This window comes from Segatella maculosa OT 289 (assembly GCF_000243015.1).
In the GTDB taxonomy this organism is placed as follows: Bacteria; Bacteroidota; Bacteroidia; order Bacteroidales; family Bacteroidaceae; genus Prevotella; species Prevotella maculosa.
On the sequence record NZ_JH594508.1, the window covers coordinates 57672 to 106887 of the forward strand.

General features: G+C 43.1%; 36 protein-coding genes and 1 pseudogene (1 of these 37 running past the window's edge). 12 read left to right on the top strand and 25 right to left on the bottom strand.

Going from position 1 to position 49216, the window contains the following annotated elements; translation table 11 throughout:
* Positions 1–5815, top strand: the 3' portion of a protein-coding gene (locus HMPREF9944_RS10210; RefSeq protein ID WP_008566168.1) for a helicase-related protein. The gene continues 527 nt to the left of window position 1, outside the view; the window shows 5815 of its 6342 coding nt (coding positions 528–6342); its start codon lies beyond the left edge, outside the window; it ends in the stop codon at positions 5813–5815.
* A 46-nt stretch (positions 5816–5861) separates the two neighbouring features.
* On the opposite strand, the gene HMPREF9944_RS10215 is transcribed toward HMPREF9944_RS10210, so the two are convergent.
* The 14 genes and pseudogenes from HMPREF9944_RS10215 to HMPREF9944_RS10285 form a co-directional block, all read right to left on the bottom strand.
* Positions 5862–6815, bottom strand: a complete 954-nt coding sequence (locus HMPREF9944_RS10215; RefSeq protein ID WP_008566169.1) for an Abi family protein — start codon at positions 6813–6815, stop codon at positions 5862–5864.
* 407 nt (positions 6816–7222) lie between these two features.
* The gene (locus tag HMPREF9944_RS10220; protein ID WP_008566170.1) at positions 7223–7531 is read right to left on the bottom strand and encodes a helix-turn-helix domain-containing protein; all 309 of its coding nucleotides are present in this window, start codon (positions 7529–7531) and stop codon (positions 7223–7225) included.
* Complete coding sequence (locus HMPREF9944_RS10225) at positions 7519–9579, bottom strand: bifunctional DNA primase/helicase (protein WP_008566171.1); 2061 nt, start codon at positions 9577–9579, stop codon at positions 7519–7521. The genes HMPREF9944_RS10220 and HMPREF9944_RS10225 overlap by 13 nt, the downstream gene beginning before the upstream one ends.
* Positions 9576–9974, bottom strand: coding sequence for a hypothetical protein (locus HMPREF9944_RS10230; RefSeq protein ID WP_006951704.1), 399 nt, complete (start codon positions 9972–9974; stop codon positions 9576–9578). The genes HMPREF9944_RS10225 and HMPREF9944_RS10230 overlap by 4 nt, the downstream gene beginning before the upstream one ends.
* Positions 9961–10439: pseudogene (locus tag HMPREF9944_RS10235) on the bottom strand (hypothetical protein). Before HMPREF9944_RS10235 ends, HMPREF9944_RS10230 begins: the two are co-directional and overlap by 14 nt.
* Before the next feature lie 1085 nt (positions 10440–11524).
* Positions 11525–12373, bottom strand: coding sequence for a hypothetical protein (locus HMPREF9944_RS13025; protein WP_008566175.1), 849 nt, complete (start codon positions 12371–12373; stop codon positions 11525–11527).
* A 5-nt stretch (positions 12374–12378) separates the two neighbouring features.
* Entirely contained in the window at positions 12379–12609 is a 231-nt protein-coding gene (locus HMPREF9944_RS10250) for an XRE family transcriptional regulator (protein ID WP_244861153.1), read from the bottom strand.
* A gap of 71 nt (positions 12610–12680) precedes the next feature.
* A complete protein-coding gene (locus HMPREF9944_RS13370) occupies positions 12681–13616 on the bottom strand; it encodes a winged helix-turn-helix transcriptional regulator (protein ID WP_244861154.1) in 936 nt (311 codons plus the stop codon).
* A complete protein-coding gene (locus tag HMPREF9944_RS13375; RefSeq protein WP_008566178.1) occupies positions 13549–14238 on the bottom strand; it encodes an AlbA family DNA-binding domain-containing protein in 690 nt (229 codons plus the stop codon). The genes HMPREF9944_RS13370 and HMPREF9944_RS13375 overlap by 68 nt, the downstream gene beginning before the upstream one ends.
* A gap of 139 nt (positions 14239–14377) precedes the next feature.
* Positions 14378–15220 carry a hypothetical protein gene (locus HMPREF9944_RS10260; RefSeq protein WP_216594338.1) on the bottom strand — a complete coding sequence of 281 codons (843 nt, stop codon included), beginning with the start codon at positions 15218–15220 and terminating at the stop codon, positions 14378–14380.
* Between the two features lie 429 nt (positions 15221–15649).
* Positions 15650–15865, bottom strand: a complete 216-nt coding sequence (locus HMPREF9944_RS10265) for a hypothetical protein (protein ID WP_008566182.1) — start codon at positions 15863–15865, stop codon at positions 15650–15652.
* A 9-nt stretch (positions 15866–15874) separates the two neighbouring features.
* A complete protein-coding gene (locus HMPREF9944_RS10270; protein WP_008566184.1) occupies positions 15875–20575 on the bottom strand; it encodes a WG repeat-containing protein in 4701 nt (1566 codons plus the stop codon).
* A 73-nt stretch (positions 20576–20648) separates the two neighbouring features.
* Positions 20649–21961, bottom strand: a protein-coding gene (locus tag HMPREF9944_RS10275; protein WP_406674634.1) for an IS3 family transposase whose coding sequence is annotated in 2 segments (ribosomal slippage) — positions 20649–21682 and positions 21682–21961 — 1314 coding nt in all. Because the reading frame shifts where the segments join, the coding sequence is not laid out codon by codon here.
* Between the two features lie 99 nt (positions 21962–22060).
* Positions 22061–22750 (bottom strand): AAA family ATPase, encoded by a 690-nt coding sequence (locus HMPREF9944_RS10285; protein WP_008566187.1) that lies wholly within the window; start codon positions 22748–22750, stop codon positions 22061–22063.
* Between the two features lie 537 nt (positions 22751–23287).
* On the opposite strand from HMPREF9944_RS10285, the gene HMPREF9944_RS10290 reads away from it, so the two are divergent.
* The 6 genes from HMPREF9944_RS10290 to HMPREF9944_RS10315 all read left to right on the top strand — a co-directional run bounded on the left by HMPREF9944_RS10290 (position 23288) and on the right by HMPREF9944_RS10315 (position 27772).
* Positions 23288–23596, top strand: a complete 309-nt coding sequence (locus HMPREF9944_RS10290) for a DUF3853 family protein (protein ID WP_004375873.1) — start codon at positions 23288–23290, stop codon at positions 23594–23596.
* Entirely contained in the window at positions 23593–24645 is a 1053-nt protein-coding gene (locus HMPREF9944_RS10295; RefSeq protein ID WP_008566189.1) for an AAA family ATPase, read from the top strand. The genes HMPREF9944_RS10290 and HMPREF9944_RS10295 overlap by 4 nt, the downstream gene beginning before the upstream one ends.
* Before the next feature lie 182 nt (positions 24646–24827).
* The gene (locus HMPREF9944_RS10300; RefSeq protein ID WP_008566190.1) at positions 24828–25718 is read left to right on the top strand and encodes a CHC2 zinc finger domain-containing protein; all 891 of its coding nucleotides are present in this window, start codon (positions 24828–24830) and stop codon (positions 25716–25718) included.
* Between the two features lie 102 nt (positions 25719–25820).
* Entirely contained in the window at positions 25821–26168 is a 348-nt protein-coding gene (locus HMPREF9944_RS10305; protein ID WP_008566191.1) for a plasmid mobilization protein, read from the top strand.
* On the top strand, positions 26165–27091 hold the full coding sequence (locus HMPREF9944_RS10310; RefSeq protein ID WP_008566193.1) for a relaxase/mobilization nuclease domain-containing protein: 927 nt from the start codon (positions 26165–26167) through the stop codon (positions 27089–27091). Before HMPREF9944_RS10305 ends, HMPREF9944_RS10310 begins: the two co-directional genes overlap by 4 nt.
* Positions 27092–27112: 21 nt before the next feature.
* The gene (locus HMPREF9944_RS10315; RefSeq protein ID WP_008566195.1) at positions 27113–27772 is read left to right on the top strand and encodes a hypothetical protein; all 660 of its coding nucleotides are present in this window, start codon (positions 27113–27115) and stop codon (positions 27770–27772) included.
* A gap of 174 nt (positions 27773–27946) precedes the next feature.
* On the opposite strand, the gene HMPREF9944_RS10320 is transcribed toward HMPREF9944_RS10315, so the two are convergent.
* The 3 genes from HMPREF9944_RS10320 to HMPREF9944_RS10330 form a co-directional block, all read right to left on the bottom strand.
* The gene (locus HMPREF9944_RS10320; RefSeq protein ID WP_008566197.1) at positions 27947–29308 is read right to left on the bottom strand and encodes a hypothetical protein; all 1362 of its coding nucleotides are present in this window, start codon (positions 29306–29308) and stop codon (positions 27947–27949) included.
* Between the two features lie 112 nt (positions 29309–29420).
* Complete coding sequence (locus tag HMPREF9944_RS10325) at positions 29421–30695, bottom strand: PDDEXK nuclease domain-containing protein (RefSeq protein ID WP_008566198.1); 1275 nt, start codon at positions 30693–30695, stop codon at positions 29421–29423.
* Positions 30696–30707: 12 nt separating this feature from the next.
* Positions 30708–31994, bottom strand: a complete 1287-nt coding sequence (locus HMPREF9944_RS10330) for a site-specific integrase (RefSeq protein WP_008566199.1) — start codon at positions 31992–31994, stop codon at positions 30708–30710.
* Positions 31995–32476: 482 nt separating this feature from the next.
* Here HMPREF9944_RS10330 and HMPREF9944_RS10335 point away from each other — a divergent pair, with 482 nt between their 5' ends.
* From HMPREF9944_RS10335 to HMPREF9944_RS10345, 3 genes are all read left to right on the top strand, one after another.
* Positions 32477–33700 carry a site-specific integrase gene (locus HMPREF9944_RS10335; protein ID WP_008566200.1) on the top strand — a complete coding sequence of 408 codons (1224 nt, stop codon included), beginning with the start codon at positions 32477–32479 and terminating at the stop codon, positions 33698–33700.
* A 34-nt stretch (positions 33701–33734) separates the two neighbouring features.
* Positions 33735–34199: a DUF1896 domain-containing protein gene (locus tag HMPREF9944_RS10340; protein ID WP_008566201.1), complete on the top strand. Its 465-nt coding sequence runs from the start codon at positions 33735–33737 to the stop codon at positions 34197–34199.
* A 138-nt stretch (positions 34200–34337) separates the two neighbouring features.
* On the top strand, positions 34338–34685 hold the full coding sequence (locus tag HMPREF9944_RS10345; protein ID WP_008566202.1) for a hypothetical protein: 348 nt from the start codon (positions 34338–34340) through the stop codon (positions 34683–34685).
* 402 nt (positions 34686–35087) lie between these two features.
* Here HMPREF9944_RS10345 and HMPREF9944_RS10350 read toward each other — a convergent pair whose 3' ends face one another.
* The 8 genes from HMPREF9944_RS10350 to HMPREF9944_RS10390 form a co-directional block, all read right to left on the bottom strand.
* On the bottom strand, positions 35088–36287 hold the full coding sequence (locus HMPREF9944_RS10350; RefSeq protein WP_008566203.1) for a hypothetical protein: 1200 nt from the start codon (positions 36285–36287) through the stop codon (positions 35088–35090).
* Positions 36288–36800: 513 nt separating this feature from the next.
* Positions 36801–37214, bottom strand: coding sequence for a tRNA (adenosine(37)-N6)-threonylcarbamoyltransferase complex ATPase subunit type 1 TsaE (gene tsaE / locus HMPREF9944_RS10360; RefSeq protein WP_044113656.1), 414 nt, complete (start codon positions 37212–37214; stop codon positions 36801–36803).
* Between the two features lie 64 nt (positions 37215–37278).
* Positions 37279–38838, bottom strand: a complete 1560-nt coding sequence (gene porX / locus HMPREF9944_RS10365) for a T9SS response regulator signal transducer PorX (protein ID WP_008566206.1) — start codon at positions 38836–38838, stop codon at positions 37279–37281.
* 2 nt (positions 38839–38840) lie between these two features.
* Positions 38841–41900, bottom strand: coding sequence for a type IX secretion system periplasmic lipoprotein PorW/SprE (gene porW, locus HMPREF9944_RS10370; protein ID WP_008566208.1), 3060 nt, complete (start codon positions 41898–41900; stop codon positions 38841–38843).
* Positions 41897–42688, bottom strand: coding sequence for a metal ABC transporter permease (locus HMPREF9944_RS10375; RefSeq protein ID WP_008566209.1), 792 nt, complete (start codon positions 42686–42688; stop codon positions 41897–41899). Before HMPREF9944_RS10375 ends, porW begins: the two co-directional genes overlap by 4 nt.
* A complete protein-coding gene (locus tag HMPREF9944_RS10380) occupies positions 42669–43070 on the bottom strand; it encodes a hypothetical protein (RefSeq protein WP_008566210.1) in 402 nt (133 codons plus the stop codon). Before HMPREF9944_RS10380 ends, HMPREF9944_RS10375 begins: the two co-directional genes overlap by 20 nt.
* On the bottom strand, positions 43067–44305 hold the full coding sequence (locus HMPREF9944_RS10385) for a 3-phosphoshikimate 1-carboxyvinyltransferase (protein ID WP_044113650.1): 1239 nt from the start codon (positions 44303–44305) through the stop codon (positions 43067–43069). Before HMPREF9944_RS10385 ends, HMPREF9944_RS10380 begins: the two co-directional genes overlap by 4 nt.
* A 199-nt stretch (positions 44306–44504) precedes the next feature.
* Positions 44505–45668 (bottom strand): sensor histidine kinase, encoded by a 1164-nt coding sequence (locus HMPREF9944_RS10390; RefSeq protein WP_008566212.1) that lies wholly within the window; start codon positions 45666–45668, stop codon positions 44505–44507.
* A 248-nt stretch (positions 45669–45916) separates the two neighbouring features.
* On the opposite strand from HMPREF9944_RS10390, the gene uxuA reads away from it, so the two are divergent.
* Complete coding sequence (uxuA, locus tag HMPREF9944_RS10395) at positions 45917–47182, top strand: mannonate dehydratase (RefSeq protein ID WP_008566213.1); 1266 nt, start codon at positions 45917–45919, stop codon at positions 47180–47182.
* 19 nt (positions 47183–47201) lie between these two features.
* The gene (locus HMPREF9944_RS10400; RefSeq protein WP_008566214.1) at positions 47202–48788 is read left to right on the top strand and encodes a mannitol dehydrogenase family protein; all 1587 of its coding nucleotides are present in this window, start codon (positions 47202–47204) and stop codon (positions 48786–48788) included.
* Positions 48789–49216: the final 428 nt, after the last annotated feature.

Sequence of the window (49216 nt, forward strand, 5' to 3'; positions counted from 1 at the left end):
TCGCAACGAGCCTTTTGAAGCCATTGGGGAGTTAGAAAACAAAGACAAATACGACCTTATTACAAGTAACATTCCTTTCGGTGATTTCATGGTCTATGACCGAGAATACAGCAAAGGCAAGGACACTCTTAAACGTGAGTCAACACGTGCCATTCACAATTACTTCTTCGTGAAAGGTCTGGACTGCATCAAGGAAGGTGGCTTACTGGCATTTATCACTTCACAGGGTGTTTTGGACAGTCCCCGCAATGAGGCCATACGCCGTTACCTCATGCAGAACAGTCGCCTTATCTCCGCTCTCCGACTGCCATCGGGTATGTTTTCAGACAATGCAGGAACGGACGTAGGCAGTGACCTCATCGTCCTGCAGAAACAGACGGGTAAAGAAATCAGCGAGGGCATCGAACAGCAGTTTGTAGAAACTCTTTCCGTTCCTAAGGAAGAAGGCTCTTCTGTCGTCTTCAAGCACAACTCACTTTTTGTAGGAGATTGGAAAGACATTTCTCATCGCACCATTGCCACAGAGCGCATAATGGGTACAGACCCTTATGGAAGACCGGCATGGGAGTATCGGTTCACAGGAGGGATAGAAGAAATGGCAGAAAGTCTCCGAACACAACTCTCCCTTGAAATGGGACAACGTATCGACCGTAAGCTCTATGAAACTGGCATACCGATGACCAAGGAAGAATGGCAGGTGAGGGTTGATGAAATGCTGCAAAAATTAGGAGTTGACGTGCGGACGGAAGAAAAACCGCAAATGATGGAAACAAAGGAGGAAGACGATACTGACGCTCATAACCTGATGCCCGACAGTATCAGGAAGCAAGTGCCTAAACTCTATTCGACGGAAAAGGAACTCATTGGCGATAAGGTTGCCTATGCACGCTATTTCTTTCCTATGGGAGCATACACAGCCTACCTTCTGGAGTATGACCCCAAGAGCCGTATTGGCTTCGGTGCCGTGACGATGGGTTACGGCTGGGAGCTTGGCAATATGTCCCTCGATGAGATGGAAGGCGTGAAAGTAAGAGGACTGGGGATTGAACGTGATCTGTACTTCTCTCCTAAGAAACTGCACGAAATTGCAGAGTTGGAAGAAATCGTCAGGGGACAATATACCAAAGAAGAGGTGGTGGCAGAGGAAATCAAGGAAGAAGCGGTAACAAATACAGAAGACACGGTTAAGGAGATTGTGAACGGTGTTTCTGAAATCAAAACGCCCAAGGAAGAATTAGAAACTGAAACAGGAATTAATGTCGGACAAGTCATAGAGGCGGACGATTTCACCATTACCAAGGCACAGACAACAGAAAATACCATTTCTAACGGAGAGACACACCCATTGCAACCACCATCAGTGAAAACTGTATCACAACAATCAATGCCGGAACAGTCTCCCACGCCTATTGAGATAGCACCCGAAGGCGTACCTACCTTGACACTTCATCGTCAATACGAGCAGGAAACACAGGGAATTCGTACGGATATTGAAGCCCCGAGAGAAATGAACGGGCAGACGATATTCTTTGACGACGATCATCATCCAGTGGTGGACAATAACATGGAAGACATCGGACAACCGGAGCAGCTGTCACTATTTGCCCCGGAGGAATACAGCCTTTGGACAAGAGAAGTAAGCCGTGTCAATAATGAAATCAAGGAAGGTACAACAAGTTCACATACGCAGCACCCCACGTCACAAACCGACACCTTAAAACCATTGGAGAGCAAGATACAAAAGCCGGCAGCCGTACCCAAACGCCGTACCCGTAGTAGCAGGAAAGCAGTTTCTTCCTCTCCACGTGAGCCATCCCTTTTCGACTTCATGAATGAAGCCGAGGAGCGCAAGCCAAAACCGATAGCGGAAGTCAGAAAGGAGTTTGACGCTTCCCCGCGCCCTTTTCTCTCTTCGCCGGACTCACACCTGAGAGACGGCTCCATTGTCGTGCAGAAAGGGCAGGTGGGGTTTCTTTCTGACTTAAAGCGACATCCGACCTTTAACCCGATGGACTTGCCGTATGCCCAGCTTTCCCGCCTAAAAAGCTATATTGAGATACGAGAGTGCTATCATCGTCTCTATGACTACGAAGCGGAAAACCATGCAGAGGACAAGGAGGACCGCAGCAGGCTCAACCGCCTGTATGATGACTATGTTGCACGCTGGGGCTACTTTAACCAGAAGGCGAACACCGACATCATCAAGATGGATGCTACAGGCGTAGAAATGCTCTTCTTGGAACGCTCCGAGAACGGCAGGTACGTCAAGGCGGACATCTTTGACCATCCTACGGCATTTTCCACCACGGAACTGACCGTTGCCACAGACCCGATGGAGGCACTGGGTGCATCGCTCAACAAGTACGGTACGGTGGAACTTGACTACATGAGTTCGCTTTTACCTGATATGGAGGAAAGCGACATCATTTCTTCCTTGGAAGGTCGTATATATTTCAATCCCGAAGAGAATGCCTACGAAGTGGCGGACAAGTTCATTTCGGGCAATGTAATAGAAAAGGCAGAGCGTATCGAGTCGTGGCTATTGGATCATCCCGACCACGAAGAGGCAAAACAGAGCCTTGCTGCCCTGCGTGCAGCCACGCCAACACCCATTCCATTTGCAGACCTTGACTTCAATCTCGGTGAACGCTGGATACCTGCCAAAGTCTATGGCAGGTTCGCTTCGGAGTTTTTCGGGACGGATATTGGCGTATCCTACCATTCCAACATGGACGAGTATTCCATTGTCTGCGACCGAAAGAATGCCAATATCTGGCACAAGTATGCCGTACAGGGTGAGTTTCGCCGTTATGACGGCATCAATCTCCTGAAGCACGCCTTGCACAATACCATTCCCGACATCAACAAGAGCAAGGAAGTGACAGATAAGGTTACGGGAGAGACCAAGACCATTAAAGTAAGGGACGGACATGCCATCCAGATGGCGAATGCCAAGATTGAGGAAATCAGGCAGGGCTTTGTCGATTGGCTCGGACGCACGCCTGATACGTTCAAACAGCAGCTCTCCGACAGGTACAACCGCCTTTTCAACTGTTTTGTGCGACCCAACTTTGACGGTACGCACCAGACGTTTCCCGACCTTGACCTCAAACGATTGGGTATTGCCGACCTTTACAAGAGCCAAAAGGATGCCGTGTGGATGCTCAAAACCAACGGTGGCGGCATCTGCGACCACGAGGTGGGAGCGGGCAAGACGCTCATCATGTGTACAGCAGCCTACGAGATGAAACGCTTGGGACTGGCAAACAAACCGATGATTATCGGACTAAAGGCAAACGTCTTCGATATTGCCGATACCTTTAGGAAAGCTTATCCTAATGCTAAGGTACTCTATCCAGGTAAGAACGATTTTAATAAGCAGAACCGCCAACGTATTTTTAACGATATCAAGAACAACGACTGGGACTGTATTATACTTACGCACGAACAGTTCGGCATGATACCGCAAGCTTTGGAGATACAGGAAGCGATTATGCAGAAGGAACTGGACTCCGTGGAAGAAAATCTCGAAGTGTTGCGACAACAAGGAAGAGACATCTCCCGTGGCATGCTCAAAGGACTGGAAAAACGCAAGCAGACGCTTGAAGCCAAGTTACAGAACATACAGGACAGCATCGCCGAACGCAAGGACGATGCCGTAGATTTCAAGATGATGGGTATCGACCACCTCTTTGTAGATGAATCGCACCAATTCAAGAACCTGATGTTCAACACCCGCCACGACCGTGTGTCGGGTTTGGGCAATCCTGATGGTTCACAGCGTGCCTTAAACATGCTCTTTGCCATTCGCACCATACAGGAGCGGTCGGGCAAGGACTTGGGAGCCACTTTCCTTTCGGGAACGACCATTTCCAATAGCCTGACGGAGTTATATCTTCTGTTCAAGTATCTGCGTCCGCAGGCTTTGGAGAGGCAGGGCATCAACAGCTTTGACGCTTGGGCGGCGGTCTTTGCCAAGAAATCTACCGACTATGAGTTCTCCATCACCAATGAGATTATCCAGAAGGAGCGTTTCCGCACCTTCATCAAGGTGCCGGAACTTGCCGCCTTCTATGCGGAGATTTGCGATTTTCGCACGGCAAAGGACATCGGTATTGACCGACCAGAGAAGAACGAGATACTGCACAACATTCCGCCAACGCCGGAGCAGGAAGTCTTTATCGGCAAACTGATGGAGTTTGCCAAGAGTGGCGATGCCACGCTTTTGGGACGTGCGCCGCTCAGTGAGAGCGAGGAAAGAGCAAAGATGCTGATTGCAACAGACTACGCCAGAAAGATGAGCTTAGATTTACGCATGATTGATGAAAATGCTTACTCAGATCATATCGACAACAAGGCAAGTCACTGTGCCAAGATGCTCAATGACTATTATCAAAAGTACGATACACAAAAAGGAACGCAGTTTGTTTTCTCTGATTTGGGGACTTACAAGCCTGGCGAATGGAACGTCTATTCTGAGATAAAGCGTAAGTTGGTAGAGGACTATCATATCCCTTCCTACGAAATACGCTTTATCCAAGAGTGTAAGAACGAGAAGGCAAAAAAAGCGATGGTAGATGCGATGAACCGTGGAGATATTCGTATTATTTTCGGCTCTACATCCATGTTGGGTACTGGTGTGAATGCTCAGCAACGTGCCGTGGCGGTCCATCATTTGGACACGCCTTGGCGACCTTCGGACTTAGAGCAGCGTAACGGACGAGCGGTGCGCAAGGGAAACCTTATCGCCAAGGAATTTGCGAACAACAAAGTCGATGTGATTATCTATGCCGTGGAACGTTCCTTGGATAGCTACAAGTTTAACCTGCTGCACAACAAGCAGCTCTTCATTAATCAGCTAAAGACAAACACGCTTGGCAGTCGTACCATCGATGAGGGTTCAATGGATGAGGACAGCGGCATGAACTTCTCCGAATACGTAGCAGTGCTTTCAGGTAATACCGACCTTTTGGAGAAAGCAAGATTGGATAAGAAGATTACCACCTTGGAATCAGAGCGCAAGAACTTCCTCCGTGAGCGTGATGCCGCAACGGGCAAGTTGGCAGAGATTGAAAGTTCCGTGTCCTTCCATACGGATAAAATCAAAGAGGCACAGTCTGACTTAGCTCTCTTTGAGCAGCGTGTAGAACGTGATGCCGATGGACAACCCATCAACAAGCTGACAATCAAAGGTGTGGAAGACAGTACCGACATCAAGGCTATTGCTGCACGTTTACAAGAAATAGACGAAAAAGCTCGCACCAAAGGAGAGTATAATAAAATCGGTGAAGTTTATGGTTTTTCCATCATGGTTAAGACGGAGAGCACTTCAAAAGACTTGTTTGACTGTTCAGTGAACCGCTTTTTTGTGAAAGGGCAGGAGTCTATCTACTACACTTACAATAATGGAAAGTTGGCAACTGACCCGAAACTTGCCTGTCAAAACTTTATAAATGCCTTGGAACGAATTCCAAAAGTGATTGAGTCGCATGAGAAGGAAATGGAAAAGGTAGCAGCCAATAAGGATGTTTACATTACCATTGCAAACGGTTCGTGGAAGAAAGAGAACGAGCTTCGTGCACTTAAAGGACAATCAGCAGAGTTGGATAGAAAGATAGCCCTTACATTGAAAGAGTCAAATGAAGAAAATGAAAAATTAAACGAAAATGACCAGCCCGAGTATTTAAGGCAAAATAGTAATAATAACCAAAATACTCAAAAGGACGAGGAAGGCATAATCTATTCAAGTGCTATGAATAATAGAAACAAACAAGAAGAAAGTAAGGGATATGTTGCAAAATCCAGACTACGATAAATAATGATGAGGGTGTGTCAAAATGGCACACCCTCATCGAATTATATTATTCCCACAAAGTGTATTCTCTCCAATTTTCAGGAAAGCCCATATCTTTCAAGACAACCAATTTAGGAGATTCATCCAACAGGTTGAGCAATTTTTTTCTAAACGAGCTGTCAGGACTGATTATTTGTTGTAAATACAAAATCACAGATAGGTAGGCAAACAATTTATTGTCCCTTATCGTTGCAGCCTCTTGCTTTGACAAGAAAGGATGGCTCGTCCTATAAGGAAACTTCAATCCTATTGTAAAGCGACGATTCCATACACGACTGTGATGGGCACAGGTGTTGCGCAAGGACGATAAACCGTGCATCCAATTCTTCAGAATGTCGACATTGTAAAGTCCCAAATCCCTGCATATAGTTTTACTTGAAGGATTATTCTTGTCCAGAGCAAAAAACAACTTACTCAATGTTCCCATAGAAACAACCTCTAAGGTCATCCACGCCGGCGGAAAAGCTGGTTCGCTGTATTTTTGATAATAATGGGCTATAAATTCCTCATTACTTCGCTTGACCTCTTTCATCAAATCACCCACAACAGGCTTACCGTCTATGACCTCGTTGCGTGTCAATGCGATAAACTTATCGTGCTGATAGTATAGCTTATGATTGAGAAACCAAAAGGCATCATTCTCATCAACGGAATAAGTTAAGGCTATTCGTGTCCTTAATGCCACCTCGATTTTTTCAATGGCATTGAAGATTAAAGAGCGTAAACGCCTGTCAAAACAATAGAGGTCTATCACATCTTGAAAAGAAATGTCCTTTCTCAGAAACTCGTGATTAGCACCTTCCTCATTATTTTGAAAAGGGTATGTATATGCTCGTAACCTATAATAACTTATGTTATGAAGATATTGGGCAGCAAGTGTTTCATCTCCAATATCAAGTCCTCGATCGTGCAGTTTTTTTACCTGCTCAGATGTGTCTATCGGCTTCTTTTCGTACCTCATAACCGTATATAAACTCGAAGACCTCCCCGGGTGCGCTGTTCTAATGGGAAGCGTGGGAGGTCATATTGGTTGCAAAGTTAACTGTTTTTTTTGAATACGCAAGGAAAATGCCAAAAAAAATCATTGTAAGCGATGATTTTTTCATTAAGAGCAGTATCAAATGCAGAAATGATAAATCATCTTTGTCCGTAAGGCTATCTTAATGGCATCAAACAGTATCAGGTGCGATTCCTTATTGGGCATAGTTCATAAAATAGACTCACCGGCAGATCCAATGGTGTATGCCAAGCGAGTACTGTTTTCGTTGAAGTGCGAAGAATCCGCAACTATCTTTCTGTTTGCAAATGTACGCATTATTTCTCATTCTTACAAAATAAATGCCAATAGTCTTTGATGGCAGCAAGGAATTACCATTCCTCCCGCTTTCGTACCATTTCATCAATCTCTCCCCGAAGAAAAAGCAATCGTCCATTAGCTTTGAGATAAGGGATTTTTCCTGCCCAAACCCAGTTGTAAATAGTTTTTTGTTCTACCTTCAAGATTTTTGAGACATCTATGATGTCCAAGTATTCCGGTTTCAATGGAGGGTGAACGGTTGTATCTATTTCCTGTTCCCGTAGGACGAGCAAACGGTCGAGCTTATCTTCCACATTCTTCAGTTTATCAAACAGGCATTTCTGCCATGTGTCTTCAGATTGTTGGTCTAAGTATGGCATAGTTCCCCTTTTTGATAGTTTCCACTTGCATCTTGCACCAAGATATGTTGTTCTTTCATATAGGCGATGTACTTCTTTGCGGTTCTGTCTTTGATTTCCATTTCGCGCATCAGAACCTCACACAGTTCTTGGTATGAGAGTTTGAGAGAACTTCGGAAAGCCTCTCTAATAACACCAATAAGTTCATCGGTCTTGCGCTTTTCCTTGTCTTCCTTGGACTTCTCACCACGATAGACGTGCATATCTTCACCCTTGTCCCAGCCAAAAAGCATCATCGGTACGTCCAGCGGACTTCCGTCACGGACTTTCAATGCTTTTACCACCGAGTATTCCGGATTGTCGTCTTTCTCTATGGAAAGAATTCCCGCGGCTTTGCGTTGCAGCTCGGAACCGATGTGACCACGGAGCTTAATGCCATTCGGCACAAAGTGCAGCACGCAGATGATGCAAGTATTGTAGATACCTGCCAGACGATAAAGCTCATCAACGATGGCTATGCTTTCCGTTTCATCATTGGCGGAGCGTATCAGGTCGGCTATGCCGTCAATCACTACAAGATGGATGCCTCCATGCTTGTGGTGAAACAAATCCATGCTCTCACGGATAAGTTTCAATCTGTCCTTACGGGAGAGCGAGGCAAGGTACAGGGAGTGGTAAAACTCCGGTACGGTTTTCAATGAAGCACGTTGTAAGGTCTTACCCAAATTTTTGTGCAGTTGTGCCTCGGACTGTTCGGTGTCGTAGTGTAATACCGCCAAGCCGTTAGGGTTGGGCGTAATTTCCAATCCCAATGTTCTCTCGGAAGGTAACCGTTCTGTTCCTAATGTCCCAGCAAGAATGGCAGCCACATAATTGCTTTTGCCCGTACCTTCGCCGCCCGTAATACAAAACAGATTGTCTTGTGTCCCCAACGGTACGCCATTCACTGTCACAACGGACTTTGAAGCATCGGGGGGATTGTCATAGTCTATTTCACATGAACGTAGCATCATGATGGTCTGTGTATAAATTTGGGAGAGCATGGCTGACAGCAGCCCTCTCAATTCTTTTTCATTATGCCCTAAGGCAAAGTAATCGGATATATCTTTCTCGCTTTTGATGCCTTGCAGGGGAAGTGTCAGGGTAAGTACCTTATAAGCGGACAGGACTTCCGCTTGCCGTTCTGCCTCCCTAAGACCGGTTTCGTCCGTATCGTATAAGAGAATGATGTGGCGAAAACGAAGCAGCAGGCTCTCGATTATGCTTTCTGGGATTTGTGCAGTCTCACTGTTGAAACAGATGGCATTGAAATGATGGGCGGAGAGGGAAAGTACATCTTTTTCTCCACCCGTGATGAAGAGTATGTCGCCCTTGTTGGGCAGCTGTTCAAAGCCGAACACATAATCTTCCACTTTTTCTCCTCCATACAAAAACCGCATTTTACTGAATGGACGGTACACTTTAACAAAGTTCCTCATAGCATAGCAGAACATCGGCTCTTCCGAAGAAGAATGAATGGTATATGCCTTTCCTTGGTTTGAAACCGACTCAAAACGGGCTATGGACTTGACCTGAAAGCGCTGCAGGGTTTTCGTTCCGATGCCATACCGTGCCCAAAATCCAAGTTCGTTATCCTTGTAAGATTGTTCTGCGATCCTGAACCATTTTTTGGAGCCTGCCTGCTTACTGGCATTCACGGATATGGGAGGTTTGGGAGGAATATTGGCATTCGACTTGCTTTTCTCGCCCCAATCATGGTACGGCAATGAAATGTTCAGTTGCAGGTCATTGATAATCATCTTCAGCACTTTCATAAAGTCCCTCCGTATATCCAAGCCTTGTATTGCGGCTGCAAACCAAAAACAGTCACCGGAATACATTTCGTTACCGAAGTCTTTCATGCGATAGCACTTCGACCTCGTGTCAAAATAGATATTGCAGGAAGCCCGTTTGTCCTCATATAACGGATTCCGAAAATTCCGTTTGGGAACAAAATCAATCGGCATATAGAAACTGAAGACTTCCAGTCCTCTGTTTGTGTGTTCCAAGATTTCTTCCTTAATATTCATAGTTCCTCAAACAAAATTTGTGAATCTCCCATATATCCTTTCTGGATACCATCCTTGTAGGCATTGAGCCTTTGAAGTGCTTCCACTCTACGAAAGCCTTTGAAGGACGCACGCCCCGTCTTGATTGCAATGTACAGTCCTTTGAAGGGATAAACCACGTGATTGCAGGAAACATAACGGTAAGGGACAACCTTGCTGTCTCTCCATCGCGCAAGTGAGGCTCTGGATATGCCTAGAAGCCGCAGGACATCGGAAGAGTTCAGTTCAATCTTTTCTTCTAACACGGCATAGTCCTGTTTCAGTTCAAGAATGAAGCTTGCAATTCGATCCATGCTCTCTTTCAAGGAATGTATTTCCTCCAAAAGGGTAGCAGGAAGCATGTTATTCTCTGTCATCACGCATCAGTTTTGAATAAGTTCTTCGATTGCTTCTATCAAATCATGAAATGTATATATGCAGTCTTGCTTTTTTACTATACAGTTGGCAAGAAATATGATATGCTGAATTATTCTTTTGTGATCTACCTGACAGAGTTTGTTCAACAAAAAGATGAGATCTTCTTTTTCAATTGTAAAGAAACTATGGTCTTTGTCTTCGGTAGTATGCACCAAAGATTCTATCATTCCCTTGGGAAGATGCAAAAGAAGCACATCCATATCGAATGCCGAGGCACATTTAGTATAGGTGTCAATTCTTAAATCTGTTTGCATTCTGCAATGCTTCCTGAAGTTGGAATATTCCATACCGGCAACTTGAGCTTTCATCTTGCTATCCTTACAAAAAGACAGCATGTCTTCAAGAGTGGGAAGCACGATAAACAAGCGTCCCTCTCTCTTTTGAGGTATCATCTTCTTATCCATATTTATTAATTAATTTGATTTCTAAATGCAAAGTTCTAAAGAAATAAACCTTTTTTAAGAATATTAGATTGCCAATGTTGGCAATATGATGCCATTTGCAATTTTTATTATTTTTCAACAGCATAGACCGTCAGTGCACGGTGCAAGTCCCTTTTATATATAAGGGCTTGCACCGTGCACTGAAATTGTAGCCGGAATCTCTCTAAAAGATTTTCAACCAAATATTTGGCGGAAGTTCATATTTTTTGTACCTTTGAACGCGATAAATACAAGTGTGTATTTCTCATAACAGTATCTATGGGTACTCTCAAAATACTCTCTTGTGGCTACAATTTGGTTACAGAGAAAAAACTGAACAGTATAAAATACTATGATACAGGGAGTTGAGAAAAAGGTTCATTTTCCTCTCTCTCCGCAAACAAGGGTGTAAATCAACAAATTACGTGATTTACACCCTTTATTACACCCCAAAAACCATTTAATCCTTTGAAACAAATTCATCGGAAAAGGTATGTAAAGCACACATCTTGCATAAGTTCGTCAAGCGATTCGCAAAGAAGACTTGTTTTCGCCAAAGTTCTGAGCATTAATCTGTAAAATCTAATTCGCCTTGTAGGTTGATATAACGTACATTTGCCTTCACCCCAGCCAGGGCTCTCCTAATAGTTTCATCTGAGATAGACTTCGGTACTGCCAATGCTAGAAATTGCGTAGCTCTGGAACAAACCACATATATCATGCGCTGGCTTTCAGTCATATTTCTTACAGGTCTTCGTGGAAAATCATTTAGCGAAATACCCTGTCCTCTACTATTTGAAGATAAGAACAATAGTACTGCATCGAATGTAAACACCATTGTGTATCAGTTAATTACATCGACACGTAAATGATAAGAGGACATAATAGAGGTGATTGTGATAAGCAAAGATAGAAATAGATAAATACCGCTACCTACTTATGCTACCAAGCACTTTCTCTTCCAACTGAGGCAAATTGACTATGATGTGCTCGTCTATTTCAATCGTATATCTGCCAGTTGTATTGCACAGCGTCTTTTGGATGCTTGATGGTTCGGTATTGCTAAACTAGGCATAGAACAGGTTGAGCACAAATAGGGCTGTGGTCTTTGGATCTATCCCATATTGGTATGCTATATTCCAACAGAAGTTCTTAAGGTCGGCTTGTTTCAGCTCTTTCTTCTTGCCGATGGAGAGGGCTTCCATACGGGTTACGCCATTGAATTCAACAAGAAGTTTGACAGCCTCTTCTATCTGGTATAGTTCTTCATCCGTAAAACCATGAGGCATGAGTGTATAACGAGTGTATTTGAGGATGGCTTCAAGTTTCCTTGCTTCGCGAGCAACTTTTGCTTCATTCATCTGCTTGCGGTTAATCTGCACTTGGTTGATGAATACCTCTAATTCGTCATGTGCCTTCTGGATGTCACGCTTCAGCTGCAACTTTGCCAATGTCTCAGGAGTAACGGATACTTCTTCCGGACTTTGTGACCCGACATTGCTATCAGTCTTGGGAGCGTCAACCACAGCTGGTGCCGCATTCTTTTGATTGTTGACAGTAGCGGTCTTCTCTTGCACCTTCTTCTGTATCTGGCCAAGGTTTTGAGCGATGTGCTCCTCCATCTCCTCGCGGTCTGCCATGCTGTTCCATTCTTTGCGATGAGACTTGAAGTAAGCATAGAGTACCGTCTTGATGCCATGACAGACAAGCACAAACAGAGCGTAATAGCCAATAAATATCGGGATTGTGAGCAGGAAGCACATGAACTCCTTGTCTGCATCATTACCCACAATATACTGAGCTGTCTTGAAAGCCGCTATGACGTAGGTGATGATGAGAATGCCAAGGAACCCCTTGTCGAGGTTACGCGCTATCCCTTCCTTCCGATGGGGTAGAGGGAAAATGTCAATCTCCATACTTTTTACAATGCTTTTATTTGTTCTTGGGCAGTGCTGATGGGATCATTGCTTAATTCCTCTTCTTCTCCATCCACCGCATCAAGCACCTTATCTGCCAACCAGAGGGTCAACATTTCGTTCACATCTTGATGGAAGTACTCAGCAAGCTTAATTACCTGTTCACGCTTCGCCCGCATGTCACCCCGTTCAATCTTGCTGAACATAGGGGTATCTATCTCCAATAATGCAGCCAACTGGCGTTAAAGTACGCCATGCTCATCTCTTAGTTCTCTTATCTTCTTTCCGAATAACATATCTCGCAAATTTATTTGTTGCTTTTGTTTGTTATCTCCCAATAACCACCATATCTTCCACCTACTCGTCTGATGACACCTGCTTCACGGAGCTTTCTCATTTGTTTCTCCACTCCTCGGGATGAGATGCTAAGCTGCATCGCAATCTCAGCTGTGGTTACTCGTGGATTCTGTGTAATAATCTCAATTATCAAATCTCTTGTTTCCGAACCTCTTTCCGAACTTGTTTCCGAACCAAGACCATCTCTTTCCGAACCTCTTTCCGAACTTATCTCCGAACCTGACCTTAGTTTCTCCGAACTTTCATTGCATCCTTCATGAACGGGAATCGTTACCAAGAATGTCATACGGTCATCGGTCGTTTCAAAGATTGCACGGGACGAACCATTCTCGGCTAGTTTAGCTTGAATAGTTGGCACGCCTGTTGAGCGACCTTCTGTCAGGTCAAGTTCTTTTAAGAAGTCACCCAAACGGCGGTTGCGATAACGTCGGCTTTTAAGCATGTCACCTTTTTCAATGTCTTCTTTGGGAATGCTACGGTCAGGACCTGGGCAGTTAAGGATAGATATGCCCGTTGGCTCAATAGTTATCTCGATAGGTTCATGCTGCATGAAATCTCTGTGATACACAGAATTTACAACAGCCTCCTCTATTGCATCGTAAGGATAGTTCCAGAAACGATTAGCCTCTTGTCGGCCAGAGATTTTACGAACATACTCTTTGAGCACATTGCTCTTGATGTACTCCATCGTCTGCTTTATCATCTGCGGAACGCTGCCCTTGAATGTCACTTCTGTGAAATTGTTTGGGTCTTTCCGTTTGCCATTAGGGAATGTCACCACGTCAATCTGAGTATATGGGAAGAACTTGTTTGGATCCTCACAAAACATCATGGCTGCCACGTTGCGAAGCAAGCGATTCTCCTTGGGTCCCGTGTATAGTTCCATCTGATCGAGAATTTTTGACAGAGGCATTATTGCCACTTGGTCTGAGTCTGCTTCCGACTTTGACGAGATAGTCACGAAGCAGTACCAACGAGATATCCTCTAACTGAATATCGCTGTTCCCTCGCTCATCAAATGGTACCCGACTTACCAATTCACGCAGTTCATCCAACACCTCGCCCTTTGCGATGATACTGCTCGTACCGCTGCGAATGTAGAAGTACTCCTTGGATGTTCTTGAAGTGACATTCTCAGGCACAGAGTACGGACGGTTGATACCAGCAGGACACCAAATCACTAAAACCTGTTTTTCATCCACATCTTCCACACTCGTCCTGGGCATGTAGTATGGTGACAACTTATTGTTATAGCCTACCATCTCCTGAAGGATGCCATCAATTTTCTCAATGGGTACACCTTCCACAGGTCGGATCGCCATACCTGTATCATCGTCACTATCCACGCCCACAAGGATATACCCACCTCCAAGGTCATCGAAATCATTGGCAAAAGCACATACACTATGGTATATGCTTGCCGGATTCCAACCCTTCTTGAACTCAATCCTGTTGGATTCTATCTTCTGCTTGTTCAGCAGATCTTCTATGTTTATTGCTAGTGCCATAATTATCGCATTACTATATGTTCAGCGGTTCTTAAGATTCTTAAATATTTCCACTCACACCAGGCAATCTTTTGTGGGTACTCGTGAAGCAGGTATTGCTGTAATACAGATTCAGTCATATCAACACTTTATAATCCGTTTATCTAAATATATTTTTTGACAAATCATCAAGTTTGATCATCTCAAACAACGTATATCCCAAACTAGCCATACAAATGATAACTAGTAATGTTGGAATCCACATTGGTAATAAATATCTCAACAGTAATATAAGAGCTAATGTTATCAACGATGTACAGATTGTAAATATTGAAAGCTCCTTAAATTTATGATCTTTTTTTTGCCAATATTCATATTGGAAAGGGACATGTTGTATCGGTTGCCATACGTCGGTATAGAATTTTCCTGACACATCACTAATTAATGCCATAGAGAACTTTTCTCCATCGAATTCTTTGGGAAAAACTTCCTTAAGATATTCATGTCCCAAAGTAGCAAAGCGTTCTGCTCTGTCTGTTTCATAGACATAATGTCCTTGCATGTAATTGTGCTTATCATCCCAGTAATACCAAATTCGATTAATATCATCACACAACATTTCTAATTCTTGGGCACTAAATTTGGAGCAAGGATAATCTTGCCCTGACATTATACAAGGATGAGCATATTTTCCCATCTTATCAAGCAACGATTTGAAGTCATGCACATATACTTCTTTATCGGCACGATTAATTACATAGTAGATTTTGGCAGAGGAAATGAATTTAAAAAAATTACTTAATCTATGCATGAATGGCGTCATTATGAAATGGTAACGATTCACTACATTATCTCCAATATGGCGATTCTCAATGAATAGCATAAGAAAACCACCTGTAAGTAGAGCAGTTAATACCGTAACTGCTATTGAATAATGTTCATTGGAAAACATACAATATGAGTTCCACATTTTATCTATGAGGTATTTTAAGAGTAGATACATTTTTAACCAATCACTATATATTTATATGGATTTATTGAAACACTTATTACGGACTGACTAAAGGAATCGAACCTTCATCTCCGAACAGACTTGCCACCAGCAGTCAGTCTTTTTGCGAGAGTGTCAATCAAGTGTCTACTTTCGGAACAACGTCTCAGATTCTTTAACATCTTCATACGCCCCTAGGAGATCGCAGTTAAGAATTATCTCTTTAACAATGTTCGGTTGCTAGCAGTACTGCTACATATCTCCATTCAAGGTTAGCAAACTTGTTACTAATTGTGATACCAACCACAATTTTTTAGCAGCTTGAATCCATCTTTCTGATTCAAGCTACTTTCTGAAAACATTTTTCTTTTTCATACTTGTAATTTGAATTATGACCTTCGCATATCAGGCTTAGCGTTGGTCGGGTTTGTTGCCTGTTATTTATCGGAAACCACCATCCTCACGTTCATCTTCATAAAACACTTTCCCCTGTATTTCTTTATACCAATCATTTATATCAACTCTTGTATCAAATAGAACATATCCTTTTCCGCCATCATTCATGAAACAATGACGAATCTTGTAATGATGTTCACGAAGAAATTGGATCTTCGCTTCTAAGGCATTGGTAGCATTAGGATAATAGTATCGTCCCATACCATTGTTTTAATCAATATTCCAAGTTAATTCTGGATTCCCATCAAAAGCTTCATCTATGGTGTTATCATCCCAGCCATTATATCCTCCATATTTACTATATGGACCTTCATCATCGTCATCTCGGTATGAATCATAGGCATAATCATAAGAGTTTCTTTCCTTGGGTTCTGGTATCCTATCAGAAAGGACAACAGATGGTTTCTCAAATTGTACGTTATTATCCGTTCTTTTATTGTCAGATTCCTTTTCTTCTAAAACTTCTTCTCTGTCAGATACACATTCCTTAACAAGCTTTCCTGTGCTATCAATAACTCCCCATTTGCCTCCTCTTATTCTATAAGGCCATTCATCATCACGTTTTCCATTGATACAAATAGTAGCCAAATTTCCTTTGAATGAAGAAATATATGAATATTGTATTGGTATAACCTCATTCCCGTCTTCATCCAATAAACCATATAAGTCCCCATCCTCATTTGATACTTTAATTAGCCCGTTGTCTAAAAGTACTATATTATAATATTGCCCAGTTGGGATCAATACCCCTTTTAAGTTTAAGACACCACGAGTACCACCAATCCAATCCTCACAGTTACTATCATATTTACAATCTTCACTATATACACATCTGCCCAATTTGTCAATATCCCACAAATGTTTAATATCCAATTTATTAAAAATCTTCTGCTTACCAGACTTTAAATTGGCTATTCCATATTTGCCATTTTTCCTTAACCTAATATATGGTGAATCTTCGTAGATAATAATGCCATCATATATAAGTGGAATTATTGTTTTACCAAAAGTATCAACTACACCTGCCTGCTTTAATTGCACACGGCCCTTTTCTATCGTTACTTCTTTGTATGCTCTTGCATACCCATTTATGAATTTACCAACGAGAATAATCTCCTTATCATTAATTATCTCTCCTTTATAATTACATAAGGCTGATCTATTATCCACAAGGTATTTGTTGTCATATCCTTTATACTTTTCACCCACATAATCACACTTGTTATTCCATTCTTTGACCGTCTTAAGATTCCAAGTTACCTTTATCCTATCGTCATCTATATATTCTATAGAAGTGAATATTGAAGGAAATATAACGTTTCCTTTTAAATCAAAGATACCATAGCAATCTCCGTCTTGTACGCGAAAGGTTTTATTTGACAGTAAACAAACACTTTTATATCGAGTCGGTATGATAATATTTCCCTTTATATTAGCGACACCGATAACATTATATCCTCTACCTTTTCCTCGTACAATGCTAACTTTATTAATAAAATCAGTGCCCCAATACACACTATTGGGCAATTCTATTTCATTCTTTCCATTATGGACAATAACAATTCCATTCTTATTTATTTTCTGAGTTAAAGAAGAACCTTTCACTCCTATATTGGCTAGACCATCCTCAAATACAAGTTCGTCAAGATATTCTGTATCTATTACTATATTTCCTTTTAAATCAGCTAATCCCCATCCCTCATAATTTTTAATAGATATCATTCCATCATTTCTTTGTTTAATCTCATAATAGGAATTTGGTAAAATTTCCTTACCCTGTAGGTTTACCAAACTATATGTGTTAGGCGAACCATAGTTGTTACACTCAATTAAAATATATCCATAATCCAATATTTTTATGTCATCACAATCATAATTTTTTTCGAAAATTACTTTCCCTTGATTATTAAGTATGGCAATATGTGAACTGCCATACTCGCCCTTATGATATGTTACTTTTAAGAAACCATTCTTCAAAACTTCAATCTCTTCAAAATTATGCTCATCGTCGGTTGGAATAATTTTGTTTCCATTATAATCAATTAGACCATACTTAGTATATCCATCGACAATTAAGATATATCTATCATCCAATTTCTCTAAAATCCTTTCTGTATTGAAGACGGGATGAAGGCTAGGAGATAATAGAATTGTATGTTTGTCTTTCGATGCACAATAATAACCATTATCCCATTTTTCAATAAAATCATATTCTATCGGAAGAACAATTGCTCCAAATGTATCAACTAATCCCCGTTTCATATGCCATATATGGTCATCCAGGAAATACTTTGTTGCGCCATTATCAGAATTACCTACTATTGCAAACGAGCCTTCGAATGCTTCAAAATAAGAAAAAACCGGCGAAATAATGACATCATTCATCATGTTAATTAATCCCCACGTTGCATCTTTCTCTATCCAAATTAATCCTTGACCCGCATAATATGCAATGTCATATTCACTTGGAACAACATAAAGCATTTTATCATCAATATTTAAATAGTATTCACCTTTTAGTGAATAACAAAATTCATATTTGACGCGTTTGTAGCGGCTCGAATATGGATACTGTTGCTCGAAGAGTTTACATACGAATTTACCATCTTGTATTTCAATGTCGTCATATATAAATGGGATTATAACATCGGCCAATTCACTATAAACTCCTTGTTTACTCCGTGTCTTGGCAATCCAAAACGAATAGTTGGCATATGACAATTTGGAAATAGACGTGCATCTTATAGGAATTGCTATTTTCCCATTTTTATCTATAAGTCCATAATAATGTTCAGTAACACTACCATTGGGTGTTGATAACTCGACTTTAAAATGTTCTTCAGATTGATGTGAAATACTAATATACTCTGGACCTACAATAATGTTTGCTCTTTCATCAATAATCCCCCATTTTTTTCCTTCTTTATACTTAAATCTGGTGGAAGATAATGGCTCAATATATTCATAGCTACATGGTATTACCTCTTTTTGCATTGCATCGATTATACCATATTTCCCATTTTTTGAAACTGGGGCATAACCAAATTTAAAATTGCATGCGAAGTTATATTGTGCTGGTATAACAATACATTTCTCGTCTAAAAAAGCAACAATGTGATTTGACTTGTTAATCTTACCCTTAATGCCGCCTTTTATGACTTCTGCATAACCTTCATTAAAGGAACCACACCAGTCAGCGATTTCTACTGGAACTTTCGAAACTATACCATTGTCACTATATACCACGAAAGAACCATCTATGGATACATGATTGGATAACTTTTCAAATGGATATCGCCCAGTCTCACTATATGAAAGGGTTGTATTAAACAAATCGTCTTTTTCATCATAGCCAATAAGTTCATATTTGGGTGTAACAATGTAATTGCCTTTATTGTCTATTATGCCATATTTTAGAGTTTTGTCCATTTTAATTGCAACACCGACAATAAACCCTAATCCAGTTTTAATCTCATTGATTTTACTAAAAATGGGCTTAGAGATTTTTTTCCCATCCATATCTAATATGCCAAATGTAACATTGGTATAATAACCATTAGATGGAAAATCCATTGTCCAGTATTCATTATTATCAACAACATTGTATATATGACCTTCTGTGTAGGCTATATATTTGTCGCTGATAGGAATAAGGCAGTCGTATTCAAATGGAATTATTATCTTATTAGATTTGTCTACTACACCAAAAACGAGTGTTTTCTTTTCTGTCTTGGGGTTTGGCACAGCCACAATAAATAAATCTCCATAGATATGTCTAATGTAATTATACTGTGGTTCTATAATGGTATCGCCTAACAAATTAGAAATACCCTTTTTGTACCTATTGTCTTCAATAAGCTCATATTCTTGTGATAAAAAAGAATGTGTATACTCCACATATGTATGATTCACCTTTCTTGGATTAACCTTTTCCCAACGGAAATCCCACTCTGATGAACCATATTGTAATTTTTTTGCTACTATGTATAGACCACCTTCCACATCATATTCATATTGTAATCCATCAAGTGAAAACTGCACCGAATTATCTTTACATGGATATACGTTTACTTTATAAGGAATCGTTAATAATAGTTTTTCGGGAGCATAGTAAATTGACGTTTCACATTTAGTGTTTTCTTCATCAGTCAAATATGTAGCAAAGAAACATTCATTTATGTCTTCAACCTTATCTACAGCAATTTTTGAAACCACTTTCCCGTTTGGAGACGATATGATTATTTTTTCTTTTTTTTCAGACTCTGCTACATAATACCCACTCTTTAAACGCATTATATTATAATGCAATACAGGTATTATAATTTTCATATCAGAATTCATAACACCTTTTAGCGGTTGGCCATTTTTTTCTATTATTTTATCCCCATCGGGGAAAGAATTGTCTATCTTAAAACATTCTTCGGCTTTTTCATTGATAACATTGTTTCCTATGATAGCAAAGCCATTTCTAAATTTTTCAAAAAAAGTGTATTCACATTCCAAAACAACATCAAAAGACTTATTAATAATTCCATATTTATTATTTTTTACAACAACACAAATATTATTAATAAAATCAAATCCCCAATCATATTCATCAGGAAGGAATACAGATTCATTACCATGCTTTACATGAATCTGCCCCGACAGATTAACTTTTCGTTTTTCGCCTTTATATTCAACTTCGGCCACCCCATCTTTAAATTCTGTTAGTGCATCATATATTGATGGTACAATTTCCTTTCCACCAACCATAATTGCCCCATACTTACCATTCCTTTTGACAATGGCAATGCCTTGGTGAAAAACGGGTTCTTCATCATACCCTTTAAAAGTAGAGGAAGTCTGTGAAACAGTTCCACTTTCAAACTCTTCCCAATTAAAATCATCCAATGGTTGTGACTTAATCATAATTATATAGTTTTGCCTTAAAAAGAATTGTCACTGTACGTTGTCAAACAAAAGTGCACAACTGCAAATATAGTTATTTACTCTGATATTTCATTGTTTTATTATCAGAAATTCTTTTGTTGATTGAATTTTGCTTTATTATTTCTCTTATCTTTTTGATTTTCTCCCCTTGCCCTAAATATACGTCTCTAGGTGTAAGATTATCCAACGATTCATGAAATCTTCTCTCATTATAGTATTTCACCCACCCATCGATAGCATTTTCTAATTCAGAGGGACAGAAATAATGATTTAGTTTTATCACATTTTTCATCGATCTGTGATATCGTTCTATCTTTCCTTGCGTCTGCGGATGCAAGGGTTTGCCATGAATATGCCTGATGTTATATACCTTACCGAGATACTCCTTGAGCGAGTAAGCAATATAGCATGGGCCATTGTCCGATAGTAAGCAAGGAGGATTCTGAAGTGTAACCCCGGCCTTTTCAACTGCCTTGTCTATTGTTCTGGATACATCTTCAGAGGTCATGCTCGAGCATAGCTCCCAATGGATGATATACCTGCTGTAGTCATCGATTACCGTAGAGAGATAATACCAGCCCCACCCCTTGACTTTGAAATAGGTAAAATCGGTCTGCCACATCTCATTGGGGAATTTAGTCTTATGATGGAACTCATCGGCTGCAAGGACGAAATCATGCTCCATACATTCCAATAGACCTCTTTCATGCAGAATACGATAAAAGCTTGATTCTGAAACGAATATCTGACTTTCTTCCAATAAAAGGACGGATAACTCCCTGGGGGTGAGCTCAGGATGCTCTAAAGAAAGTTCAACCACTATTTGTCGAATATGGTCGGGGATGCGGTTCCATGTCGTCTGCCTCCTATAAAGCGTTTCTCTGAGAGCATTCACTCCCCCTGTGGCATATTTCTGATACCAGTTATAAAAAGTACGCCTTGGAATACCTAAGCGTTTGAGGGCCTGAACAATACTTAACTCTGAACGCTTTACTGACAGAACTATAGTCTCTTTCTCTTCCGCACTATAACGTATATACAATTCATGCATAGGGCTTATTCGATGAGTTTCAAGCTTTTTTTTACAACGTCATATCTCACTACCAAATCGGCAAGAGCTTCCTTTAAGCGAATATTTTCCTGACGAAGTTCCTTCACCTCATCACTTGTTGCTTCACGGACGATGTCACCATCAAGGCGAGCTTTACCTGCCTCAATGAATTCCTTATTCCATTTGTAATAAGTACTATCTGATATACCATATTTACGGCAGAGCTCGGCAATACTATGTTCGCTACGGATTCCTTCCATCACAATCAATACCTTTTGTTCTGAAGTGAAAATTCGTTTCGTGTTACGACGAATATCCTTTAATAAGGATTCTGAAGAACCATGCTAAGAACTTACTGGAAAATTCTTTTTTGTTGTCATTGTGCAAATATACTTTTTTATTGATAATTCTAACTAAAACCCCAAACTTAATTGGAGCTCAAGTTGTGCACTTTTGTTTGACAACGTACAATTCTTAACAGAGTAATCGATAAAGAAATTCAGTACATCCCTAAGAAGTGGATTATAACCGGCATATAGGTCATGACTGACATCCCGAATGGCATCAAGGAATTGGAAGTCAATCTGCCCCAAAACATCATTAGAAATGACACCTGCGGCCTGACTACCACCCAAGCGACAGCTTCTATAGAGTCTGATATAGTCACGATCTATGATTTTCCATGTTTCCTTGGCTGTAGTTGCGCTAGCGACATCTGCCTTATAGTTTTCTTCCTGCGCATCAGCCAATTGAAACTCGTATCTCAATTCCGCCTCTTCGCTTAATGCTGGGTCTGTCATCATACTGGAGAATAACCCCATTTCTGCAGAATCCAAATCTTCCCCCTCACTCCTACGGAGGATAAGAGTTATTTGGATACATAGCGACTGCTGTTGAAGCACTTCTACATCTGTCTCGTAAAATAAGTCACTTGTACTCAACCTACGACCGTCACTATAGCCAAGCACTAAACCTATTGCACGGAGCAGGTTGCTTTTACCTGTATTATTATGACCTATTATATCATTCACTCCTTCATGGAAGGGTATCAAAGCTTTCTTGAAGTTTCGGAAGTTTAATATCTTGATTTCCTTGATATACATACTATAATATTTCTTCTATACTATTACCTAAAAAATAGGTATTGTGATTTCGATACTGTGTGATATACTGCCTATGCTACTTCTCATAGAACAAAGATGTTTAACATAGCTACCTTCTATCTCTGAGATAGTAGAGCCTTGATATTCTAATGTGATGTGGGCTGACTTCAACAAGTCGTACACCCATATATCTGTTTGCGCTTCTTTCTTTGACATTAGCGAGTATTTTTACCTAAAAAGGTATGAAGTTCGCCTTAATAAAACGAATAAACACTAAGTATTAACATCAAGGAATGAGTTTGCTTCCCTACATTACAATTAGAGGACAAGATTCTGATAGCACACGAGGGCAAGTTTATCTCTGAAAGTAGAGTTTTATGTTTAGTGAGTCCCTATGATTTCCTTACATTTCCCTCTCCTTCCCGCTATATCCCTGCCTCTTGGTAGAGTATCAAAAGCTCTCTATTTTTGCATCGTCAGACCTGACTGAATGCCCTATGCGCAAGGGCGAGTTATTCATTTCAAAACAATTGAATTATGACGATAAACGAATTACTGGACAAGCCTGTTTGGCAGATGACTGGTGAAGAATTACTTTTCCTTGCACAACACAGTAATATGTCCACGAGCAGGGAATCAACAAAGGCTTCTTCCTCCAAAGAAGAAAAGCGATATGTGTACGGGTTGGCTGGCATTGCACGCCTCTTTGGGTGTAGCCTGCCTACAGCTAACCGTATCAAGCAGAGTGGTAAAATCAATCGTGCCATTACACAAGTAGGACGCAAGATTATTGTTGATGCTGACCTTGCACTGGAATTGGCAGGACGAAAGACAGGAGGAAGATGATGAATACAACAGATTATGAAAACATTTGGAAAAAGTCGCTCATTCATGTAACGGATGAGTTTGCGCTTCCACCAGTTGTATTGCAAGCTGGTGAAGCCATTATAGGTACACTGGGCAATTTCAGTGTTTCCACAGGTAAGGCGAAAGCCAAGAAGACTTTCAATGTGAGTGCCATCGTTGCAGCAGCCCTTATCAATGGGCAGGTGCTGGAATATCAAGCATCACTTCCTGAAAGTAAACGCACTATTCTTTACTTTGACACGGAACAAAGCCCTTATCATTGCCAACTTGTGATGCAACGTATTTTGAGATTGGCAAAACTGCCGATAGACAAGGAACCACAGAATTTGAAGTTCAGTCATCTTAGAGCCATTGCTGACCCTAACGAGCGCAGAGAAATAATCCGCTACGCCATCTACCATACACCCAACGTGGGCTTGGTAGTCATTGACGGTATTCGTGATTTAATGCTTGATATCAATAACTCAACGGAGGCGACTAAATTGGTGGGTGACCTGATGCAGTGGACGAGCGAGCAAAACATCCACATTCAAACCGTGCTTCACCTCAATAAAGGCGACGACAACGCACGAGGACATATTGGCACCGAACTTAACAACAAGGCAGAAACTGTCCTACAAGTCACAAAGGACAACACGCTGCCCGAGCGAAGCATCGTTGCTCCTGCCATTATTCGTTCCAAGCCTTTTGACAAATTTGCTTTTCAGCTCAAGGAAATGGAAGATGGGATGTGCGTTCCCGAAATAGACCACTCGTATTCGGACAATGAGTGCAAGTCTCACCGCTATTCCTATCATGAACTAAGCGACATGGAACATAGAAACGCTTTGAAGCAAACCTTTGTTACAAGTGAAGTCTTGTCCTATGGAGAAATCATTGCAGCACTCAAAAAGGCTTATGCAGAGGTTGTAGGACAAGCGTATGGGCAAACTAAACTCAAAGAACTTCTGCTATTTCTGCTCAACAAAGGTTTGCTGATAAAGGAAGAGCGAGGGAAATATCGGCTCAACAAAGATTATCAGCCCTAAAACCTTTGGTCGGTCGGACGCAGGCTATATATACCTGAACCAACCCGACCAAAGAGAAACAAGTTTGGTCGGTCGCAAAAGGGTGCCTATAGTGTACGACCAACTGACCAAACAAAAATCAACCAGCCTCCAAAAGAAAAAGGTTGACCATCATTCATTTCAAACATCAAAACAAAATCACAATGGATATACAACATATCAAGCAAATCCCAATTACAGATTATTTGCAACAGCAGTGCTATACCCCTACGCGAGTACAAGGCATTCACTATTGGTACTGCTCTCCGCTACGCAACGAAGGTACGCCATCATTCAAAGTAAATACAGAGCGCAACCAATGGTATGACTTCGGAACTGGCGAACATGGAGATATTATTGACCTTGTATGTACTTTACAGCATTGTACCATGAACAAAGCCATTGAGCTTCTAACCGGTTCAAAACAAATACTGCATCAAGATTTTTCTTTTGGCGGTGAAAGAAAAACCTCTAAGTACAAATTAGAAATCATATCTGTGCAATCACTTACCAATCCTTATTTGTTACGTTATATCGCAGAGCGAGGAATATCTCTCAGCATTGCCAATAGATTCTGTTCTGAAATTCGATACAATAATACCAATCGGACATACTATGCCATTGGATTTGCAAACGATGCTGGCGGTTGGGAAATTCGTAGTCCTTATTTCAAAGGTTGCATAGCTCCAAAAGCGATTACAACTATTAGTAAAGGCACAGACGTTTTACAAATCTTTGAAGGGTTTATGGATTTCCTTTCGTGGCAAACGCTAAATCCTTCTTCAACTTGCGATACCATAGTTCTTAATTCTCTGGTTCTTTTGCCACGTATTCAAGAGAAGATAAAAGGCTACAAGCAAGTTGAAAGTTTTCTGGACAATGATGAAGCAGGGCGAAAATCGTTTGACGTTTTGAAGCAGTTTTACCCATCTATCATAGATGGCTCTGTTCGCTATCGAACTCACAAAGACCTCAACGAATGGCTTGTTTCTCAGTCCAAAGTACAAGAAAATCAACCTTCGTTACCAACCACGAAGCGTGGTATCAGAAGATAGTGTTTATTAGGGGAGCAAGTTTGTGTTTTGAGTATCTCAAAACCTACTTACTTCCATCATAGGGAGGTGAAAATCCCGTTGGTCTCATCAAAAAAATAAAAAATGGAACAGAAGAATAAAGGTGGACGACCCACCAAGACATTATCAGAGAAACGGAAATATCAAGTGCTTCTTCGGCTTAATACAATGGAGTACTACACCTTATTGGGAAAATCACGTGAAGCCTCAATTCCTCGAACAGAGTTTTTACGGCAGCTCATTACAAATGCAGAAGTAAAGAGCCGAATCAAGCCTGAAGAAATGCAACTCATCCGTACAGTTTCTGGTATGGCTAACAATCTTAACCAAATTGCCCATCGGCTCAATGCTTTCGGCATCTCTGCACTCAACGAAGAACTGAATGCGCTGAAACAACTTATTCATGAACTTATGAAACGATTGAAGCCATGATAGCCAAGATTATTAAAGGAACAAACTTCAGTGGAGTTGTCAGTTATATGCTTAGCAAAGAGAAAGGAAAAGCTAAGGTTTTAGCGAGTAATAACATTGGTTTTATCGACCAAAACCTATGCGCCGACGAGTTCGCTCTACAAGCCTCTATGCGCCCGAACGTGCAGAAGCCCGTTTGCCATACGATACTCTCGTTCTCTGCCAGCGATGCCGAGCGACTGACAGATGATGTGATGGTGAAGATTGCCAATGAGTATTTAGAGAAAATGGGCTACGGGAATACGCAGAGCCTTATCGTAAGGCACAGCGACCGCCAGCATCCGCACTTGCACATTTGCATCAATCGCATTGGCAATGATGGCAAGACCATCAGCGACCGCAATGAGAAATACCGCTCCACAAAGATTTGCCGAGAACTAACCGAGCGTTACGGTTTGACACTTGGCAAAGGGAAAAAGGCGGTAAATCGCCACCGACTGCGAGGTGAAGACAAGTTGCGCTATGAGATATTCGATGCTATCAAGACTGTGTTACCCCAATCGAAAAATTGGAAAGATTTTATTACAGGGTTAGAACAACAAGGTATTACCACTCGTTTCAAGACGAAAGGCAATACCGATGTTGTTCAGGGGATCATCTTTGAAAAAGATAGATGTAGTTTCAGCGGCTCAAAGATAGACCGCTCGTGTTCTTTCTCTCGCCTCAATGCAGCGATAGAACGAAATTCTCACAAACAAGAGCAAATTAATCTACAAGATGAGCCTATGGCACATCCTGTAGATGAAAGCAATTTTATTACCGACCTATCCGAAGCAATTTGTGAAGTATTTTCTATGCCTACACCAAGTAATGGCGTAGATGTTGATGAACTTCGATTTCAAAAGAAACTCCGCAATAGAGCTAATCGCAAACGTAGAATTTAATCACATCAAATTTATATCAGTATGAATAACGAAATAGCACCTGTTCTTGATATTCTCGAAGAACTTAAACAAGAATGCAAAGCCATCAGCAAAGCACAGGAAGAACTGCGCACTACTCTTGCTGAACAACTGTCCTGTCCAAGAGCAGATAATATTAAAACTCAAGAAGCTGTGCAAATCCATCTCTCGAAAGAAACTCAAGCCAAAATCAAGGAGCATCAACTTTTTGTTTTGGAGGCACTATCAGAGTCGAGTAAGAAGCTCGACCCAAAGTTTGAAACGCTACAAGATCTCATCAGTCAGCAACAAAAGCCTGTAGGATATAAGAACTACTCGCTATTTGCAAGCGTTCAATTAGCCGAGCGTATGCTGCTTTTATTAGTTTGTGGCTTAGTCATGGTTAGTTGTTGGTTCTTTGGTATGGGAGCCAACAAACTGCAAACAGCCTCCGATTACGACCTGCGTTATCGTTATCTGCGTATGCAGGGCAAAGCCAAGACTGTAGACTTCACTCATCTTGACAGCATATTTATAACACATCGCAATCCCAAAGCGATTCAGCAGATACAACAGAAGGTTGTTGATTACGAACAAGCCCTGCAAAGACAAGCTGAGTTGTTGTTACAGCAGGATAAAATCAAGCAAGAACAAAGAAAACTAAAGAAGCATTTGAAGAAATAGTGAACACTCCAAGAAATTGTTTCATACAACTTCTTGGAATGTTTGATAATTAAACTATTCTTTGACCTTCAACTTGGTTAATCCTTTATTTTTATTCTTCGCTTGTAGATACCTTTATCTGTATGAATTTGACAATTATATCTTCTGTATACACTCATAATAAATAGAAATTAATTAGTCATCCAATTTATGGGATTTTCTTTTTTGTCTCCAGATTTCATCATCACTGGCCAACAATATTTTTAAAAAAAGAGTTAGTAATGTACCTCCTTCAATATTTGAGAATTTCTTTCGGTCAAACATACTCGTGCATGCAATGTATACAAGAAAGGATTTTGCAACAATTAAATCAATCTCTCTACCTAGGATGGTTCCTCCTGTCTGTAAGGTCTTAAGTGTAGAAACTGTCAGAAAGAAAAAATACCCAGCATAGATGATGAAATTCAAATTTTCTTTTGTATATAGGAACTTTACCAATTCTCTCATGAATAACTGGTAATGATGATCATTCCCTCGAAATGGAACTTGCCTTAAGATAATATTGCGTATAAATATTGAACCTTGTGATGCAATAATAAAAGGGAGTGTAAGAAAAATAAAAAGCTTAGCGTTTAACGTTATATTATATCCTAACAACTCTATACCTATCACTATAAAAAATATTGGTAAGAAAGAGAAAGCAAACATAAGTATGAGCGTTAGCATTATTGTTAAAAAGGGCATAACCAGGTTGCCTAGCTTTAATATGAAAACTGGAATTGATAGAATAAATCTAATAATATTGCAAACTCTATTCTTTGGTAATGTCTTATCTATATATCTATCAATAGGAATAAATGTTAGTAGCCAAAATGGAATTGAGAGTAGGGCAATGGCATCATATGCATCATGAATATTTGTCAAAAACAAGAACATTACAACAGCTCCTATAGCCAAAATGCCAATTATGATAATCCATGTTATAGGTGTGATAAGAGCTGGAGAATTCATTATCCTATACCGTAAGGTAGGTCTTAATATTTTTTGTATTTGGGTTTTATTTGTACATTCTGAGAAGCCTTTCTTAATCAACTTATAATTATACTGCTTATCTTCTCTATTAAGTTGTTCGATAGGATATTTTAGTATTGTTTTATCTGAAAGCAAAACTAGGACATATTCTTCATCAATAGTACCATATGAGTCCAAAGTATCTGAGCAAAATTTAATATCTACAATTTCCTGATTTCGTTGAATTGCATCTTGTTCAGCAATAAAATGAATAGCATCAGTAACTAGAGAAGCTTCTTCCTTTCCTAGTAGGCTACTACGGCGATACATAAATCCGAAAAGGGCAATAGCACATAATGCAAAAATGCAGGAAATAGTATTAAGAAAAGGGGAAACAACCCATTTCTGAATAAAAAAACAAAAAAGACAAGCTAACAGGAATACAAGGCACCAACCTATGGCTTTTATAAAATAATCGGTGTCATTTAGTACTTTATATTCTATGTCTCCGTTATTATTAGTGTGTACAATTTTAGTTTTTATCATTTTAACTAATCTAAGTTTTTAGTACAAGAAACTATTTTCAAGTTAAGATAACACATTAGTTATGTGGTCCTTGCTAAGCGAAGAACACTCAATATCAACACATCTTGTTCGTTTAATCTTCTCCTATAAATCTGTTAATTTCCTCTTCTACTTCCTCTACCGTAGGTAAAGCAAATTTTAGATTATCGGGAATAGCCTTTGACAGTTGATAATCACTCACACCAATTGGCTGATCGTAGCCAGAGAGTGCATATTGTGCCACGACTTTATCACCACCATTACAGAGGAGCAAGCCGATCGTCTTATTGTCGTGCTCGCCACGTAGGGTGTCATCTACTACATTGATATAAAAGTTAAGTTGCCCCATATATTCGGGCTTGAAAGGTGTTGCTTTGAGTTCGACAACTACGTATGCATGTAGTTGGATGTTATAGAGGATGAGGTCGGCATAAAAATCAGAATCGCCTACTTCAAAATGCTTCTGCTGTGCGACAAATGCAAAGCCACTGCCCATTTCCAAAAGATATTTGGTGATATGCGAAACCAATTGCCGTTCAATGTCTCGTTCTGCCATTTTATCTGTCTGCCCCATCATGTCAAAGATGTAAGGGTCCTTCATCAGATAGTTAGCAAGGTCGCTTTGCGGTTTGGGTAATCGCACAGAGAAGTTGCTCACTTTCGTTGTCGTAATCTGCCGAGCAAAAAGATTGCTCTCTATCTGCATTTGCAGAACATTGCGACTCCACCCATTAGCAACTGCTTGCGTAATATACCAATAGCACTCGCCCAAAGGGAGTTTACTATTAAGCAGAATAACATGGCTCGCCCAGTTAGTGCGAACAATGGCGGAATGCTTGAATATTTCCTCTATCTGACTGATGTCGCAGTGATAGATTGTTGACAATGTTTCAGTAACTTCTTCTAATTGTGCAACAGCCTGTTGCGTAATTGTATTCGATTGATTATCTGTGGATTGAATTAGTGCAACAGGTTGTTGCACTATTTGATTGAGTTCATTAGTCAAGCTCAAAACATTTTCTATTGTAGGAGTCGTGAGCAAGCTATCTATCCTATCCATTTCTTTCAGCTCTTCCAACGGATAAGCACTGGCAAACTGGCACATATAGAAGATATTTCTACGAGAATAGCCTTTCTTATCTGGATATTTAGAACGTATCGCCTTGGAAAGATTATCTATGACTTTGCTTCCCCAACCTTCTTTCTTTTGGAGGTAGAGAATAAAATGCCCTACTTTCCAATAGTGGAAAAGCATATCTGCATTTGCAGAGGCTATCATGCGTACTTGCGTATGCTCAAGGTCAGAACCGATGGCTCGAACAACGAGAGATAAATCTTGTTTCTCTGCTTTATTTATTTCTTGACTCATATTGTTTCGGTGTCATAATTGATTGAATTTACTCATGGCATTTGCCTTGATGTCGTCCGCAATATCTATGTAAGGTTTCATAGCCTTGTAATCGCTATGCCCAGTCCATTTCATAACTACTTGCGGAGGAATACCCAATGCTAGTGCATTACAGATAAACGTTCTACGACCAGCGTGTGTTCCAAGTAAGGCATATTTAGGTGTAACTTCGTCAATGCGCTCATTACCTCTATAATAAGTTTGACGTACAGGCTCGTCAATGCCTGCCAGTTCAGCTAATTCTTTAAGATAATCATTCATTTTCTGGTTAGTAATAACAGGCAACACCTTGTCATCTTCAAATGCCACATCCTTGTATTTATCAAGAATCGCTTTACTATGGTTGTTCAACTCGATAATCAGGCTATCAGAAGTCTTAACCGTTGTAACCTCAATGTGGTCGCCCTTTATATCACTTTTACGAAGATTAAACACATCGGAGTAGCGCAAGCCCGTGAAGCATTGGAAAAGAAATACATCACGCACCCGGTCCAAAGCTTGCTTGGCAGCTGGTATTTCGAACTCTCGGAGTTTGTTCAGTTCCTCCCATGTAAGGAAGATGATTTTCTTCTGTGTACTTTTAAGTTTGGGCTTATAGCTGTCATAGGCATTGTTCTGATGCACACCTTTCTTGAATGCCCAGCGTAAAAACCATTTCAAGAAACTAAGTTGCTTGCCTATGGTAGAATTGCGCATTTCCCTTACCTCACGAAGATAGGTAACATAATCGTTTAGACCTTTTTCATCAAAGAATTCAAATGTAAGTCCATCACGAAAGTTCATTAAATGATTTTTCACAGCAGCAAACTTCTCGTAAGTAGAATCAGTCCAATCATTCTGTCGTCCACAATCTCTCACAAACTCATCGAATACCTTGTAGAAAGCATTAGGTGTTGATTTTCTTGGGTTTACTGCTTCTATAGGTTTGTGCAGCGCATTGAATGCTTCTTTAATTTGTTCAGGGGTTGGCATTATTTCTTCTACTTCAAATTTCTTGAAGATTTCCTGCACCTCTGTATAATAGCCCAAAAGTGAAGCATTGATTTCAGAAGCTGATTGTTTCAGTTTGTTTGTGCAACCGTTTCTTACACGCTGCTTATCAGTATCCCATTTCGCAGCATCAATACGATAACCTGTTGTAAATTCAATTCGTTTGGAAGCAAAATTGACACGCATACGGATAGGCACATTCTCTACAATGAGAACTCCGTCCTTTTTCCTGCTTTCCAACGTAAAGATAATATTTCGCTTGATGTTCATACTTTGGGGTGTTTTGATTTCTGCACCCAAATTTACACCCAAAAATTGATTCTACCAAAGATTTTCCATGAAATCTTATTTTATTAACACTCTACTTAAAATGCTATTATACAACATATTGAACATTTATGATACTATTTGAAGGTTCAAGAGAAAGAGCCTCTCTCTCCGCTAATAGGCTTTAAAAGGTCTTCACAAGGGTCTTCATTTTAGCCTTCAAAAATTAGATAATCGTTGTAAAATCAAGGTTTTACAACGATTTTTCTTTGTATATGCCCCTATCACTTGACGGCATTACCCTATGTGTTGATAGTCATCTTTCGGTCAATTTCTGCTACACTTACTGCTACACAAAATATGTAGCAGCAAAAATGTAGCAGTGACGGGATTTTGAATACTATATTGACAGCATTAATTCTCTCTGTTTCAATATGTTATTAATTAACTTTGCAGCCAAGTGCTACACAAAAGAAAGATGTATTATGAGAACAAATTTCAAGGTATCCTTCTACCTACGCTCAAACTATGAGAACAAAGAAGGTAAATCGCCTGTAATGCTCCGTATATTCCTAAACGGAGAGATGGTAAACTTTGGTTCAACAAAAATTTTCGTAAACAAAACCTTGTGGAGTAATACGACCTGTCGTTTGAAAGGCAGAACGGCAGAAGCTTTGTCCGTCAATGCCGCTCTGGACTCTATTTCTACCATGCTTAACAACGCCTATCGCAGGTTTGAGAATGATGAAACACTCTCACTGGACAAGATTCGTTCGTTCTTCTTTGGAAAGGATAGAGAATACACAACCCTTCTTCCTATCTTTGATAAATTCATAGAAGATATCAGACTGCGTGTGGGTCATACCATCAGCAAAGACAGTTTACAGAAATACAGTGTTTTAAGAAAACATTTTGCAGAGTTTCTTAACTATAAGTTTCGTCGGAAGGATATTGGTCTGACAGAACTTACGCCTTCTGTTGTACAAGACTTTGAGCTATATCTGGGTACGGTTGCAGGATGTGCTTATAATACTTCTGTCAAGAAACTAAAAACATTCAAGACGGTAATCATCTATGCTCAAAAGCGAGGTTATTTACTTCACGATCCGTTCATAAATCATCATTTCCACTTAGAACCGGTGAATCGCGGTTTCCTTACGGATGAGGAGATTATGAAGATTGCGAATAAAGATTTCAGTATACCGCGTTTAGGACTAGTACGTGACGTGTTCATCTTCTCTTGCTTTACAGGTCTGGCATATATAGATGTGTCCAACCTTACGCCGGACAACATCGTTACGCTTGACGACAAGCAATGGATCATGACCAAACGTCAGAAGACAAGCGTGGAAACCAATGTGCTGCTTCTTGACATTCCCAAGCGTATCATCGCCAAATATGGGCATAAGACCTATCGGGACGGTAAGCTCCTTCCGGTACTTACAAACCAGAAGATTAACGCTTATCTCAAGGAAATTGCCGACCTTTGCGGTATCAAGAAGAACCTGACCTTTCATCTTGCCCGGCACACATTTGCCACGATGTCGTTGAGTAAGGGCGTTCCGATGGAAAGCGTGTCAAAGATGTTGGGACATACCAACATTAAGACAACCCAAATCTACGCGCGCATCACCAACAAGAAGATAGAGCATGATATGGAAGAACTGGCTGGTAAACTCGGCAAGTTCAATACGGCAATGGACGTTTAATATAATAATGTGTAATCCCTAAAATAAAAGACTTATGGAAACAAAGAAAGAACTATCTTACTTCCGATTGAAATTAGAGAATTATCTCAGTGAGCATTTCCCCGAAATGCTGAGTGATAAACCATTTATAACGGCAAGAGCCGACGAAGCTCTTACCACCTACTGCGATGCAGTGGCACAAGGCTTCTCGCATCCCGAAGCTGAGAGTATGGCAAGTGAAGTGCTGCATCGAGGACTGCATTTCTCAAAGTATGATACGCTTGTGTCTGTCTTGGAGAATGAGTTTGAGAAAGAACTGCCCTCCCCACTCCCTGAAAGACTGGCACCAATGCTTCTGAAGAATAAGGCTGTGCAAAGCGTTTTCAACAAGTATGAACTGACGGACGACTTTGGCGCAAGTCCAGAGTACGATAAACTCTACACCGAACTGACAGGGACAATCGTTTTGCTCATAGAGGTCAATGCTCTGCCAACCGTCAATAGCGAGAACATGACTTAATGTAACACCATAGGAAGCTTTTGTAGTGTCAAGAGCCAAGATAACTATTCTTCCCCACACACCAAGAGTTTGTGCAAACACTTGGCTTTGTAAGGCAGAATATCTTGTTATTGCTCTTGAACTATTAAAAACTCCGATATGAATATAATCATCATGAATCAAGACGTTCACACACCTGCCTTCATCAAGGCAGACGCATCGAACAAAACCGATAATATCAAGCAGCAGCCGACTTCTCCCAAGCAAGTCCGCCACTTCTTTTGGATACGCTTCGTCGAACTCGCTATCCTGCATTCCGTCGTTATCGGTGTCATTTGGCTTATCTCGAAGATTGTAACGCCACATGTCGTAACTACCGTCTCAGTCATTGCAGGTTTTCTGATACTACGCTTTATAGTACGGGTAATTCTGAGGATAACAATTACGCTGCTGAGCATTCTTTTCTGGCTAGCAATTCTCTGTGCTATCCTGCTATGCGTGCTTTGAGAAGCACAGCTCTGTAAAACCTTCCATTTGATTTCATCAGGTGGTTATCTCGCATTTTGAGATAGCCACCTTTTCTATTTTCCACTACGAGCGTTGCACTTTTGCTTCTTTTCCAATGCTCCACGATATGCGATAACAAGGAGACGGATGCTGTTCCCTTTTTATCCGCAAAGGTAGTACGGGGCTTGTGGCTTTTTTCGAGCCAAGCTCTCAACAACTCGTCAAAAGGTCAGTGCCACTTGGTTTGTCTGGAAAATCTCCACACCTACGGGTAGTATTTCCCGCCAAAACCTTGTGCAAGCCCACCCCGCTACCTCTATTTTGCTACAAAAAGGAATCAGCATACTCATATAAGCCAAAACTTGACAAGTGGAAAGTACAGTCTCGATATTTCCTATACCATCATTCGTCACCTCCGGGAGGATTCAACTCTAATCCTTCCTGCTCTATTTCATCCATCATTTTAGGACTGCTGATGCCGAAGAATTTATGTGCACGTGCATACCGGTAGATTTTCTCGCAGTTGGTCATTATTACATAGGTTATAGAGGTTCGGGGCCAATCGGTTGATGGAATATAATCTGCATATTTGTTACGCATTTTATATTCAGAATTTGCAAGATAACAAAACATTCGTGCTTTTTGTTCCAGATTAAATTGTGCGGCATTCATACCATCTTCATCCTGTAACACCTGATACACATATATTAAAAACTTCTCATTGTAATAAGAGCTATTCTTGCCTGTTGTATTTTTCTCGATGGTTGCTATCAGTTCCGGATGCACAATAAGGTTATTCCCTTTCCCTTTATCAAATATATAACAAAGAAAAGCAAAAGGATTATCCCTTTCTTTATTAAAGAACCACTGGTTCAGTTCTGGACTGCCAAAATAAGAATATCCTGTTAATAAATCATCTAACATTCGGGCACTATTGTAGTAATCGCCAATTTCATCAGCCTCTCCCTTATATCGAGACTGCTCTAACTGCTTCAATGCACCTGTATCATTATAAATCAAGAACTTGTTTAATAATAAAATTTGTTTCAAGGTTGTGTTCTTGAGTTTAATCGTATTGCCGTCAACAGAGATTAAATCCCTGAGAAGCCAATTATAGGTTATGAAGCCTTTATCTTCGATGGCGAAAAAGGAAGAGGCAAAATCGAAACCCTCTTCATGGCTAATATTTACGAATGTTGATGTAGCACTTGTTCCAAGGTCATACCCAAAAACTTGTTTGACTCTTTTGGCAAACAGTTCTTTTGAAGGTTTTTTAAACCCATGAGCATATAGATAATGTTCCACTAAAGGAATCGTTAATAAGAAATCTTCACGAGTTGGAATATACCTTGGCTTAGATTGATCATCACGGAAATCGCCACCAAACCATGCATTCTCCTGTAATTCTATATGTTTTAGCAAGGTATCTCTGTCAATACCCATTTCTTTTAATCTTTCCATACTGATTATGCTATCATATTGAATGTGTGTTGTTTTATGTGATTCCATAGCAACTATGTTCACACGTTTTGAATTTCCTGTACACTGAACAAACATAATTGTCAATGCAAATAAAGGAACTAATCCTAATAATTTTTTCATATCTTTATTTCTTTGAATAATGTACTGCAAAAGTATAAAAATAACATCGAACGGGATTGTGTCGGTTGTGTAATTTCAACTGTAAAAAGTCAACCAGCAAGTGTAATAATTCTTTTGTCAGTAACGGTACTTATATCTGTGCATTTTGGAATATACTGCCTGAGAGTTTGTTGGTGCTCTCGATAGTTTCTTTCTGCCATAAAGAGTATGTATTCATGATGAGACCTCTGTGAGCCATCTATCGCGAGTTGAAAATGACAGATGACCTGTGCTTGAAACACATCAAGTCCGAATACCTTCATTCACCGTTATTCATGACTTTGCCGTTCAACTACATATAACTCGCAGGGAAGAATTCCAATACGGCCACGAAAACGATGAAGGCTTTCAAGGTTATCACCATATTAGGATTTCTTCCAAACTCTTTTATTAATTGAGAAGTTCCCTGCTTTACTCTATTCGCCACTCTCTTTAGGGATGGAAGGAGTGGGCTTTTGGGAGAAGGGAAGGGTTTCAGAGGCTTTCAATCACCCGACTCCCATCTTCCTGTTCCGTGATGCTCACGCGCATTGCGTCATCGGGCAAGATGTCTTCGATGAGTTCGGGCCATTCAAGCAGGCAGAGATTGCCACCATAGAAATAATCCTCGTAGCCCATGTCATAGACTTCGTCAAGCCGTTTGATGCGATAGAAATCGAAATGATAGACCGGGGCGCCATTGCCGGCCGTATATTCGTTGACGAGAGCGAAAGTGGGCGATGTGATGACGTCTTCAACGCCCAGTTCCTCACAAATCGCCTTGATAAAAGTGGTCTTTCCGGCCCCCATTTTCCCATAGAAAGCGACGACCTTACTTGTTCCCATGCCGACCAAGAACGCTTTGGCAGCCTCACGAATGTTGTCTAAAGATGTTATTCTTATTTTCATATTGTTTGATGCCTCCCCCATTGCCTTGCCACGACTTGGAAAAGGACTGCTATTTGGTTGATATTCATTTTGTTTTTATTACCTTTCCGCGCATCGTACCTATCGGAATGAGCATCTCTTCCATGGAAATGCCACCATGCTGAAAGGTGTCTTTGTAGTAGGACACGTAGTAGTTGTAGTTATTGGGGTAGGCAAAGAAGGCATTCCCCGTTGCAAAGACATACGAAGAACTAAGGTTAGGCGCAGGCAGATGGGCCTTGTGCGGGTCTCGGATTTCAAATACTTGGCGTGCATCATACGTCAGGTTCTTGCCCAACTTATAGCGCAAGTTAGTATTCGTGTTGCGGTCTCCGATGATTTTCAGGGGACGGTTGGTACGTATGCAGCCATGGTCTGTGGTGACGACCACCTTACAGTCCGTAGCGCTCAAGATGCGGAACAGTTCGGCTATCTCTGAATGCCTCAACCAGCTTTGCGTGATACTGCGATAGGCACTTTCGTTATTGGCCAACTCACGCATCATGCGCGACTCTGTCCGTGTATGTGAGAGCATGTCGATAAAGTTGACGACCACCACATTGAGATCGTAACGCAAGAGCTCGTTGAAGCGAGCCAACAGTCGCTCCATCGACTGCGAGTCGTTGATTTTATGATAGCTGAAAGTGTCGTGTCGGCGATAGCGTTGGATTTGCGTCGCAATGAGTTGCTCCTCATTGAGGTTCTTTCCTTCTTCTTCGCCTTCATCGACCCAAAGGTCTGGGAACATTTTCTGGATTTCATCGGGCATCAACCCGCTGAAGATGGCATTGCGGGCATACTGCGTGGCCGTGGGCAGAATGCTCATGTAGAGTTGCTCTTCGATGTCGAAACTGTCGGAAAGCTCATCAGCAAGCATGCGCCATTGGTCGTATCGGAAGTTATCTATCACGATTAGGAACACACTCTCCTTTTCATTGAGAAGCGGAAAGACCTTTTGTTGAAAGAGACGGTTGCTCATCAGCGGCCGGTCGTCGCTACCTGACATCCAGTCCATATAATGTCGCTGTATGTATTTGGCGAAACCGTTATCGGCATCTTCTTTTTGCGCTTGCAACATCTCGGTCATCTGGCTGTCGGTGGTGCTCAGTTCCAACTCCCACTTGACCAAACGGCGATAAACGGCAACCCAGTCGTCGAAGTTTCTGCACGCCATCATCTGTAAGGCTATGTTTTGAAAGTCTTGCCGGTAGCTGCTTTGAGTCACTTCGGTGACGATTTCGCGCTTGTGAATGTTCTTTTTCAGCGCAATAAGTATCTGATTGGGGTTGACAGGCTTGATGAGATAGTCGGCTATCTTGCTCCCGATGGCTTGGTTCATAAGGTCTTCTTCCTCGCTTTTCGTCACCATCACGACGGGAGTCGCAGGCTGAATGTCCTTGATTTTCTGCAAGGTTTCGAGCCCAGTCATGCCGGGCATCATCTCGTCGAGCAAGATAAGGTCGAACGTTTTCTCCCTACAAAGCGCGACAGCATCGGCGCCATTGCTCCTTGTCGTGACGTCATAGCCTCGTTTCTCAAGAAAGATGATGTGCGCTTTCAGCAGGTCTATCTCATCATCAACCCATAATAACTTTCCATTACTCATCGTTAAAATCCTTCCAAATCATAATATTCATCGTCCAAATCGAGCGGCTTCACGGGCTTGGCCGGCGGCGTCGGTTGCTTCGGCTTGACCGGTTTCTGCGGCTTTTCAGGCTTTCCTTTTGTCTGGGCAGGTTTATCCTGCGGCTTAGATGACCCATTTTGCGGTGCAATATCAGTCATATTAGGCGGTAAAATCATTGATTTTACCGGGTAATATTCGCTATCTTGCGAGCTCATCTTATCCATTTTGCGATCTGTTTCTTCGTCCGATGAAGGCTTCGGCTCCTGATAGGTGGGTTTTACTGGCTCGGTAAGCAGTTGGAGCGTACTGATTTTCAGTGGCGCGAAGTGCTTTTGATAGAAATGATCATAATCATCATAGCTGAATCGATGGCCTAAAAGCGGCAGATTCTGCTCGCTGACGATGAACGGGCGAGCTGCTTTCATCAGCCCCACCAGCCCATGTTGCTGATGAAGACTGCGTGCATATTGCAATGCTTCGTCATAGTTCAGGAAACCTTTGATGCTCATTCGGTGCATACCCTCGGCGTCTTCAATCCGTATATCAAAGTTCCTGACGAGATAACTCGTGAAGTTATACTTTGCCAACTCAAAGAGCAGCCGGTTCTCATTGACCGAATCAGGATGGTAAACCAGCATATAGACGAAGCCGACATTGCGTTCCGGACTTAGTTTGACGGCCTGTATCGAGTCGCTGTCATTCAGCACTTCGGAGCGCCGACTCCATATTGTTGCCATGTCAAACCGGCCACGTTGCAACCTTCGCCCAGCCTTTATGCCATTGACTATCATGCCGGCCATCTCGCTAAGCCTGCTTTCGGGATAGGTGCCCACCAAGGTATTGAGATCTTGCAGGCAGGCTTTTGCGTCGCCATCATTCAGCTTGCTCAGCCCACCGATAAACAAGAACTTGTCGCGGTTAGCCCCGTTGGGGAAACGTTTTGCAGACACTTGTGCATTGCCTAACACCTCTTGATAGCGTTCGTTCTTGAAAGCGTCGTAGGAAGCCGTGTAAAGTGAGTCCTCTATGTGCTCTCCCCAACGTGCATTCTCACGATAATAAGGGTCGGTGAGCAGGGCCGTCCACTTGCTGTCGGGGTATTCTTTCTTCAATCGGTAGATATAAGTCTCGGCCTGTTCCGGTTCGTTCTTACGCGCATAAAGCAGGTAAAGATGATAATAAGCCTCGTCTCTCTGCGCATAATCGGGGAAGTCACGGACGAGTCTCAACAATGCTTGCTCGCTCAAAGCGAGGTTGTCCAACCTGTCTTTGAAGATAATGCCACTGTGGAAGAGCCCGTCGGCAAGCTGCTTATTGCTTTCTTTCAGCTGTTCTGCAGTCAGCGGAATCTGTTTCAGATAATATTCCCTGCGATACACTGATACACTGTCGGGTCTTCGCAGGTCGTTATCGGTCAACTCTTCCACTTTCGAAAGGGAGTCCGGCTGCTCTTGCGCTTTGTCGGTAGCCGTCAGAAGCACCGTTTTATTGATGCGTTGCCAGTTATCGATGTTGTCGCGCCTTCCCCAAAGGCGAAGGAAGGTTTCCTTTCCGCGTGCCACGACCATGGGATTATAGAAATACCATGTGCTCTGCTGCCCATTCTTGCCGGGTTGGAGCCCAGCATTCGGAAGGCTCGCCCCTCCACTTGGCACGGGAGTATCGCCCCCTTTGGCAAGAGAGAGCCGGTCGTTTTGTTCTTTCTTCTCCTTCTTTTTCAAAGCGACAATCACACGGTCGATGGCAGCATTGCGTTCCTTTTCGCTCATTCTTGCCAGCCGTTGCAAGGAGTCTTGCAGCTCAACGGCGTCGGTATAAGGCACAAGCGCCTCGAGCACCTGTTGTCTTTCCGAGAGCCGACGATAGTCTTTCCGGTCTTTGTCCAGCAATCCGATGGCCACATCATAGCATCGCTTGGCATCGCCAAAGCGGTTTCGTTGCCAATACAAGTCGCCGAGCTTCAACAGCAAGACACCTTTCTCGATGCCGTTGCGTGTGGCCCGCTCGTTGCCCTGCTCATAGGCACCGATGGCACGAAGCGTATCCCGCTGCGACAGATAGATGTTGCCGATGGCATAGTAGACTTGGTCAAGATACTCCTTGTTATTATCCGAAGAAGCCATGCGTTTCAGCTTGGCAATCATTTGCTTTTGCTTTCCTCCGGCCATCACTTCGGTCATGGCCACACGGGCGTTGAACGCAAGCGCATAGTGCGGGTTCAGTTTTGTCACGTGCTTATAGGCCTTATAGGCCTCAGCGTTCCGACCGGTTTCAGCAAGCAACTGCCCCAACAGAAACCACTCGCGTGCCTTTTGCTTGCGTCGCATCTCATGACCGATGACCTTTTGCAGATAAGGGATAGCCTGCTGATAGTCGCCCGTGTGTATGTAATAATCCGCATACGTGTAGTCCCATTCCTTTTGTGCGCTCCAATAGATCGAGTCGCGGCGCATGTTGCGGATAACGTTCTCGGCCTCGTATTGCCAACCCGCCTCGATATAGCTCTTGGCCAACCATGCTTGCGCCCGATGATAAATGGCGGGTTGGGTAGCATAGAGGCGACTCATATAAGAAAAGGTGGAAACAGCCTCCTCGAAGTTGCCCTCATGGAACTGTGACCGCCCCATCAACATCCAGACTTTCCACATGAACGGATTATATTCCTTGCGGTTCAGCCACTCAATGTCTTCTGCCGTCTTCCGCCGGTTCTTGTCCCACACGGGGCGACGCCTGATGCTATACAGCTTGATGGCCTTCTCGCATTTCTCTATGGCACGGTCGAAGTTTGCCTTTCCCAGCTCGCGGTTCTCCTTGTTGCCCACCGTGTAAAGCGGAATCAGCTCGGTGAAGTTGTCTTTATTCCCATTCTCCCGCTCCAACGAAGCGTCGATGTAAGCTACCGAACCGTTATAATAGACGTTATAGCGCGTGTTGAATGCACGCCACCACCTTGTATTGGCCGTATTCAGCCGACTCGAACAGCCGGGAAGCATCGTCATCACGACCAAGAACGAAAGGAGATAGGGCGCAACGTGTTTCATTTTCTGACGGACAGCTTGGCAACAACATAGCCGATGATGCTCACAAAGATAATCGAAGCACCCGATGGAACATCGAGCCAATAGCTCATGGCTAGCCCAAACAGGCAGTCTACCCACCCAATGAGCACGGAGAGAAGCATCATTCGCTTGTAAGTGAACGTGAAAAGATTGGCGGTCATCTGCGGAATGGTGAGCAGACTGATGGCCAAAACAATGCCCACCATGCGCAGAGTCGACACGATGGTCAGGGCAACGAGGGCCATCATGCCATATTCTATCCATCGGACAGGGAGCCCTTGTGACTCGGCAAACGTTCGATCGAAGGCCACACTGAGGATTTCCCTATAAAAAACCGTGATGCAAACTGCCACGATTACGCATAGTACGGCCAACAGCCAGAGGTCGAGACTGCCTATGGTCAGGATACTACCAAAGAGAAACGACGGCAAATCGGGCATGAAACCGGGTGTCAGGAAACAGCAGATGATACCCACACTCATGCCGAATGTCCAAAACACGGCAATGGCGGAGTCTTCACGAACATTGCGACGCGCCATCCATTCTACGCCGAAAGCACTCAACACAGCAAATATCATGGCCGAGAACACAGGATTTACGCCCAAAAGAACGCCCAAACCGATGCCCCCGAACGACGCATGCGTGATGCCGCCGCTAATGAACACCAACCGACGCGTCACGATATACGTGCCCACGATGCCGCAGACGATGGCGGCAAGCAGTGAACCCAGCAGCGCGTTCTGAAAGAAACTATAATGCAGAATATCCATCATCGGCCAATGCTATAAAGTCATCTTTGATTTGATCGGGCATATTGATGCCACGCAGAATAAGACTTCGGTTCCAACCTTTCACTTCGTCGGGGCGCATCGTCTGCATTACTTCGGCAAACGCTTCGGCCTCACTGTCGGTATATCCGTCCGACGGGCGGCCTCGGAAGTAGTCGAGCTCTTCGTCGTCATAATATTCAATTTCCTTCGTGGCTGCCTCCATCATGCACTCTTGCTCGCACCGTTCGTTCTCGCCCGTGCAAGTGGAACATGAGTCCTGCAGGACGACGGGCGTTTCTTCCTCGCCCCGCTTCCGACCGAGCAGCGTCGCCAACCCTGTTATCAGGCCCAAGGCAAGGAGTGCAAAGACGAGATACATCATAATGTAAAGCCGGCTTGTCGGAGGTCGCGCCAAAAGTCGGGATAAGACTTCGACACCACTTCCGGATTATTCACGCGCAGGCCCGGAAGCTTCAGTGCCGCGGGGGCAAAGGCCATGGCCATGCGGTGGTCTTCGTGGGTATCGATAGGCTCTCCGGTAGGTTCGCAGCGTTCGCCGTCCCAATAGAGCTCGCTGTCGTTGGCGTCATGTATCATATAGCCCAGCTTGCGCAGCTCCGTCTTCAGGGCCTCAATGCGGTCGGTCTCCTTGATCTTCAGACTTGCAAGCCCTTTGAAATGGAACTTGATGCCCATCAGCGCACAGCAAACCACAAGCGTCTGTGCCAAATCGGGCGCCCCTGTGAAGTCGTATTCCAGCCGAGGCAGCATGCACGGCCGGCGATGCAACGTCACCGTGGTGGGCACGCCGGGCTCGGTCGTCTCGAACGTCGTCTTCACGCCCAAGAGCGAGAAGATATATTTCACCACCGAGTCGCCCTGCCTCGAGCCGTCCATCAGTCCCGTCAGGCGTACCGTAGCCTCAGCATCGTCGCTCAAGGCCATGATTTCATACCAATAGCTGGCCGCGCTCCAATCACTTTCAATGACGTAAGGGCGCGCCACATAAGGCTTCGCCATCACGTTGATTATGTCCACGTCCGACCACTCGGCCACGGCCCCGAAGTCGCGCATCATGCACAGCGTCAAGTCGATGTAAGGCCGCGAGATGATGGTGTCGGTCAGCTTCAGTTCCAGCCCATTCGAAAGCGTAGGCGCAATCAGCAGCAGGGCCGAGATGAACTGCGAACTCACGTTGCCCGGCATTTCGAGCCGTCCGCCCTCCAACTTGCGCCCCCTGATGCGCAAGGGAGAGTAACCCTCTTCGCCCTCATAGCGGATATCGGCGCCCAGATAGCGCAGGGCGTCGACCAAGACGCCTATCGGACGGTGCTTCATGCGTTCGGTTCCCGTGATTACATGCTCGCCTTCGCCCACCGAGAGATAAGCCGTCATAAAGCGCATCGCCGTCCCGGCCGCTTTCACGTTGATGGTTTCGGGCATCTTTTCCAACGCTTCCACGATAACTTCCGTGTCGTCACAGTCGCTCAGATTGAGCGGCATCACCTGTTGCCCGGCCAATGCATGGATAATCAATGCGCGGTTACTGATGCTCTTGCCGGCTGGCAGTTCGATGGTGGTGTCGATGTGGTGTGGTCCTTCAATCGTATATGTCATGTTGCGAATGATACCTTGATTTGTACATGATGCAAAAGTACAAACAAAAAACGGAAAACCCAATAAAAGCGCGTGATAATCATCATAACCTACAGTCTGTCGCTCTTCAATCTCAGCCATTTTACTGGACGCATGGCTCATGTGGTGCTACTTCAGGGTGCATGTGAAGCAATAAACCGATGCTCACATCATTTGTTTTTCACTGACTTTGCCGGGGAATAACGATGCTGAACGTGGTGCCACGGCCCACTTCAGAATGCTTGACGAATATCTTTCCGTGGTGATAGTCCTCGACGATGCGCTTGGCCAATGACAAACCGAGGCCCCAACCACGCTGCTTTGTCGTGAAACCCGGGCGGAATACGTTTTTAATATCCTTCTGTCGGATTCCTTTCCCCGTGTCAGAAACGTTTATCACGATTGTCTTTCCCTTCGGTTCCACCCGGATATCAATGCGCCCCGTAGCGTTTTCCATGGCATCGGCGGCATTCTTACAGAGGTTTTCGATGACCCATTCAAAAAGTGAGACGTTCAATGCCACAACAATCTTGGGAGCATGCACACTGATGACAATGTTTTTCGACGTTCGGCGATCCATATAAGCCGCGACACGCTGCAATACGGCAAGCAAATCCGCTTGTTCAGGAGCCGGTTGCGAGCCTATTTTCGAGAACCTGTCGGCTATCAATTGGAGGCGTTTCACATCATTATCCATCTCTGGCAACAGCATATCGTCGGGATAATTCTCTTTCATAATCTCCATCCATGCCATCAAACTGGAGATAGGAGTGCCCAATTGATGGGCCGTTTCCTTGCTCAGTCCCACCCAGACTCGGTTTTGTTCGGCCCGCTTCAAGGTCAAAAGCGTGAAGATGGCAAGGCAGGCAAAGAGCAGAATTACGGCCAATTGCACGTAAGGATAATAGGACAAGCGGCGCAAAAGCAGTGAGTCGGCATAGCAAACGTCAATATAATCACGTCGAGTGTCCAAGACAATGCGGACGAAATGACCTTCGGCACGCATTCTTTCAGCCTGACTGACGGCATCTTTCAGGCTGTCTGAATGCGTTTTTCCATTGAGTTCGACGTTGCGATAGGTCTGAACATGTCCCTGCTTATTGATGACAATCACCGGAATCGTATGGTTCTCGTTGATTACTTTCAGCACGAGTGCAAGGTCAGTATGCTCGTCTGCCCCATTCAAGGCACGCATCGCTTCGGCCCATAGCTCCATTCGTGCACTCTCTTCTTTGCTCAAATCGCGGACAAGAAGATGAGACACCAACAGAAATCCCGCGGCAATCAGAGCCGCAACCAAGATGAACAAAAGACGAATATGACGCAAACGATCGGTCCATTTCATATTTTCAGAAACGCTTTCCCATCGCAATTATTGCATGAAACGGCAAGAAGCACCGCTGAAGTCCAAACGCTTGCGAGGGTCCGGGTGAGCATAAATTAACGCCATTAGGCCTGCTCATCTCAAAGTTTTACAGGAAACTTTCAAAAAAATTGGTCCGAATGAAATAAAAAGGTTAACTTTGTGGCAATGAAATCATTCATGAAGAAGACGACACCTAAACGCATTTGAATTTTTAATAATCATTATATATGGAAAGAACATGGAGATGGTTTGGCAAGAAAGACAAGATTACGCTTGCCATGCTCAAGGAAATCGGAGTTGAAGGTATTGTTACAGCACTGCATGATGTGCCTTTGGGAGAAGTATGGACGCGCGAAAAGATTCACGACCTCAAGGCGTATATCGAAAGTTATGACATGCGTTGGAGCGTTGTTGAGTCACTTCCCGTTACAGAGACGATTAAATATGGTGGCTCGGATCGCGACCACCAGATTGAAGTTTACAAGGAAAGTCTGCGCAACTTGGCCGCCGAAGGCATTCACACCATTTGTTATAACTTCATGCCCGTGCTTGATTGGGCACGCACCGACCTGCTTCATGCCAATCCGAACGGCAGCAGCAACCTTTATTTCTCAATTCCAGAGTTCGCCTATTTCGACATTTATATCCTCAAACGTGAGGGTGCGAGAGAGAGCTGGGCAGCCTTTCAGACACTCGGTCCTGATGGAAAACCAAACGGACGCGACATATTAAAAGAGGTGGACGCGCTGGCCAAGGAAATGACGCCCGCGAAAGACCACGCCTTGGTGGAGAATATTGTCATCAAGACGCAAGGGTTCGTGAGCGGAAATTTCAAAGAAGGCGACGAGCACCCCGTGGAACTGTTCCGCGAACTGCTTGCCCTTTACAAAGGAATCGACAAGAATCGGCTGCGTGAAAACATGCGTTATTTCCTGAGTGCTATCATGCCCGTGTGTAACGAATGTGATATGTACATGTGTGTGCACCCTGATGACCCTCCATTTCAAATACTTGGCCTGCCACGCATCGTGACTTGCGATGAAGATATAGAATGGTTCCTCAACGCAGTGCCCGACAAACACAACGGATTGACCTTTTGTGCGGGGAGTCTTTCAGCCGGAGCACAGAACAACCTGCCGCTTATGGCCGGGAAATACGCCAACCGAACATGGTTCGTGCACCTGCGCAGCTGCCATGTATTCCCCAATGGCGACTTCACGGAGGCCAGCCACTTGGGTGGAAGAGCCGATATTGTCGAGCTATGCAGGATATTCGAGAAAGAAGAGCAAAGCCGTAAGGGCAATCCCAACATCGCCCGACTGCCAATGCGCGTGGATCACGGCATGACCATGCTGGGCGACGAGACCAAGGGCTACAATGCAGGCTACAGTTTCTTGGGCCGTATGTTTGCCATGGGGCAGGTGCAGGGCATCATTGCCACCGTGGACAACGAGCAAGGCATCAGGTATCAACAGCCCGGATTTTACGATTAATCAACCAAACAAATATATCATGAGACTAAAAGAACTACTGACCGACAACTATAATGCCGCAGAATGGGAGGCCAAAGGCTATGAACTGCCCCGCTTCGACATCAAGACCGTGCGTAAGAACACCTATGAAAACCCTACATGGGTGCACTTCGGAGGAGGCAATATCTTCCGTGCTTTCCCCGCAGCCCTATTGAATGATGCTCTGAACACGGGAAAATACGACCGCGGGGTCATCGTGGCCGAGACCTTCGATGATGAGGTTATCGACAAAGCCTATGCGCCCTACGACAACCTTTCACTGCTCGTGAGCCTGCAATCTTCGGGGACGATCGAGAAGAAAGTGATTGCCTCAGTGACCGAAGCCCTTAAGGCCGACCCGCAGTTTGAAGACTGGAACCGACTGACCGAGATATTCCGTAAGCCGTCTTTGCAGATGATATCGTTCACCATCACCGAGAAAGGCTACAGTTATAATGAAGAAGACTTGGCCCGCGGGCTCAGTCCGGTGTTTGCCTTGGGCAAGGTGACCGTACTGCTCCATGAACGTTTCAAGGCCGGAAAGCTGCCGTTGACCGTGCAGAGCATGGACAACTGCTCGCACAATGGCAGTAAGGTGCAGGCAGGTGTCTTTGCCTACGCTGAGCGTTGGGCGAAAGACGGGCTCGTAGCACAGGAGTTCGTGGACTATTTGAAAGATGAAAGCAAGGTGTCTTTCCCTTGGTCGATGATCGATAAGATTACTCCTCGCCCACATGAAAAGGTGAAAGCGTTGCTGGCTGCCGATGGTTTTGAGGACAATGACTACATCGAAACGGCCCGACATACCTTTACTGCGCCCTTCGTTAACGCCGAAGAGACGCAGTATCTTGTCATCGAAGACAACTATACCAACGGCCGTCCACCGCTCAACCTCGGAGGTGTGCTCTACACGACGCGTGAAACCGTGGACAAGGTTGAGACGATGAAGGTAACCACTTGCCTGAACCCGCTTCACACGGCCATGGCCATCTACGGCTGTTTACTTGGCTATGACCTTATATCGGCAGAGATAGCAGACGCTGATATCCGTGCTTTCGTACAGAAAATCGGCTATATCGAGGCCATGCCTGTAGTGGTTGACCCGGGCGTACTCAACCCTTATGAGTTCATCGGTGCCTTCATCAACAAGCGACTTCCTAATCCTTTCATGCCCGATACGCCGCAACGTATCGCCATGGATACCTCTCAGAAGCTACCCATCCGCTTCGGTGAGACCATCAAGAAATATATCTCTCGGGGACTGGATAGGTCTAATCTCGTGCTAATCCCATTGGTATTGGCCGGTTATGCCCGCTATCTGAAAGGCGTTGATGACGCAGGAAAGCCTTTCACACCATCGCCCGACCCGCTCTTGGAAGAACTGCAAAGCATCGTTTCCCCACTTGAAATCGGTAGCGAGCACCAAGACTTCGGTTGTCTGCGCAAGCTCTTCAGTCGCAAAGACGTCTTCGGTTTAGACCTCTATGAGGCTGGTCTCGGCGAACAGATAGAAGGCATGGTCAAGGAACTTTATGCAGGAAAGGGGGCCGTGCGCGCTACGCTCCACCGATATGTGAGTGAAAGATAGAGAAAATAACGATAAAAGGCCCGCTACTCTTCTTGAGTGCGGGCCTTTTTGATGGCTGTAATCAAGAGCTAAACTCGGCTCCATAGAAGATAAGCCCCGGCTAATGATTTGATTGCTATAATGAAGTTGCTTATCGCATACTGAAAGCAAGCCCCTTATCTCAGCCATTTCACCTCGCAATATGGCTGAGATTAGCACCTAATATGGCTGGGGTTGCCTCGCAATATGGCTGGGATTGGACTACAACAAGGCTGAAGGTGTCTTGCCTCTGACGAGGACTGATTTCACTTGGCCTTGTCCACCGGCGCATCGTGCCGGTTACAAACAAAGAAAGAGCCCTGAAGACATTGCTGTCTTCGGGGCTCCAAGTAAAAGAAGGCGGCTACCTACTCTCCCGCATTGCATTGCAGTACCATCGGCGCAGGCGG

Coding starts and splice junctions, on each gene's coding strand:
- HMPREF9944_RS10215 (WP_008566169.1), bottom strand. CDS start 6,815: ATGAGGTACGAAAAGAAGCCGATAGACACATCTGAGCAGGTAAAAAAA.
- HMPREF9944_RS10220 (WP_008566170.1), bottom strand. CDS start 7,531: ATGCCATACTTAGACCAACAATCTGAAGACACATGGCAGAAATGCCTG.
- HMPREF9944_RS10225 (WP_008566171.1), bottom strand. CDS start 9,579: ATGAATATTAAGGAAGAAATCTTGGAACACACAAACAGAGGACTGGAA.
- HMPREF9944_RS10230 (WP_006951704.1), bottom strand. CDS start 9,974: ATGACAGAGAATAACATGCTTCCTGCTACCCTTTTGGAGGAAATACAT.
- HMPREF9944_RS13025 (WP_008566175.1), bottom strand. CDS start 12,373: ATGGAGATTGACATTTTCCCTCTACCCCATCGGAAGGAAGGGATAGCG.
- HMPREF9944_RS13370 (WP_244861154.1), bottom strand. CDS start 13,616: ATGGAACTATACACGGGACCCAAGGAGAATCGCTTGCTTCGCAACGTG.
- HMPREF9944_RS13375 (WP_008566178.1), bottom strand. CDS start 14,238: ATGGCACTAGCAATAAACATAGAAGATCTGCTGAACAAGCAGAAGATA.
- HMPREF9944_RS10260 (WP_216594338.1), bottom strand. CDS start 15,220: ATGTATCTACTCTTAAAATACCTCATAGATAAAATGTGGAACTCATAT.
- HMPREF9944_RS10265 (WP_008566182.1), bottom strand. CDS start 15,865: ATGGGACGATACTATTATCCTAATGCTACCAATGCCTTAGAAGCGAAG.
- HMPREF9944_RS10270 (WP_008566184.1), bottom strand. CDS start 20,575: ATGATTAAGTCACAACCATTGGATGATTTTAATTGGGAAGAGTTTGAA.
- HMPREF9944_RS10285 (WP_008566187.1), bottom strand. CDS start 22,750: ATGTATATCAAGGAAATCAAGATATTAAACTTCCGAAACTTCAAGAAA.
- HMPREF9944_RS10290 (WP_004375873.1), top strand. CDS start 23,288: ATGACGATAAACGAATTACTGGACAAGCCTGTTTGGCAGATGACTGGT.
- HMPREF9944_RS10295 (WP_008566189.1), top strand. CDS start 23,593: ATGATGAATACAACAGATTATGAAAACATTTGGAAAAAGTCGCTCATT.
- HMPREF9944_RS10300 (WP_008566190.1), top strand. CDS start 24,828: ATGGATATACAACATATCAAGCAAATCCCAATTACAGATTATTTGCAA.
- HMPREF9944_RS10305 (WP_008566191.1), top strand. CDS start 25,821: ATGGAACAGAAGAATAAAGGTGGACGACCCACCAAGACATTATCAGAG.
- HMPREF9944_RS10310 (WP_008566193.1), top strand. CDS start 26,165: ATGATAGCCAAGATTATTAAAGGAACAAACTTCAGTGGAGTTGTCAGT.
- HMPREF9944_RS10315 (WP_008566195.1), top strand. CDS start 27,113: ATGAATAACGAAATAGCACCTGTTCTTGATATTCTCGAAGAACTTAAA.
- HMPREF9944_RS10320 (WP_008566197.1), bottom strand. CDS start 29,308: ATGATAAAAACTAAAATTGTACACACTAATAATAACGGAGACATAGAA.
- HMPREF9944_RS10325 (WP_008566198.1), bottom strand. CDS start 30,695: ATGAGTCAAGAAATAAATAAAGCAGAGAAACAAGATTTATCTCTCGTT.
- HMPREF9944_RS10330 (WP_008566199.1), bottom strand. CDS start 31,994: ATGAACATCAAGCGAAATATTATCTTTACGTTGGAAAGCAGGAAAAAG.
- HMPREF9944_RS10335 (WP_008566200.1), top strand. CDS start 32,477: ATGAGAACAAATTTCAAGGTATCCTTCTACCTACGCTCAAACTATGAG.
- HMPREF9944_RS10340 (WP_008566201.1), top strand. CDS start 33,735: ATGGAAACAAAGAAAGAACTATCTTACTTCCGATTGAAATTAGAGAAT.
- HMPREF9944_RS10345 (WP_008566202.1), top strand. CDS start 34,338: ATGAATATAATCATCATGAATCAAGACGTTCACACACCTGCCTTCATC.
- HMPREF9944_RS10350 (WP_008566203.1), bottom strand. CDS start 36,287: ATGAAAAAATTATTAGGATTAGTTCCTTTATTTGCATTGACAATTATG.
- tsaE (WP_044113656.1), bottom strand. CDS start 37,214: ATGAAAATAAGAATAACATCTTTAGACAACATTCGTGAGGCTGCCAAA.
- porX (WP_008566206.1), bottom strand. CDS start 38,838: ATGAGTAATGGAAAGTTATTATGGGTTGATGATGAGATAGACCTGCTG.
- porW (WP_008566208.1), bottom strand. CDS start 41,900: ATGAAACACGTTGCGCCCTATCTCCTTTCGTTCTTGGTCGTGATGACG.
- HMPREF9944_RS10375 (WP_008566209.1), bottom strand. CDS start 42,688: ATGGATATTCTGCATTATAGTTTCTTTCAGAACGCGCTGCTGGGTTCA.
- HMPREF9944_RS10380 (WP_008566210.1), bottom strand. CDS start 43,070: ATGATGTATCTCGTCTTTGCACTCCTTGCCTTGGGCCTGATAACAGGG.
- HMPREF9944_RS10385 (WP_044113650.1), bottom strand. CDS start 44,305: ATGACATATACGATTGAAGGACCACACCACATCGACACCACCATCGAA.
- HMPREF9944_RS10390 (WP_008566212.1), bottom strand. CDS start 45,668: ATGAAATGGACCGATCGTTTGCGTCATATTCGTCTTTTGTTCATCTTG.
- uxuA (WP_008566213.1), top strand. CDS start 45,917: ATGGAAAGAACATGGAGATGGTTTGGCAAGAAAGACAAGATTACGCTT.
- HMPREF9944_RS10400 (WP_008566214.1), top strand. CDS start 47,202: ATGAGACTAAAAGAACTACTGACCGACAACTATAATGCCGCAGAATGG.